Below are 55,974 nucleotides of genomic sequence, written 5' to 3' on the forward strand. Positions count from 1 at the left end.
AGCAATGTCGCTAGTTGGCGGTGGCGAAGATTTCTTGGCTCGTTTAGTTGTGGCAGGTGAACCAATAGGAGTTGTTAACAACGATGCACCAGAAGTTTTGCGTGGTGCAGTAATTACTATTGCCGGACATGATCATTTCACTGCTGCGTATTACTGCGGTGCGATAAATGAAGGATCGCTCTTTGATTCGATGGGAACCGCTGAGGCTTTACTACGCACATTTAAGAAGCCGTTATCTCGAGATGCCATCGCTGAATTAGCGGCAGCCAACGTTGGATTAAGCGCTTCGGTAATTGCAGATCACTTCACATTGCTCGGCGCGCTACCAACTGGCCTAACGCTAGAAAGAGTTTGTTCACTCGTCGGCGTTTCAACGCGCGATGAGAAGATTGCACTTGGTGAAGTAGCGTTAAAGATAGATCCGAAAGCTAGTGCCCTACGGGTTAACAATGATTATCACGGCCTCTCGGTCACAAACCTTGATGATGCCGTCTCACCTGCTGCGCTCTTTCGAGCAACTGCTGAACATTTAGTTGAAGAGTCAGCAAATATGGTCTCGCTGATTGAAAAATTCACCGGCCAAGCAACGGATGTAGTTATTGCTGGGGGTTGGGTTAAAAATCCAATGATCGCAAGCGCGAAGACGAAACAATTTGGAAGTTACAAAGTCTCTGATGCCACCGAGGCTGGTGCAACAGGCGCCGCTGAGTTCGCGGGAATTGCTGCAGGAATACTTAAGTTAAGAAGTTAGCTATTTATATTGTTCAAGAGTCCAGGCGCGAACACCGCCAGCTACTCCTGCTGCATTTGGAACGATAACAACTTCATCGCCCATGCGATCTAGATCTGCTTGGCGAATACAGCGCGCATTTCCGCCGCCGATATAAAGGCGATCCCACATAAATACTGGGCGAAGTTCATCAACCATGGCGCGAATACGGCGTGACCAGAATGCATTTCCGAGGCGACGACGCTCGTGTTCGCCGATCCATGTGTCATAAGTAGTTGCGCGACGAACTGGGGCATGTGAAAACTCAATGTGTGGTGAGAGTGATCCACCGTAGAAGATTGCAAAGCCAAGTCCAGTTCCGAGCGTGATCACAACTTCATAACCAGAGCCCGAGATAATTCCGGCGCCATGAACTTCAGCATCATTTAAAACGCGAGTTGGCATCTCTAACTTTTTAGTTAGTGCGTTTTGCATATCAAATCCGCTCCACTGTTCTTGGAGTTCTGGATCGATCTTTGTGCGTGGACCAGATTTAGTCATGTAATGCGGTGTCGAGATAACAACGCCATGACGGATCATTCCGGGCATACCAACGGTTGCACGGTATGCCGATGGAAGTGAATCGGCGATTCCCTTAATGGTTTCGATAAAGCGATCTGGTGAAAGCGGGTAAGGAGTTTCAATTCGACTTGGCTTTGAGTGCATTGTGCCTGACTCATCGAGTACGCAACTCTTTAGAAAGAGTCCACCGCAGTCGACGGATAGCGTTAAGCGCTCATCGTTGGCCATTGGAAAATTCTCCCACAACCCTTGCTACAACTGAAATTCTTATTTGGCTACGCTTATTTCCCGCGTTGGCCGTAGATATTTTGATAGCGGTCAAACAACTTATCGACGCTCTCTTGATCAATTAACTGCAAGGTCCCGAGAGATTTTGCAATCCAAGTTGTCTTTGCTACATCTTCACACATCACTGCAGATTTAACAGCTGCTGTTGCATCTTTACCGATTGAAAAGACGCCATGGTTCTTCATTATTACTGCTGAAGAACGGTGTCCCGTAAGGGTTTCAACAACACCTTTGCCAATCGCATCGTTGCCGATTAGTGCAAATGGACCGAGAGGGATTTCGCCACCAAATTCGTCAGCCATCGCAGTTAGGGCACATGGAATTGCGCTGTGTACCGCGCTCCACGCAGCAGCGTAATTTGAGTGAGTGTGCACAACTCCGCCCACATCTTTCATATGGCGATAGATATATGCATGGGTGTGGGTATCGCTCGATGGAGATAATTCACCCTCTAAAACATTTCCATCAAGATCACAAATAATCATTTGTGAGGGTTTCAAATCTTCGTAACTAACTCCACTTGGTTTAATCATGAAGCGTTTGCCATCTGACATGCGCTCTGAGACATTGCCGGCGGTCCAGGCAACTAATCCGTAACGTTGTAGATCAATATTTAGTTTGCAGACTTTTACGCGCAACTCTTTCTTGGAACTCATTACTTTCCTTCCGTAGATGTGAGCGCACGATCTCGGATCGCACGAAGTGAATGCATCGCACCGTTGTGGCCGAAGCTTTCATAAAGATCGTTGTAGTGCTTGTAAAGATCGTTATAGACCTTGGCGTTTGCCGGGTTTGGCTGATAACGCTCATCTGCCACTCCGCCCATCGCAGCAGCGGCAGTTTGTACATCTTTATATGCACCCGCGGCAACAGCTGCGTGAATTGCCGAACCAAGCGCTGGACCTTGGGCAGATTTAATAATTGTTATTGGCATATCCAATACATCGGCATAGATCTGCATAACGAAACTATTTTTAATGAGCCCGCCAGCGGCGATAAATTCTTTAACGGGTACGCCTGATTCATTAAAGGTCTGCACGATTTTGCGCGCACCATATGCCGTTGATTCAACGATTGCGCGATAGATCTCTTCCGGCTTGGTTGAAAGAGTTAAACCCATAATCAAGCCAGAAAGTTGATGATCAACCAGAGTTGAGCGGTTGCCGCTCTGCCAATCCAAGGCAACTAGGCCATGTGCGCCAACTGGTTGCGCACTTGCTAGTTGAGATAGATAGGTATGTATATCAACGCCTTTTGCTGCTGCAGCTGCGGTGTATTCAGCCGGCGCATAGTTATTGGCAAACCATCCGAAGATATCGCCGACTCCTGATTGGCCAGCTTCGTAACCAAGTGCGCCATCGATAATTCCGCCATCGACTACGCCGCACATGCCTGGAACTTCTGCGAATTCTTCAGAGACCATTACATGGCAGGTTGAAGTTCCCATGATCGCAACCATCTGTCCTGGGTTAACCGCATTTGCCGCGGCAGAAGTTACATGAGCATCCACGTTACCAACTGCAACTGCAATTCCTTCAGGAAGGCCAGTCCATTTCGCTGCTTCAGCGGTTAACGTTCCAGCACATGCACCTAGCGCACCAAGTTCATGCTCTAATTTTTCTGCAATAAATTTTTCAAACTTTGGATTGAGCGCCGCTAGATATTCTTTTGTTGGGTACTTTCCATCTTGATAAATACCTTTATATCCCGCAGTGCAGATATTGCGCACATACTTGCCGCAGAGTTGCCAGATAATCCAGTCGGCCGCTTCTACCCATTTATCCATCGCTTGATAAATTTCAGGTGCTTCTTCTAAAACTTGTAGCGCTTTAGCAAATTCCCATTCTGAAGAAATTTTGCCGCCGTAGCGAGATATCCAAGGTTCTTTGCGCGCATGGGCAAGTTCATTTATGCGATCGGCATGTGGCTGCGCAGAATGGTGCTTCCACAATTTAACGAAGGCATGTGGGTTCTTAGAAAATTCTGGAAGTTCGCAGAGCGGGGTTCCATCGCTCTTTACTGGAAGAACTGTGCAAGCTGTGAAATCTGTGGTTATCCCGATAACAGATTTAGGATCGATTCCAGATTCCTTAAGAACTGCAGGAACGGTAACTTTTAAAACATCAACATAATCAGATGGAACTTGTAGCGCCCAATCCGGTGGCAACTTTGCACCGGATGTTGGGAGTTTCTCCTCGATTACAGCGTGCGGGTACTCATAAACCGCTGTTGCAATTTCGGCGCCATCAGAGACGCGCACCAATAAAGCGCGACCAGAAAGCGTTCCGTAATCAACGCCGATTACATATTTATTACTTAAATCGCTAGTTAAATCTGGCACTCGCAGAGCCTACCGCAGGGGTTGCGGCTGCTGCTAGAGTTGAAAAAGTTAATTAATAAAATACACAAAAAATATATGAGGAGTTTTCATGACTGTCATTACGATTTTAGGCGCCGGCGGCAAAATGGGTAATCGTGTTACCCAGCCACTTCTTGATACAAAGAAGTACGAGCTTCGCTTCGTAGAAAAGTCTGAAGCTGGGCAAGCGCGAATCCGCGAAGCCGGAAATACAGTTATGGAATTAGATGACGCCCTTAAGGGAACAGATGTAGTTATCTTTACAACCCCTGATGCGTTAGTGCGCCAAATTTCTGATGAAGTTGTTCCAAAATTAGATCCTGGTACAAAGATTCTCTTCCTTGACCCAGCAGCAATCGCGGCAGATCGCGTCAAGCATCGCGCAGATATCAGTTGCTTTGTCTGCCATCCAACTCATCCACCGGTATTTAGTTTGCTTGGTGAGACAGATCCTGCAGCGCGTCGCGATTATTGGGGTGGCGGCCTTGCAACTCAAGCTCTGGTATTTGCAATTGCCTGGGGAACTGAAGAAGAAGCAGATCTCGTCGAAACAATTGCAACTGAAATGTTTGCGCCAATTAGCGCAAGCCACCGTATTACCGTTCAGCAGATGGCACTTCTTGAGCCGGCTCTTAGCGAGACTCTAATTAACGGTTGCGTCGAAGTAATTACTCAAGGTTTGCAGAAGGTTATCGATCTTGGAGTTCCTGAGGCTGCTGCCAAAGATTTCTGCATGGGCCATTTGCAGATCAGCATCGCGCTCTTGTTTGAAGAGTTGAATTGGAAGCTATCTGATGGCGCACTTATGGCGCTCAAGAACGCTCAAGGTTCACTCTTTCGCGATGATTGGGATGCCATCTTTAAGCCCGAAAATGTGCTCGCTAGCGTTAAGCAGATAACTGGCGGAGATAAGTAATTAAATGAAGCTCGGAGTCTCCAGTTTCACCTTTCCCTGGGCGATCGGCGGGATTGAGCCTGAGCATCCAGTTGTGATGAGCGCCTTTGAACTATTGGAGCGCGCCCACGATTTAAAAGCTGATGTGCTGCAGATCGCCGATAACTTGCCGATTGGCGAGCTTGCAGAAGCCGAACTTCTTAAGTTAAAGGCACAAGCCGATAGTTATGCAATCGCTCTAGAAGTTGGAACTCGCGGAAATAAGAGCGAGAACATTGAGAATTTTCTACGCATCGCCCAATTACTGAGTTCACCGATTCTGCGAGTTGTCATTGATAGCAAAGGCCACGAACCCGCAATCCCCGAAATAGTTCAACTACTTAAACCTTTCGAAGCTAAATTTAAAGAAGCGAATATCAAGTTAGCGATCGAAAACCACGATCGCTTAACCTGCGCAGAATTTAACGAGATTATTGATCAAGTTGGCTCTGATTGGGTCGGAATTTGTCTTGACACTGTTAACTCACTTGGCGCAGTTGAAGCTCCCAATACAGTTATTCCTGCACTGGCTCCGCGGGCGATCAACGTGCATATGAAAGATTTTGAAATTGTTCGAACCAACGGGCAGATGGGATTTACCGTTCGAGGAACAGCGCTCGGCGAAGGCCGGTTAGATATTGCTGAGGTCATCGCCGCTGTAGGTGGAACAAAGCGCGAGATCACCGCAGTTATCGAACTTTGGACTCCACGCCAGGATAGTTATGAAGCAACCGTTGCTTTAGAGAACGAATGGGCAGAGATCAGCGTTACTAATTTACGGAAATCGATAGGATCTTAACTATGGAGTTAACGGGCTATAACGTTGTCGTAACCGGCGGAAGCGGCGGCATCGGTTCAGCTTTAATTACTGGCCTTATCCAATCTGGCGCAAACGTTCATAACCTTGATCTGCAAAGCCCAGCCCCTTCAGATGCAAAATTTTATAAGACTGATTTAACTGATGAGAATTCTGTAAAGGCATCTCTCTCTTCTATCAACTCAATTGATGCGCTAATTGTTTGCGCAGGCGTGCAGTTGGTTGGCGCAGATTCCAAGATTGCAGATGTTTCACTCGATACCTGGCAGAAAACTATTGATATAAATATGACTGGTGCTTTTTTATCGGTTAAGCATGCAATGCCTGGGTTGATTCAATCTGGAAGAGGTTCAGTTATTTTGATCGGTTCTCCAACAGGTATGACGATGGAAGGCGCGGGCTACACCGCATATGGCGCATCTAAAGCCGGAATGATGGGGCTTTCGCGCATCATCGCCGTTGATTACAAAGAGCAAGGTGTTCGATCCAACGTGGTTGTTCCCGGCACCATGTCGACACCTTTGATTCAAAAGATTTGGGATGACCCAGAGAAAGGCCCTGATCTAATTCGCCGAACACCGCTTGGACGAATGGGCAAGCCAAGTGATTTGGTTGGTTTAGTTAATTGGTTGGTCTCTGATCAATCTTCATTTGCAACCGGGGCAATGTACGCAGTCGATGGCGGAATGACTGCGCGATGAGTAAGAATTTCTGGCCAGATACCCAACGGGTTGAGCACGCCGGATTTACAGTTGATATCGCACGCGCTGCTATAAGAAACGTTACTTACCAAGGAGCGCAAATAATTGATCTGCTCTACACCGCAATTCGTCCTTGGGATTGGTCAACTCTTGATCCCGATGAACACAGTGAAGTTGTTGAGATATCAGGAGAAAATTGTCTCGTAACAATTACCGATTTATTTGCAGGCTCGATTCAGGGAAAGACAGTCTTAACTCTGCAACCTAATGGGAAATTTCTAATTGATTATCAACTAACCGGTTTGGGGAAATTTGAAATCCAACGCTGGGGAGTTTGTTTCTGTCTACACACTGGCGACTGGATGGGTTCAACAGTTAGCGCCAGCGGCAATACCTATTCATTGCTTAAAGAGATATCACCACAACGGGTTGTCGATGGCGTAACGCAAGGGCTCTTCCCAGCCAGCAACGATATGCACTTCGTTGCCCCGGATAAGAGATCTTTAAAAGTCCTATCAACTGGCAAGGTTTTAGAAGCGGAAGATCAACGCAACTGGACCGATAACACCTACAAAATTTATAGCGGTTCGTTAGCCGAAGCCCGTCCTTTTGTAATTGAAAAAGGTATGAAATGGGAACAACGAGTTGAATTTGAAGTGACTCCGCCGGCAACTTCTATCCCTGATGGATCAAAGATCATTGCAAGAGATATTCCTTCACTACCGCGCATTGGCGTGCAATTTAATGGCGAGCCTTTACTGCCGAGCGATGACCTCGAAAAGGCGCTATTTATTCTCGATATCGACCACATCCGCGTAAATGAAGAGTCGCTAACTGCCCAAAAGATCGCAACGATAAGTAAGAGCGGCCTTGCCCTTGAAGCAGCGCTGCTCTCATCAAATGATGGGGCTGATCTTGTTAGAGAAGTTGAACATTTAAGCGCCCGAGTTCCGGCAGGTTCACGTTTATTGATTCATCGCCAAGGTCGTCAAATTGTTCAAGAATCAGATCTGCCAAAGAACAAGACTTTAAATTCTTACATTCCTGGTAGCGATGCTTACCTAGTTGATCTACATCGCGAGAAGTTTGAATTTGGTGACGCGGTTTCATATTCAATGGTTCCAACAGTTCATTCATCTGATCCAGAAACCATCTTTAAAACTCTCGACACCCAGAAAGAGTCGATTGAGTTTGTTCAAAAATTTATAGCGTCACAAGTAAGTGTTTCTCCAATTACCTTTTCTACTCGCGGAAATCCTGAGACCGGACATCTCCGTGAAAACCGAATTAACTTTGCCCAGCCCGGGATGGCAGAACAGATCAAAGAGTTATCTGCCGCCGCTTGGACTTTAGGTTCTGTATTTGCACTTGCGAGCGCAGGTGCATATTCGGGAACATGGCACGAACTATTTGGTGAACACGGCCTTATTTACAATGAAGGTTCGGCAATTAAGTTCTCACCAACTTTCCACGCACTTTCAGCGCTAGGTGCGCATCACGCACATGAAATTACAATTGCTACTTCGCTAGATGGTTCATGGGTGGCTTTCGAAGACCGTGAATCACGAAAGATGGTTGTGGCTTCACAGCGACCATGGGTTGTTGAAATTACTCCCAAGGTTTTGGCTGGGTATAAATCGATTCAAAGCCTGCACGCCAATGAATGCGAAAAGGCGAGCCAGATCATGGATTGGTGGTCATATGCTGAGATAAATCCACTTCTCGGCGATATTCCGCTATCAATCACCCCTTTTGAGATCCTTCTCCTGCGTGGCTAATCCGGCTTTATAACGCCCTTTTCTGCCTCTCGTAACGGTTCGGTAACGATCCAATTTTCATCAAAAAACCCTTTTATTGAGCGGGGTGGCTATGTACTATCGGTATCGCTTGACCCCACCTATAGGAGGAAATACATATGGCAAAGCTTTTCTCACGCCGCACTGCAGCAGTTGTTGCTGTAGCCGCAGCGTCAATGCTTGTGCTTTCTGCATGTTCAAATAGCGACAGCGGAAGCGGAGACACTGTAAAGGTCTCACTAATTACAAAAGATCAGTCAAACCCATTCTTCGTTGCGATGATCAAGGGTGCAACTGAGAAGGCCGAAGCTCTCGGTGTAGAACTAACTGTTACATCTGGTGTAGATGAGTCAGATTACGCAGGACAGATCACAGCGATTGAAAACGCAATCTCTGCAAAGCACGCTGGTATCTTGATCGTTCCAGTATCAACAGAAGTTAACGCAGCGATCACAAAGGCACGCGAAGCAGGCCTTTACATCATCGCTCTTGACACAGCACCAGATCCTGCTGACATCGTAGATATCACTTTCGCAACAGATAACCGCGAAGCTGGTCTTCTAATCGGTCAGTGGACAGCTGCAAAGCTTGCTGGCAAGAAGGCAACAATTGCACTTCTCGACATCTTCGATGACCGCATTGTGTCTGTTGACTACATGCGCGATAACGGATTCCTTGCAGGTATGGGAATTGATGTTAAGGATCCAAACAAGATGGGTGACGAAGCCAAGACTGGCAAGTACTCAGGCGGCGACTATGAGATCGTTGGAAACGTAGCAACAGGTGCTAACGAAGACGGCGGCCGTACAGGTATGGAACAACTTCTTGCTAAGAACAAGAAGATCAACGTTGTTTACACAATCAACGAGCCAACAGCAATCGGTGCATGTGCTGCAGCAGCTGCTGCTGGTATCAAGCTCGATGTAATGGTTTCTGTTGACGGTGGCGGCGCTGGTATCAACGCTGTTAAGTCAGGTTGCATCAACGCAACTTCACAGCAGTACCCATTGTTGATGGCTGACCTTGGCGTCCAAGCTATCTACGACATCGTGAAGAACGGTACAAAGCCAACTACTTCAGAAGGCCTTGACTTCTTCAACACCGGCGTTAAGTTGATTACTGATGACCCACAAGAGGGTGTCCCATCAGAGACAACTGAATACGGTCTAGCAAACGCTTGGGGTTAATCCCAGTTCTTTAGTGAATAACTAAAGAAGAGTGTTTAAAGAGGGCGGCTGCTTCGGCAGTCGCCCTCTTTAACACAATCTTGAAAGTGAATATATAAAGAAATAGATTTGAATAAGTTTCAGCAAAGTAAGTTAGAGTTCAAATAAAGTTTCGAAAGGACCAAAAGTGAGTCAAGAGACGACAAACTACGATGCGGCGTCCGAATTCCAGGACCGTGCAACGTTTAGTCAGAAAATGCAGGCGGTGCTCCATAAGTATCCGTGGCTTAGCTCCACAATGGTGCTTGTTGTAGCATCAATTACCTTTAGTTTTTTCAATGAAAACTTCTTAACACCGTCTAACTTCTCACTCATCTTGCAGCAAGTAGCGATCGTTGGCGCTGTTGCAACTGGTCAGACTTTAATTATTCTTACCGCGGGCATCGATCTTTCATGTGGTGCGATCGCGATCTTCTCTTCAATGGCGATGGCTAAACTTGTACAAGGAACTCCTGCAGTTGAAGGCGATGGCCTTTCAATCTGGATCGCGTTCCCAGCAGGTCTACTCGTAGGTGCATTTGCCGGAGCAATTAATGGCTTCCTAGTTACCAAGGTTAAGTTGCCACCATTTATCGTTACCTTGGGAACTTTCAATATCTTCCTTGCATTCACACTCACCTTCACAAAGGGAACTGTTCCTGCAAATGAAATGCCGCCGTTCCTACTAACCCTTGGAAACTATGTAAATCTCGGACCTTTCCGAGTTACTACTGGTGTTCTCTTCATGATCGCTATGTATATCGTCTTAGCTTTTGCTCTGCGTTACACATCATGGGGCCGTCACGTATACGCAGTTGGTGATGACATTGATGCAGCTCGCTTGGCTGGTATCTCAGTTAACCGCGTTCTCATGAGCGTGTATGTAGTCGCTGGAGTCACTTTTGCACTTGCCGCCTGGATTGTTATCGGCCGCGTAACTGTTGCTAGCCCGAATACGGGTGGAGATCTAAACCTCGATGCGATCACTGCGGTGGTTATCGGCGGTACTTCTCTATTCGGCGGCCGCGGCACAATCTTCGGATCCCTAATCGGAGCGGTAATCGTGGGTGTTTTCCGTAACGGCCTAACACTTGCTGGCGTGGATCTGTACTTCCAGCTGATGGCAATCGGAATCCTGATTATCTTCGCTGTCTCTGTCGACCAATGGATCAGAAAGGCACGCAAATGAGTAAGTCACCAATTCTTCAAGCAGTTGGAGTTACCAAGGCTTATGGTCGCGTTATCGCACTTGATGGCGCCGATCTAGAACTATTTCCTGGTGAAGTTCTCGCAGTAGTAGGCGATAACGGTGCTGGTAAATCAACTCTGATCAAATGTCTTTCAGGCGCTGAAGTACCTGACCACGGTCAGATAATTCTCGAAGGTCAAGAAATGTCATTTAAGCGACCACAAGATGGGCGCCATGCCGGAATCGAAACTGTGTATCAGACACTTGCTGTTGCACCAGCTCTCGATATCGCATCCAACCTCTTCCTTGGCCGCGAAATGCGCAAGGCAGGTCCGTTGGGATCTGTTCTTCGTATGATCGATAGCTCTGGAATGCGCAAGGCAGCGAAAGAACATATCTCTGCTCTTGGTATCGGAACAATTCAGAATATTTCACAAGCCGTTGAAACTCTTTCAGGTGGTCAGCGTCAGGCTGTTGCAGTTGCTCGCGCCGCTGCATTCGGTCAGAAGTTGATTATCCTCGATGAACCAACAGCTGCACTCGGAGTTCGTGAATCACGTCAGGTTCTAAAACTTATTGAGTCACTACGTGAACGCGGTATGCCAGTTATCTTGATTTCACACAACATGCCACAGGTATTTGAAGTAGCAGATCGCATCCAGGTTCAACGCCTCGGAAAGCGCGCTGCTGTTGTTACTCCAAAGTCCCACACCATGAACGATGTCGTTGCAATCATGACTGGCGCGATGACAGTAGATAAGAAAGACCAAGCGCTTTCTTCAGTACGTTAATTGCAAATAAATAACTAAAAGAGATTAAAACAATGGCCACTCCGGTTCGTATTGAATCGGATGTGGTCATTGTTGGTTCTGGGATAGGTGGCGCCACGACCGCCTTTGGCTTGGCGCAAAAGGGCGTTAAAACGCTGGTTTTAGAGCGCGGCGAACGAATGCCACGTGAGCCTGAAAACTGGTCGCCATCTGAGATCTTTATGAAGACTCGCTACAAGCCAAATGAAAAATGGGTTGATGAAAAGGGAAATGAGTTTGTTCCCGGCGTTCATTACTTCGTTGGTGGAAATAGCAAGGTTTACGGTGCATCTCTGCCACGCTTTAGCCGTTATGACTTTGGCGTAATCAAACATCAGGAAGGTATTTCGCCCGCCTGGCCATTTACCTACGATGATCTAGAACCTTTCTATTACAAAGCCGAAGAGTTGTACCGCGTCCATGGCGATGCGCAGAATATTTATGGCAACAACCGCACGACTCCATTTCCATACCCTGCAATGAAACATGAGCCATACGTTGAAGAACTAGGCAAACGCTTAACCAAGGCAGGTGTGCACCCGCATTCAAACTCAATGGGTATTGATCTAGGGCCTGGCGGAAAATGTATTCGCTGCAAAACTTGCGATGGCTTTGTCTGTAAATTAGATGCTAAGAGCGATGCTGAAGTAAATGCGCTCAATCCGGCGATTGCAACTGGTCATGTAACTCTCATGACTTCTGTCCAAGTTAACCGCATTGTGCTTAACGCTGATGGAAAGTCAGTCAGCCATCTTGAAGCAACAAGGGGCGATGAGGCGCTCGAGATTTACGGCAAAAACTTTGTAATCGCAGCGGGCTCTGTTAACACCGCAGCGTTGCTTCTTCGTTCTGGCGTTGCTAACTCATCTGATCAAGTTGGTCGTAACTTTATGATGCATAACAACAGCCATATCGCAGCCGTGGATATGCGCCACAAGAACGATGTCACTTTCCAGAAGACCCTTTCCTTCACCGATTGGTATCTAGATGGTGGCAAGGGTTACCCACTTGGCGCCGTGCAGTTAATTGGCAAGGTGCAAGGCATCATGATGAAATCTTTTGCTAAACGAGTTCCACTGCCGCTACTTAACTTGGTCTCTGATCACAGCGTGGAATTTGTGGTGATGTCTGAGGACCTACCGCACCCAGATAACCGCGTAACTATTGATAAAAACGGGGCGATTAAGATCGTTCGTAAATCAGTTGGGATGAAGACCCACTTTGAACTTCTGCGCCGGGCCAAGAAAGTACTTCGCAAAACGGGTTATCAGGCAATCTTTAGACAACCTTTTGATATTTCCATGAACTCGCATCAATGTGGAACAACCGTTGCTGGCAACGATCCGCGCACCAGTGTTGTCGATGGTTATTGCCGCAGCCACGATCACCACAATCTTTACTTAATTGATGGCGGATTCTTCCCATCATCTGCAGCAATGAACCCAGCGCTGACAATTGCCGCACAGGCGTTGCGAGTTGTTGAGCAATCAGATCTAGCTAAAGTTTAAGCAAGACCCAATACGCGCAGTAGCTCGTCATTTAAATCCTTGGCATCAACATCTACGCCGGTCCAATATTTAATTCCGATAACTGCTTGATTTACAACCATTCCTAAGCCTTGCAGAGTTGTTGCTCCGCGCTTACCGGCTTCATCCAAGAAGTAAGTCTGTGGTGGATTAACGATTACATCTGCAGCCAACATTCCGGGGCGGATCGAATCGAAATCAATATCCTGCTTGCCTTCAGTATTAACCATGCCCATTGAGGTTGAGTTGATTACAACTTCAGCATCGGCCGGAATTGAATAACTCTTATTCCATTCCACAAATTCTGCAGTGGCTGAAGTCTTATCGTTGAGCAGCTCCGTTAACTCTTCACCGCGAGCGCGGGAACGGTTTACGACATAGAACTTAGTCGCACCAGCGAGTGCGAGTTCAACGGCAATTGCGCGCGCTGCACCGCCTGCGCCAAGCAGAACTATTGTCTTTCCGGTGGCTGGCGTGATTTCTAGAAATGATTTTAAAAATCCTTTGCCATCTGTGTTTTCACCGATCAACTTGCCGTCACGATTAACCGCACAGTTAACAGCGCCGATTAAAGCAGCTGACTCCCCCAAACCATCCAAGTGCTTAATGACTTCGACCTTGTGAGGGATAGAGCAGTTAAAGCCCTTCCAATTCATCGCTCTGGCGCCCTTTACAGCCGCTTCCAATTGGTCTGGGTTAACTTCACAATTTACGTAGCGATAGTGCAGGTTATTGGCCTTGTACGAGGCCTCAACCATGGCAACTGTTGGGTTGGAGTCCGATCCTTGTGAAAAGCTTCCAGTTAATTCATGTCGGAAAGATCCGCCGATATCCATGGTCATGTTCAGACCTTACCTTGCAAGTTATGATCAGCCAATGGCTACTCCATTCTTACAACGCATCGCATCCGCACCTATTTCATGGGGAATCTGTGAAGTACCGGGTTGGGGCGCGATGTTGCCCACTAAGCGTGTGCTCTCAGAGATGACCAGTCTTGGGCTACCTGCAACCGAACTCGGCGCACCAGGTTTCTTCTCTGATGACTCTGCAGAGCTCAAGGATCAGCTAGCAGAATTTAACATGTCGATGATCGGTGGCTTTACACCAGTTGTGTTGCATGACAGGTCACAAGAAAAAGCAACAATTGAAATGGCGCTCACAACAAGTAAGAAGTTCCAAGAGATCGGTGCAACTCACTTTGTTTCATGCCCAGTACAAACTTGGGATTGGGCTAACCCTGAAGAGTTAAGCAAAGATGAAGTAACGCAATTCTTTAAGATGCTCGCTGAGGTAGATCAGATTTGTAAAGATCATGGCCTCGTACAAGTGGTTCACCCACATTTGCAAACAGTTGTTGAGACTAAAAAAGATATTGATATGGTGGTCGATAACTCTGATGTTATGTGGTGCCTAGATACCGGTCACATGACTATCGGCGGACAAGACACCGTTGAGTTCGCAAAGAAATACGCCAGTCGCGTAGGTCACGTTCACCTTAAAGATGTAAATATGAAATCTGTTCCACCAGTTCTATCGCGCCAGCAGAGCATCATGGAAGGTGTGCAGAAAGGTTTATTTACACCTCTCGGACAAGGCGATGTTCCTATCCTTGAGACCATTCTGGCGCTGGAAGCGGCCGGTTATCAGGGTTGGTATGTCATAGAACAAGATGTGGCAATTACCGGAGAAATGCCAGGAATCGGTGAAGGCCCTATCAGCGGAATGAAACAATCTGTAGATTATCTCCACAACGTTGTTGCACCAGCTTTAGCTAAATAACAAAGCAATTAAATCTGAGGAAAAAGGGGAGTAAAAGTGTCTGATCTACGCGTAGGAGTTATCGGTGTAGGAATCATGGGCTCAGGTCATGCTCGCTACTTAACAGAGCATGTAGATGGTGCCGTTGTTACCGCCCTCTTTGATCTAGATGGTCCACGTATGGATGCACTTGCTAAAGAGCTAAGCGCAAAATCAGGTGTAGCAATCAACCAACATGCATCCGTTGAGACTTTGGTGAGCGACTCAAATGTAGACGCTGTAATCATCTGCTCACCTGATGGCTTGCACCCAGAACATCTAACGCTGGCAATCAATGCGGGCAAACACACGCTCTGCGAAAAGCCACTTGCTCCAAAGTCTGCAGATGCCAAGAAGGTCGCCGATCTTGCAAATGCCTCAGGTTTAAATATAACTCTCGGATTTATGCGTCGTTTTGATCCTTCATATATTGAGTTGAAGAAAGAGATTCAATCCGGCAAGTACGGCAAAGTCCTTCACCTTCGCTGCATCTCTCGTAACGTCAGTTCCCCAACGGCAACGACTCCGATGTTGTTAACAAATGTTGCTGTCCACGAAGTAGATATCGCGCGTTGGTTACTTGGTGAAGAATTTGTTTCGATGACGACAGTTGCGATGAAGCGCAGCAAATACGCCAATGATCAACTGCAAGATCCGCTAACTGTTTTAGCCCACACCGAATCTGGCGTATTGATGACAGTCGATATCGCAGCCAACAGCACTTACGGCTATGAAGTTCGCATGGAAGCGCTTATGGAGAATGGCTCACTTGAGATCGATAACTTGGGTGGAGTTTCAATCTCTTACGATTTCAACTTACCGCCACGTACTCATGGCAAGTTGTATGAAAACTGGATGGGTCGCTTTGAGCAGGCATATATCAACGAACTAACCGCTTGGGTTGGATCAATTAAGACCGGCGTGCGTCATCCAGATCTAGCAACAGCCAATGATGGACTTGCATCATCAATTGCCTGCGAAATGGGAGTTGCTTCGCTTAAATAATCAAGCGAGCGTTATGACTGCTGCTGCATAGACCAGAGCGTCCAAATATGTGTGCGCACCGTTAGCGGTTGACGCATGATTTGTACGATCTGGAAAGCAACATCATCTGGGCGCAAGTAACTAGCAAGCTTTGGTTCACCTGCTGTGCGTCCGGCTTCAATTGCAAATTGAGTATCTGTTCCAGCAGGACATACCAACGCTACGCGCACACCCTTTTCGCGAAGTTCGCGATCGAGGCCGCCAGCAAAACCAACCTGTGCATGCTTAGTGCCAGCGTAAATTGATTCATCTCCGCCGCCACGGAAGCCCGCAACTGACGAAACCATGATGATATCGCCGGCTTTTTTAGCCAACATTGTTGGAAGAGTTGCGCGAACAATGTGCACGCTACCTTCGTAGTTCGTACGCATCATGCGATTTACTTCATCATCGCTGTAATCAAGGACTGATCCATACATACCGATACCAGCGTTAGGTACTACGCAATCAATAGTGCCGAAAGCATCAATAGCCTTCTTCGCAACAGCGCGAGCAACATCTGGAATCGATGAATCTCCCGCTAAGTAAGCGGCGTTATCGGCGCCAAGTGAGGCGACCATCTCTTGAAGCTTGGCTTCATTGCGCGCATTTAGAACTACTTTGCAACCTAACTCAACGAGTTGCTTTGCAGCTGCTGCACCAATTCCGGTTGTTGCGCCAGTGATTACTACTACTGAACCTTTGATATCTCTTAGTTGATAAGTCATGCAGGAATACTAAGACAGGTCACAGCTAATTTCTAGAGGGCATCCATAACGGTAATAGTCTCGCCGAAGACATAGTTCGGGCCAATCGCCTGCCATGCCTTGCTGTTTTCGTTGACCATGTGGGCATCCCAAGATGGGCGATCGCTCCAGATCTCCCAGACATTTACAACATCTGGCTTTTGAGTATCGCGGTAGATATCAATAAATTCGCAACCAGCCTCAGTTCGGATAACCGCGATATGGCTCTTGAGTTTTGAAACAAACTCATCAAATTGGCCCGGTTTAACATTTACTTCAACGAATAGAAAGACTTTGCTCATAGCCGAACGTTATCCCTTTTCAGGATGAATAAAAAGAAAAGCCTTCCGGTGTGAAAGGCACCGAAAGGCTCATCTCGTGCGCGCGAAGGGATTCGAACCCCTAACCTTCTGATCCGTAGTCAGATGCTCTATCCGTTGAGCTACGCACGCTTAATTGGTAGTGAAGTTGAATAATACCCGCTTTTGATACATCACCCAAATGGGCTAAAACCCTTATAGACAAGCGTAAAGGGCGCCCGATTACTCGAGCGCCCTTTACGTTATTGCTTACTTATTAGCCAACTTTCTTTACTCGCCCATCAAGTACAGGAAGTTGTGTGACCTTTCCGGCGGCCATATCTGCCTTCAGTGCATCTACAAATACATCAAGTAGCGCTCCGTAGACCTTCGCCTTTGCAGGTGAGAACACTTCCAGATATCCATCTCCACCGTAAATGATGAAGTCAAGAGTTGTAAGTGTGTATTCCTTGCTGTCTTTAGCAATTGCAGTTCCATCAAGCTTTGTTACTTCAACGATTCGGCTACCTACTGGCTTTGAAGAATCGAATGAGAACTTGATACCTGAAACTTGTGGGAAGCGACCATCGGCTGGATAGTTTCCGCCAACGCCATTCTCCAGCGCCTTCCAAAGATTTGTGCCTGTAACAACAGTTGTTGCTACCTGGTTACCGAATGGGTAAACAGTTAACGCATCACCAAGAGTTACATCCAGTGGACCAGAGCCTGTGCGAACAAGTGCTGTGTTAGCTGGGATGTAGGTCTTGGCTGGGAATGTATCGCGGATACCGCCACCATTTGTGATTGCGATATCTGTCTTGTACTTAGCGCGTAGCAAGTCAGCGATGTAATTACCCATTGGGTTCTCACCTGAACGTTCAACCGCTGGAGTACCTCCGCGTGGGAATACTGCGGATACTTGACCGATCTTTACATCAAGCTTTCCTGTTAGTTGATCTTTGTACTTCTTAACTAGCGCAGCACCTGCTGTGTCCTGAGTTGTTACAGTACTTACAACTCCAGTGTTTATCGTTGGCGCCGCAGCCTTTAGTACGTGCTGCAATGAAGATCCAACAACTTTGCCAGCCTTTAAGCAGATCTGTGATCGTGTGTACTCAACGCCTGCGTTACGCGTTTGGCCAAGTAGTACCGGTGTAGCATTACGAGCTGTCGAAGGAATCAAGGTTGAGAAAGTTTGGTGGCTGTGGCCACCGTAAATAGCATCTGCACCCTTAATCTCTGCAGCAAGGTTGTTGTAAAGACCCTTCGCTACGCCATCTGAGTTCTCAGTCCAACCCTGGTGGATCAAAACTGCCACTACTTCTGCACCTGCGGCGCGGGCTTCGGCTACAGCCTTATTGATTCCAGCCACGCCTGGTTCGATTTGAATCGTCTTCTTAGCGCCTGCTGAATCCTTGTAATCCAGGTTACCTGGGAAAACTTGTTCAATTGTTTCAGGTGTATTTGCTCCGACTACGCCAATCTTTACGCCACCGCGTTCAATGATTGTGTATGCCTTTGCTTCTTTGGTACCTGACTTAAGAACCTTTAGTGACTCATCACCATAGTTTGCAGTGACCCACTGGAAAGTTGATGCGCCAATTACTTTCTGAACGTGCTCAAGGTTGCGGTCGTGTTCGTGATTACCAAACGCTGAAACATCGAGCTTGATTAGGTTTAGAGATTCGATGGTCGACATCTCTTCAAACTCAGTTGAAATAGGTGGCGCTGCACCGATGTTGTCACCTGAAGACAGCGCAACAGTTGCTGCAGATGCCTTGCGGTCTGCATCCCAGTTGCTAGCGAGCAGCGCTGTACCAAATGAGTTACCAACTTCGATTGCACCGTGTAAATCACTTAGCTGAAGTAATTGCACATTCTTATTGCTAGATGATGCAACCTTCGCCAATTGAGCAGCGGTGTAGCTAGTTGTTGATGCAGTTGGTTTAGAGAAACCGTAAGCATTTACTGCCTGAACAACTGGAGTACCTGCAGGTTGACCAACAACGACCGGCATCAAGACGATATTGCCGCGCTTCTTTGCTGGAACAAAGACTGGACATGATCCGGCGCCAGCCGAAACAACATATCCAGTAACTGCTGGAGTTACATCGTCAGCGGGCGTCCAACGAACGACTATGCCTGTTGAGCCGAATTTAGAAGTGACAGATGTCGGTGCATTTGGCAGCGAGTATGTTGCCGCTTGTGCTGTGGGTACTAGTAATGAAACCAATAGGGATGTGGCTAGAGCTATAGAGCCCAAGCCGAGAATTTTGCTAAATTTAATATTCATGGGCAAATTTAAGTACCAGTTACGGTTTTTTATGCAGTGGAATGGTTACAAAATAGTGGCTATTAGGTTAACTTTTTGCGATTCGAATTAACTCATCCCTATTAACGACCTTCAGGCGGGGTTTGCCCAACGGCTCTCCCGCCGCTACTTCAGCGGCATTAATTGCCTCCCAATGGGACTGCGAAATGACTTTGGTCGCGGGCAAAATATCTGCGATATCGCCACCGTTTTTTGCACCCTTTAAATCTTCAACTAATAACTTCATGACATCTGCAGCATCTGATTTATTTGTGCCAATTACACCTGATGGTCCGCGCTTTGCCCACCCAACTACGTACATGCCTTCATTTACGCGGCCCTCGTTATTTACAACTTTCCCGCGCTCGTAAGGAATGCCAGGGATGCTCGCTGCTTCATAGCCAATTGCAGTGATAACTAACCCGCAGTTAATACTAAATCTCTCATCACTGCCGGTTTTTTGGAAAATAACTTCTTCCACTTTTCCATTTCCTTTAAATTCAACAGGTGTAGCAAGGAATTGAAACTTCATTGTGCGGTCGTGGTTTGTCGCCTCTTTTTCAGAGATCAACAACATCGCATCAAGATTGCTCTTGGTGTCTTTCTCGATCTCATCCCCTGCTCGAGAAATCGCGGCTTCGATATCCGAATTAGCCATCAAAACGTTGGTGTGCTCTAACTTCGGAAGTTCGCGAAGTTCAGGAGATGTAAAGGCAGCATGTTCTGGTCCGCGGCGAGCGCTAATCACAACTTCGCGGATCGTAGATTCTTTGAGCACTGCAATCGCGTGATCTGCAGTATCTGTCGGATCTAATTCACTTGGTTCAAGCGCCAACATACGCGCCACATCCATGGCAACGTTTCCGGCACCGATAACAACTGCAGTGGTGCAATTTAAATCAATCTTGAAATCTGCAAAGTCTGGGTGTGCGTTATACCAAGGTACAAAGTGAGCCGCAGAGATTGACCCTGGTAAATCTTCGCCCGGGATCCCGAGCTTCTTGCCCACTGCTGAACCTGTTGCGATAACCACCGCGTCATACATCTCATTTAACTGCTCGATTGAAACATCAGTACCGAGCTCAACGTTGCCGAACAAACGGAAGTTTCCAGCGGTTGCGATTTTTTCAAATACCTTTGCAACAGTCTTAATCTTTGGGTGATCTGGGGCAACGCCACTGCGAACTAAGCCCCATGGGGTTGGCAGGCGTTCGATCATGTCGATAGAAAACTGCAGATCATCGGTCTGCAGATTTTGAAGTGCTTGTGCTGCAAAGTAGCCGGCTGGACCTGCACCGACGATTGCTACTTTGTAGTTTTGCATGTGCCTATTCTATTCATGGCTACTGGCATCTCTGTACAATTTTAAGGTTTTTATGTACACTTTATTTATGAAGTCATTTCCCTTAACCGATGCTCGTCGTGAGTTGCCCACACTCGTGGATAAATCAGCGAAAGAGCCAATTCTTATCACTCGCCATGGTGAGGAAGCTGCAGTGCTGCTCTCTCCTTCGCTTTACGAAAAAATGCTTGACGCCATGGAAGAACTTGAAGATATCGCCGCCTACGATGCCGCCAAAGCGCGACGTGAAGATTCAACGCTTTGGCAAGATGCACGTAAGGAACTTGGCTTGGTTTGAGCGAGTTCACCTTAAGAATCGAAAAAACCCCACGCAAGTTTCTGAAAACGTTAAATCTCAGCGATAAACGACGGATCGACATCGCCCTTTCTTTGCTTTCGGAGAACCCAATCCCTCCTAAGGCTAAGAAGCTTTCAGGGAGAAATGGCTACAGAATAAGGGTCGGAGACTTTCGAATAATCTATGAAATCCAGAAAAGCATCCTTGTAGTTCTTGTAATCGATATTGGCCACCGGCGCGAAATTTATAGAAAGTGAAAGATTCCAGAAAGTGAATTTATATCGTTTACACATTAGCGCTAATTAGCAAGGCGCCCCCTATAGAGATAAAGCAAGGCTTCTTAAATTAATGTTGGTTCCTTGAAAACTTACCGAAAGTCCTTTTGGCCCGATGGATACAGATTTAACTTTTAAGCCCGCTGGAACCCTTAAGTCCTTTACAGTTCGACTCTTGATTTGCTCCTGAATGTCTGCGGGAAGCGATGAGGCTGGAATTGGACTGCCCATTATCGAAACACTTTTTATCTGTAAGTAAATCTGATTGTTTGAATACTGCGGAACTATTAATGCTTTACCAAGCCCACCTGCTCCAACTGATATTTGCAAAGCATTATCAACTATTTCCGCATCGTTGAAACCAGATTCAGCTAGTAGCTGTGAAATAGCGACTGTTGTTTTGATTTCCAAAGATCCGATCCGCGTGGATGAAGATTTACTAATTTCTTTCGCAGAAATTTCTATTGAGGATTTTCTGCCACTGCTCTTCAACGTGTAGTCAGCAATATCGATTTTTACCTCTTTGATTAAATCTGAGTTTAAGATACTCGGCAAATCTGTTAGAGGCACAGAGGCGCTTATTCCTGAGGCGCTTGGAAGCTGTTGTTGTACACGGGATTCAATCTTTGATGAGACAGCACTTTCGGCGGCTAAAGCTGCGGTGCCTAATAGAACTAAGACAGTTGTTGCAACGATTACGGCAGATTTTTTACGCTTCATTCGCGGGAGACTACACAAGTTAGATGAAGAATCCCTGAGAGCGGAGACGAGGAGATTTGAACTCCTGAAGGGTTTAACCCCTTACCTCGTTAGCAGTGAGGCGCACTCGACCGGGCTATGCGACGTCTCCAAGTACAGGTGTGAGTTTACAGGTAGATGACTACCGCGTGAAACGCTTCTCCTGCATCAAGGCATCCCAGATAACCGCCTGTGCGGCCAACGCATCTTGCGAGTTCTGAGCCTGATTTAGGGCTGCGATATCAACGCGATCACAGACTTCTTCAAGGTAGGTAATGATTTCAATACTGCGAGTTAGCGCGCGCACTGGATCTTCGCGGAATGGGAATTGATCAAGTAACACTGGATCAGTCCAATTGATGCTGCGAAGTGCCAACATATATTCGATAGTTTCAAATAAGTGGACTGATGCAACAGGTAGATCATCATCCCAGCCGCGCCAGTTATCGTTTAGCTCAGCGCTAACTAACTTGCCGTGGCGATGGATAAGCAGAAGTGATTCAGCTGGTGTCTCTTGCGCCATCAGTGAATGACCAAAGTCCATCACGATTCCGACGTTATCAACTTTCATCTCGCTGATTGCAAGAAGGGTTTTAGCCGCTGTTGCCAGAGTCATTCGTACGCGCGGTTCTTTGCATTTATATTCAATCGCAAACTGCACCTTAGGGTTTTCATTTGCCAGATCGCGGATACCGTTGATGGTGTAGTCCCAGATTTGCAGGTAATTTGCTTGCAGTGGGAAATCAAAACCATCTTGGCCGGGCCAGAATTTTACGTAAGTTGCGCCAAGTATTTCTGCTGCAGCAATTGCTTCGCGAACACGATCTTTAGTTTGTGAACGAAGTTTGGTATCTGGGTTGGTAAATGAACCCTTTACATATTCGCGCATGTAGATATGTGGAGTTGTCGCGCGGCAGATAAGTCCGTTGTCATCGAGCATCTTCTTGATCTCAATTGCGGTGCGCTCTGGAATATCAAATGGCACATTTATATCGAGGTGCTTTAGGCCAGGTACCTTGGCGGCATCTTCAATCATCTGCTGGCTGGTGCGCGTTGGGCCGTAACCGTCTCCGGCATAGCGATCAACAAATTGGCCAAAGGCCCAGATGCCTGCTCCGTAAGTTAGTTTTCCCATTTCCGCGCCTTCTTTCTTCGTTGTTGTTGAAATCTTACGAGTTAAAACAGTTGGTGAATAGGGCTTTAGCGATCTTTCATGCGTGATGCAGCCAAGGCTTTTCGCCATGTTTTAAGGGCTTTTTCGCGCTCTTCATCAGAAAGGTGCGGTGAATACTCATCGTATTTAAGTTCAATCTTTTCGATATCTGTAATGGTGGCAAGGCCGGCACCTAATGCGGCAACCATCGCTGCACCAAAGGCGGAGAGTTCAAGTAGTTGTGAAGATTTAATTTTCTTTCCGCTTAGATCGGCGAGCATCTGCATTAAGTATTGATTGCGCGCTCCACCACCATCGGCATAAAGCGAATCTATTTTGATTCCAGATTTAGCAAAATCTTCGAGGACATCGTTTATTTGAGCAGCGGTTGATCTAAGTGCGGCTGCTGCAAGATCTGCGCGGCTGCTACCTCGGGTTAGCCCTGCGATGATTCCAGTTGCTTCACGATCCCACCAAGGCGCACCAAGACCGTTAAAGGCAGGAACTATTTCAACCTGCTGTGTTGATTCGGGTGCAAGTTTGGCAAGTTCATCGGGGGTTGTATCGAGCAGTTGTGCCAACCAAACCAGAGTCGAGCCAGATGAAAGAATATTTGCCTCTGCAGCTCGAGTTATCTTCTCTCCAAGTGACCAGGCAATTGTTTGTGGATTTGTCTCGGTAAGACCCATGAGCGATGTACCAGTGCCGAAAGTTGCTTTGAAGTTACCGGAGATCCAACCTTTGTGAGCAAAAAGCGCGGCGTGCGAATCTCCCATAATGCCCGAAAGCGGTACATCGTTAGTTAGGCCGAGCTCTTTCATATTTGTGCAGAGGTGTTTCTCATCTGAAGAGCAAACCTTTGGCAAAGTTTTTATATCTATCTTGAAGAGATCGAGAAGTTCTTGGCTCCACTGACCAGTTTTGATATCCAGCAACTGGGTTCGGCTAGCGCTACCTGATTCGATGATGTGGCCGGCGCCTAATTTGAATGCGATCCATGAATCAATAGTTCCGATACAGATTTCCCCGTTGAGGTTTTGGTTCTCTAACAACCATTGAGCTTTAAGCGCTGAGAACATGGAGTCTAGTTCAAGCCCAGTTATCTCCTTCGCGCGGGCAGCGTTTTTCGCTGATTTTTCCGCTAAATCAGAGGCTCTGCGATCCTGCCAAGTGATCACATTGGTGAGCGCCGTGCCAGTTGTGCGATCCCAGAAGAGAACTGATTCGCGTTGAATACTTAAGCCAACTGCTGAAATTTTATGAGCTTTCGTTATTTGAAGTGATGCTGCAATAACCGAGCGCCAAATTTCTTCGGGATCTTGTTCAACCCAACCAGGTTGCGGAAAAGTTGTTTCAATCTTTACCTCTGCTTGGGCAAGAACTTCGCCCTTTAAATTAATGGCTAGAGCCTTGGTGGAACCACTGCCTTGATCGATAGCCAGAATTATTGGCGAGCTATTTTCCATGCTTTAAGAGTTCTCGAGCAGAGGCAACGATTGAATCTGCAGTAAGTCCGTAATGTTCAAGAAGATAAGAAACTGAACCAGTTGGTGCAAAGGTATCTGTGCCAAGTAATTTCATAGCAACTGGATGGTTCTGGACCACAAACTCGGCGATTGCTCCGCCGACGCCACCACGAGTAACCGATTCTTCTGCGGTGATTATTGCTTTTGTTTCTTTCGCTGCAAGAAGGATTTCAGTGGTATCAAGTGGTGAAACAGTTGAAAGGTTTATCACACGAGCAGAAATACCTTCACTCTTTAATAGGTGGGCTGCGGCAACTGCGCGTGAGACCAGTGTGCCCGTTGCAATAATTGTTATGTCGTTGCCATCGATGATGCGCATCGCTTTATTCGGGACAAATGCTGGGCTCTGTCCTTGCGATACTGATGGAACTTTAAATCGGCCAATTCGCATAAAGACTGGGCCGGTTGTATTTGCCGCCCAGGTCACTTTGGCAAGTTCATCGGGGGTTGTATCGAGCAGTTGTGCCAACCAAACCAGAGTCGAGCCAGATGAAAGAATATTTGCCTCTGCAGCTCGAGTTATCTTCTCTCCAAGTGACCAGGCAATTGTTTGTGGATTTGTCTCGGTAAGACCCATGAGCGATGTACCAGTGCCGAAAGTTGCTTTGAAGTTACCGGAGATCCAACCTTTGTGAGCAAAAAGCGCGGCGTGCGAATCTCCCATAATGCCCGAAAGCGGTACATCGTTAGTTAGGCCGAGCTCTTTCATATTTGTGCAGAGGTGTTTCTCATCTGAAGAGCAAACCTTTGGCAAAGTTTTTATATCTATCTTGAAGAGATCGAGAAGTTCTTGGCTCCACTGACCAGTTTTGATATCCAGCAACTGGGTTCGGCTAGCGCTACCTGATTCGATGATGTGGCCGGCGCCTAATTTGAATGCGATCCATGAATCAATAGTTCCGATACAGATTTCCCCGTTGAGGTTTTGGTTCTCTAACAACCATTGAGCTTTAAGCGCTGAGAACATGGAGTCTAGTTCAAGCCCAGTTATCTCCTTCGCGCGGGCAGCGTTTTTCGCTGATTTTTCCGCTAAATCAGAGGCTCTGCGATCCTGCCAAGTGATCACATTGGTGAGCGCCGTGCCAGTTGTGCGATCCCAGAAGAGAACTGATTCGCGTTGAATACTTAAGCCAACTGCTGAAATTTTATGAGCTTTCGTTATTTGAAGTGATGCTGCAATAACCGAGCGCCAAATTTCTTCGGGATCTTGTTCAACCCAACCAGGTTGCGGAAAAGTTGTTTCAATCTTTACCTCTGCTTGGGCAAGAACTTCGCCCTTTAAATTAATGGCTAGAGCCTTGGTGGAACCACTGCCTTGATCGATAGCCAGAATTATTGGCGAGCTATTTTCCATGCTTTAAGAGTTCTCGAGCAGAGGCAACGATTGAATCTGCAGTAAGTCCGTAATGTTCAAGAAGATAAGAAACTGAACCAGTTGGTGCAAAGGTATCTGTGCCAAGTAATTTCATAGCAACTGGATGGTTCTGGACCACAAACTCGGCGATTGCTCCGCCGACGCCACCACGAGTAACCGATTCTTCTGCGGTGATTATTGCTTTTGTTTCTTTCGCTGCAAGAAGGATTTCAGTGGTATCAAGTGGTGAAACAGTTGAAAGGTTTATCACACGAGCAGAAATACCTTCACTCTTTAATAGGTGGGCTGCGGCAACTGCGCGTGAGACCAGTGTGCCCGTTGCAATAATTGTTATGTCGTTGCCATCGATGATGCGCATCGCTTTATTCGGGACAAATGCTGGGCTCTGTCCTTGCGATACTGATGGAACTTTAAATCGGCCAATTCGCATAAAGACTGGGCCGGTTGTATTTGCCGCCCAGGTCACAGCTTCTTTAGTCTGTGCTTCATCAGCAGGTAGAACAATTGGAAGTGAATCAAGTGCGCGCATCCAAGCAATATCTTCAATTGAATGATGTGTTGGTCCGAGTTCGCCGTAAGAAACTCCGGGGCTCATGCCGCAGAGCTTTACATTTGTGCGGGTATAGACCACATCGGCTTTGATCTGCTCGAGTGCACGACCCGTTAAAAACGGGGATGCGGCACATACAAATGGCGTAAATCCAGCGTTTGCTAGGCCAGCGGCAACGCCAACCATGTTCTGTTCTGCGATACCGACATCGATTAAACGATCAGGAAATAGATCGCGGAACTCGCCTAAGTTGCTCGAACCAACTGAGTCATTACAGACAACAACGATTTTAGGATTTTCATTTGCCAGCGCAATCAAAGTCTTGGCAAAGATAATGCGGTTATCGAACTCTTCTAACTTTTCGCTCATTGCTTGCCTACCTGCTCGAGCGCTTGTTCATATTGTTCAGCCGATGGAACTTTATGATGCCACTCAGCCTTACCTTCCATAAAGTCCACGCCCTTACCTTTTGTGGTCTGCGCGATTATGACTCTTGGTTTGGTCTGTGGGTCAGTGAAAGCTTTAAGAAGTGCATCGTAGTTATGTCCGTCGACTACACAGACTTCCCAACCAAAGGCTTCAAATTTCTTATCTAGCGGATCAAGTTCGTTTGTCTTTGAAGTTGGACTTCCCTGCTGGAAACCGTTGCGATCCACGACTGCAATAAGATTTGTAAGTTTGCGATGGCCAGCAAACATCGCTGCTTCCCAGTTGCTTCCCTCTTGAAGTTCGCCATCTCCCATGATTACAAAGGAGCGCGACCCATTCTTTGCAAGCTGTGCACCAATAGCAGTACCAACCGCGATTGGAAAACCGTGGCCAAGTGGACCGGTATTTGATTCAACGCCCGGAACTTTGTTGCGGTTAGGGTGGCCATTTAACTTACTTAACGGTTGTGCAAAAGTCTTTAGCTCTTCAACTGGAAAGAATCCACGTAGCGCCAGAGTTGAGTAAAGCGCAACAGCGGCATGGCCTTTGCTTAAAATCAATCGATCGCGGTCGGCTTTATTTGGTTCTTTAGGATCAACGTTAAGAACTGCACCGAAGAGAGTTGCCAAGATATCGGTAACTGAAAAATCTCCGCCGATATGGCCCATGCCTGCACCTTTAATTGTGTGCAGAATTTGTAGGCGGATTTCGCGCGCTAAATCAGCAATTTCCCGCGTAGCCATCGACATAGTGTCTTAACCCTACGGCTAATGCGGGCAAGGTCAATACCATTATCAAATAGTTACAAAGTAATTCTTCTTATGTACTCTAAGTCTTATGAATGAGAAGGTTGAAGCCCCAGAAGTAAAGAATGCGCGTCCATACGATGTTGCACCTCCTGAGCAGTTCGCAGAATTTATGCGCACCGGCTGGGCTCCTTCAAACCTCGAAGGTCTGCAACCACTTGAAGTTGTGACATATGCCTTCACTCGTCGCCAAGTTTTGTCAGAAGCTTTTCCAAATATTCGCTTGGTAATTCCTTCCGGAAATTACAAGACTCGTTCCAATGACACTGAATATGTCTATCGCCCACATAGCGCTTTTGCTTATTACAGCGGCGTGCAAGGCGCCGATGCAGTTGCAGATTCAGTTTTGGTTTTAGAGCCAAAAGCTGAGGGCGGACATGATGCTTATCTTTACTTGCATCCACGTTCTACTCGCGAGAGTGATGCTTTCTACACAGATCGTAAATACGGTGAACTTTGGGTCGGCCGCCATTTCACACTTGAGGAAGCGGCAACTGTTTATCAGATCGAAACTCGCAATGTAGATAACATCGAAGGCTTGCTGCGTTTTAGCAAGGAAACTTTGTTAATCCGCGGTGAAGATGCCTTGATGGATAAGTTGATCTCAGTTCATGCACGCGAAGCTGAGTTCCAGACATTTACATCTGAACAGCGCCTTATAAAAGATGAGTACGAAGTTGGCCAATTGCAGGCCGCTGTTGATTCAACCGGTCGTGGTTTCTCAGATGTAATCGCGGCAATGCCTGCAGCTGCTGATCACCCACGCGGTGAACGTATTGTCGAAGGCGCATTCTTTGGTCGCGCCCGCCTTGAGGGTAACGACATTGGATATACAACTATCGCTGCAGCTGGTTCACATGCCTGCGTGCTGCACTGGATCCGCAATGATGGAGCAGTCCGCAATGGTGAACTCTTGCTTCTTGATGCTGGCGTAGAAATGGATTCGTATTACACCGCCGATATCACGCGTACCTTGCCGGTAAATGGAAAGTTCACGCCTGCACAGCGCGCTCTGTACATGTTGGTCTATGAGGCACAACTCGCGGGTTTTGCTGCGGTTAAGCCAGGAGTTAAATTCTTAGAGATCAACCGCGCAGCGCAACGAGTACTTGCTCAAGGTTTAGTAGATATGGGCGTGCTTACCGTTAGCGCCGAAGAATCAATGAAGCCAGAAGTTGGTCTGCATCGCCGTTGGACTCTGCACGGCGTTAGCCATCATTTAGGTTTGGATGTTCACGATTGCGAACATGCTCGTCAAGATATGTACCGCGATGGTGTGCTGCAGGAAGGAATGGTTCTAACTGTTGAACCAGGTCTTTACATCCAGCCAGATGACGAACTCTTTGCTCCGGAATATCGCGGGATCGGTATTCGTATCGAGGACGATGTCATTGTTACTGCAGATGGTTGCCGCAACTTAAGTGAAGATATTCCGCGCCATCCTGATGCAATTGAAGCTTGGATGGCTTCAATCCTCGGTTAATTAACCAGCTATCTGTAAACCTAGGTAAGCGGCAGCTAAGCCAAAGCCGAGTGACATAACTAAGTTAATTGTTATCTCGCGATAGCGCTTTAACTCAAACCCTAGGTAAATATCTAGCATAAAGGTTGACCAAGTTGTAAATGCGCCTGCAAAGCCAACGGCCAATAAATCGTAAAGGGTTTCAGATTTTGTAAAAGTTAAGCCAATGATAAATGAGCCAATTACATTTACGAGAAAGATTCCGTATGGCTTGTCGGTGTAGCGGCGAATGTATTGATCAATCGCAAAGCGCGCAGGTGCGCCAACTGCGGCGCCAAGAATCACATATAAGGTATTCATCTACGCACCGGAATCAACTTGCGGCTAACTGGCAGAACAATAAGCACGATTAGTAGGCTTAAAACAATGTTTTCAATTAAGAATAGAAATCCACCAGTGATCGGTTCTACAACTTGTACGGTAACTGAAGAGAATGTTGTCATTCCTGCGCAGAATCCGGGCAACAATAGATGCCTAAGTTCTGTAACACCTCGACGTTCCATTAACACCAAGAGCGCGCTAGCAAGAGCTACACCAAGCAAATTGGCGGCGAGTGTTCCGTTGCGATCATCAGGGATCGCAACTGAAAGCCCGAATCTAACTAAGGTTCCTGCTACGCCGCCAATCGCGACAAGTAGCAGTGACTTCATGGTTTAGTTGCGCTTCTCTCGCTTGAGAAGACCGGCGAACATACGAGCTGGATCGTACTTAATATCTACAACGCGCTCCTTCATCGGAATGATTGCGTTATCGGTGATCTTGATGTGCTCTGGGCAAACTTCAGTACAGCACTTGGTGATGTTACACATTCCAAGACCGTGCTCTTCTTGCGCAGTGCGCTTACGGTTTTTCAAGGTATCAAGTGGGTGCATATCAAGTTCTGCAATGCGGATAAAGAATCTTGGGCCAGCAAATGACTTCTTATTCTCTTCATGATCGCGAACTACGTGACAGACATCTTGGCAAAGGAAACATTCGATGCATTTGCGGAACTCTTGTGAACGCTCAACATCGATTTGCTCCATGCGTGCTTCCCCTGGCTTTAGATCTGCAGGTGGTGCATATGCCGGAATCTCCATCGCTTTTTTATAGTTAAAAGAGACATCGGTGACGAGATCTTTAATCACTGGGAATGCACGTAGCGGAGTAACTGTGATTCTTTCTTCATCACCGTAAGCAGCAACTTGTGTCATACATGCAAGGCGTGGCTTACCGTTGATCTCCATTGAACAAGATCCACATTTGCCGGCTTTACAGTTCCAGCGCACTGCCAGATCGCCCATTTGGGTCGCTTGTACGCGGTGAATTACATCGAGGACTACTTCACCATCGTTGGCTTCAACCTGTACATCTTGAAGTCCACCATCAGTTGAGTCTCCTCGCCAGATACGAAGATTTACTATGCGCGCCATTAGTTGGAACCGCCTTTCGCAATTTCTTCCGGTGTCATGTACTTCTTAAGTTCATCGACTTCAAAGAGGTCGAAGAGTTCTTTTGGCATAAATGGCAATTCTTGTTTGCGAACGCTCACTTGGTTGCCATCAAATGATGCGATGTGGTTATGTTGACGCCACTCTGAATCCATACCTGGGAAGTCATCACGTGTATGACCACCGCGTGATTCTTCGCGGCTGATTGCAGACTTGGCGGTGCTCTCTGCAACTAACAACATATTGTCGAGGTCGAATGCCAAGTGAAATCCTGGGTTGAACTTGCGTCCACCAGCAACCGCCACATTTGCACTGCGCTTTCTAATTTCAGAAATCTTTTCGATCGCATCCTTTAGTTCAGCGCCGGTACGGATAATTCCGACCAAGTTATGTGTAACTTCTTGCAGCTCTGCGTGGAGTGAATATGAATTCTCTCCACCGCTACGAGCAAATGGCGCTTCGATGCGCGCTGCTGCAGCTGCAACAGTTGCATCCGATACAGGTGCGGCAGTTGTCTGCTTAACGTAGGCAGCTGCTCCCATTCCGGCGCGGCGACCAAAGACCAAGAGATCTGAAAGTGAGTTACCACCAAGGCGATTTGAACCGTGCATTCCGCCAGCAACTTCACCTGCAGCAAAGAGCCCTGGAACGCCAACTGCTGCTGCAGTATCTGGCTCAACTTCCACGCCACCCATTACGTAGTGACAGGTTGGGCCGACTTCCATCGCCTCTTTTGTAATGTCCACGCCAGCTAGTTCGTAGAACTGGTGCCACATAGATGGCAGGCGCTTCTTAATTACTTCGGCAGATAAACGCTTTGAAACATCTAGGAATACACCGCCGTGTTCGGTGCCGTGCCCTGCTTTAACTTCAGAGTTAATTGCGCGCGCAACTTCATCGCGTGGCAATAACTCTGGTGGGCGGCGGTTATTGTCTTGATCGACATACCAACGATCGGCTTCTTCTTCATTGTCGGCATACTTATCTTTAAATACATCTGGGATGTACTTAAACATAAAGCGCTCACCCTTGTTGTTGGTAAGGATTCCACCTTCACCGCGAACTGATTCAGTAACAAGAATTCCGCGCACCGATGGTGGCCAAACCATTCCGGTTGGGTGGAATTGCAAGAACTCCATATCAACCAAATTAGCGCCCGCCTTTAAGGCAAGGGCATGGCCATCGCCAGTGCCTTCCCAAGAGTTAGAGGTAATTTTGAAAGTCTTTCCGACACCACCTGTTGCAATGATTACTGCAGGTGCTTCGAAGAGAACTTCAGATCCTGATTCGCGCCAGTAACCGTATGCGCCTGCGATCTTGCTATCTTCTTTTAGAATTTCAGTAATTGTTAGTTCTGCAAAAACCTTGATATGTGATTCATATTCGCCATGTTCGCGCTTATCTGCTTGTTGAAGTGCAACGATCTTCTGTTGCATTGTGCGAATAAGTTCTAGGCCGGTACGGTCACCAACGTGTGCAAGTCGTGGATATTCGTGTCCGCCGAAGTTTCGTTGGCTGATCTTTCCTTCTTTGGTGCGATCAAAGAGCGCGCCCCACATTTCAAGTTCCCAGATGCGATCTGGCGATTCTTTGGCGTGAAGTTCTGCCATGCGGAAATGGTTAAGGAACTTTCCACCGCGCATTGTGTCGCGGAAGTGAACCTGCCAGTTATCGTTTGAATTCGCGTTACCCATTGAGGCAGCAGCGCCACCTTCAGCCATAACGGTGTGGGCCTTGCCGAATAGTGATTTACAGATGATTGCTACGCGTAGACCTGATTCGCGAGCTTCTACTGCTGCACGCAGACCTGCACCGCCTGCACCAATTACCAAGACATCGTATTTGTGACGTTCTAGAGCGTTTGTCATATCAGTCGGCATCCCTTAGAAGAAGTAGAAGTTGGTCCAGGCGCCAGTTGCAACTTGGCGGACATAGATATCGGCAAAGGCAACTGCGGCAAGTGAATACCAGGCATATTGCTGATGTGAATGATTTAGTACTGAGACCCAACTCCAAAGCTTGTAACGAACTGGATGTTTAGAGAAGTGCTTTAAACGGCCGCCAATTGTGTGGCGACAGGTGTGGCAAGACAATGAATACATCCAGAGCATTGTTGCGCTCAAGGTAAGAACGATTGAGCCGACGCTCATGTGGCCCCATTCACCTGCTGGGTTCTTAAATGAAATCACTGCGTCGTAAGTAAGGATTACGTTAAATACCAAACCTGCGTAGAAGAACCAACGGTGGGCGTTCTGCAAGATAAGTGGTGCACGAGTTTCGCCTGTGTATTTGCTGTGTGGTTCCGCAACGGCGCATGCAGGTGGTGACAACCAGAAAGCACGGTAGTAAGCCTTGCGGTAGTAGTAACAAGTCATACGGAAACCAAGTGGGAATATCAAAATAATCAACGCTGGTGAAAGTGCGAAGTTAAAAATTTCTGCGCTAACTGGAGTCCAACCAAAAAGCGTTGCTTCAGGTACGCATGCTTCGGAAAGACATGGAGAATAGAAAGGAGAGATCAGGTGATCTTTGTAGTAGTTCGCACCTTCGAATGCGCGGAATGTTGCATAGACAATGAAGCTAAATAAAACTCCAAAGGTAATTGCCGGTTGCAACCACCATTTATCTGTGCGCAGCGTGCGCTCTTTAATCTTGGCGCGTGTTGGAGAAAAGACTCCGGACATTTCTACCCCTTTTTAGCCCATCAATCCTTGGAAGGATTGTTCTTGCTTAAGGAGAAGTGTCCGCTTCTGAGGCAAAACTCGCCAGATGGTTGCCCGCATCGTGGCTATGAAGTCAGCCACAGCGAGAGAAAAATGGCGGAGGGCGTGGGATTTGAACCCACGAAACTTTCGTTTGCCGGTTTTCAAGACCGGTGCACTCGGCCGCTATGCGAGCCCTCCGTGGGAGAGATTACCCGAAGTTGGAAGGCATTAAAAATCGGCGCTAATTACTGGGGTAGTTCGAGCAATCGTTCAATAACGATGGCTACGCCATCTTGGTTATGAGGCGGTGCCACATCTTTGGCATTTGCAGGTCCTGCATGATGTCCATCGATCATTGCATAAGAGCGTCCGGCCCATTGCAACATAGAAAAGTCATTTGGATTATCGCCAAAGGCGACACAATCTTCAGCAGTAATTCCGATGCGCGCTGCCATCATCGCAAGCGTTTCACCTTTGGAAACACCAAGTGCTGAAATTTCAAGTAGTGAATCGTTATTTGCCGAATGCGTAACATTTACAACGCCTTGCAGCGCAGGTGTTGCCAAAGCCAACATTTCATCTGCTGAAATTTCTTGCTGTGAAAGGCGGGCTAATAATTTAAGCGCCGGACGATTTGTAACAGTGTCAATTGTGTCAACGCCAATATCGTCCATGCCAACATCCCAGCGCGGGATATATGCCTTCTCACGGTGGAAGTGATCATTTGATTCAACAGCAAATGAAACATTTGGAATAGTTACGCGCAAGATATCAACTGCTTTTTGAAGTTCAGTTGGCGCAATCATCCACTGTTCTAAAACTTTATCGTTATGCAAATCGTAGAGAAGTCCACCGTTGCAACAAATTGCAGAACCGAAATCAAATGCTTCTCGCACATCGCCCATCCAACGTGGTGGACGGCCGGTGACAAAGAAAATCTCTACGCCGAGATCGCGCGCTTTGGTAAAGGCAGCAATTGTGCGGTGTGAAATCGCTTCATCGTGCGGAACGATCGTTCCATCTAAATCTGTTGCAATTAACTTTGGGCGACGATCGCTCACACAAGCTCAAATCGCTTGGTGCCAAGGAATGGCTGCAACGCAGCAGGAACATTTACTGTGCCATCTGCATTTTGGTGATTTTCCAGAATCGCAACGATCATCCGAGGAATCGCAACCAAGGTGCCATTTAGCGTTGCGACGGCCTTTGTGCCGTCAGCATCTTTATAGCGAATATTTAAGCGGCGGGCTTGGAATTCGGTGCAGTTAGAAGTACTTGTAACTTCGCGATATGCCTTCTGTGTTGGGATCCAAGCTTCGATATCAAATTTACGCGTTGCACTTGATCCAAGATCACCAGATGCCACGTCGATTACGCGGAAAGGGATCTCCATAGCATTTAAGAAATCTTTCTCCCATTGCAGCAAACGCTTATGTTCTTCCTTAGCTTCTTCTGGCTTACAGAAAGAGAACATTTCAACTTTATCGAATTGGTGTACGCGGATAATTCCGCGAGTATCTTTTCCGTAACTACCGGCTTCGCGGCGGAAACAAGTTGAATATCCGGCGTAACGCATCGGCAATTTATCTGCTGGTAGCACTTCATCCATATGGAATGCAGCCAGTGGAACTTCGCTTGTGCCGACTAAGTACGCGTCATCTTTTTCAAGGTGATAAACATTTTCTGCCGCTTGCCCGAGAAAACCGGTGCCTTCCATAGCAGCAGGCTTAACAAGTACTGGTGGAATAACTGGAGTAAATCCGGCCTTTAGCGCGCTTTGAATCGCATAGTTAACAAGTGCAAATTCCAGCATCGCTCCAACGCCGGTTAAATAATATGAACGAGAACCAGAAACTTTTGCACCACGTTCAGTGTCAATTGCGCCAAGTAATTTGCCAAGTTCAACGTGATCTTTTGCTTCGAAACCATCTTTAGTGAAATCACGTGGCGTGCCTACGTGTTCAATGGTTACAAAATCTGCTTCGCCACCGATTGGGGCTTCTGGATCAAGTAAGTTTGAAAGTTGCATAACAAGCGCGTTGGCTTTCGCTTCGATTTCCGCGCGCTTAGCATCGGCAGCTTTTACCTTATCTGCCAGCGCTTTTGCATTCTCTAATAAAGCAGCCTTTTCATCGCCCTTTGCCGCTCCGACTGACTTTGAAAGCGTATTTTGTTCAGCGCGCAGAGTTTCGAATTCGGTAATTGCGGCACGGCGTACATCATCGATAGCAAGCACTTGATCGACGATAGTGACATCTTCGCCACGGCCTTTTTGTGATGCGCGAACTAGATCTGGATTCTCGCGCAGGAGTTTGATATCGATCATGCTTTAACGCACCTCTCGTGGGTAAGAACCTAAGAATCTAATGTCATCACAAATCTCGCGAAGTTCGGCAACGCTGCCGCCGACTGCTTCATCGTTGATATGTCCTTCGACATCAATAATGAAATGGTAGTGACCAAGTTCGCGGCCAGTAGGGCGACTTTGAATAAAAGTTAAATTGACGTTGCGCTTGGCAAATACCTGCAGGATCTCGAGCAGCGCTCCAGCGTGGTCGATATCGATAAAGATCGCCATTGAGGTGCGGTCATCGCCAGTCGGCTCAGGAATCCATCCGGGTTTCTGGGCGGCGATAAAGCGAGTGACTGCTCCATTGTTATCGCCAATATTTTCCGCGCGGATTTCTAAGCCGAAGTGTTCGGCTGCAACGCTTGATGCGATCGCGGCATCGAGTTCGCCTTTACTTACTAACTCGGCGGCGGCAGATGTTGAATTCGTTGGGACAACTTCTGCATGCGGATAATTTTTTGCGATGTAGCTGCGGCACTGTGACTCAGCATGTGGGTGGGTGCCAATTCTCTTAATCTCTGTGGCCCCTGGCTTAGTCATAAGCGCAAAGGTAACCGGCAAAGTAACTTCGCCAGAGATAGTTAAGGGATCTCCTGTTGCGAGTTCATCGAGAGTCCGCGCAACAACGCCTTCGACAGAATTTTCAATTGGGACAAGGGCATAATCAACTTCGCCGGTGCGAACTGCGTTAAGTGCGGCAGTGACATTTGCGTAAGGAATTTTTACATCTGTATCGCAAGTGATCTTATTTAGCGCAGCCTCAGTGAAGGTACCCACTGGACCTAAATAGGCGAATCTATGGCTATCTGCGGCGCTCACTTGCTAAGGATACCTGCTCCATAGCCAATGATTTCCTGTAATTAATTGGAGGCAAGTACCTCACGCGCAAAGGCGGGGCGGTTGGTAATCAAATTATCTACGCCGAGGTGGCGACACAAGATGATGTCGGATGGTTCATCAACGGTCCAAACATTTAACTTCTTACCGGTGGCTTTTATCTTCTGCGCTAGCGCAGGCTTCTTGCGAAGTAGCCCGATACCAGGACCAATTGAGTGAGCAGATGAGTAGCGTGTAGAAAACCACGGGGTGTAATCGTGAAGTAAATAGGTAGTTGAAATCTTGCTATCTAAAGCTTTTATCCGCTCTACTGCAAACCAAGAGAAAGACATAACAGTTATATCAATGTCCGCTTTTTCAATTCGCTTTGCCTCTTTATGTAATTTCTGAACCACATGGCTTTCGATTTCCGTACGTGAAGGAACTGGATGTTTAGTTTCCAGCAATAGAGATTTCTTCTCGGTAATTCCGAAATCAATAAATTGATCAAGTGTGACAATCTGCGGATAGATTGCCAATAACTGCGCATACGTTGATTCGTGAACTACGGCGGCGTTATTTGCGCGGCGCATTAAATCTGCGTCATGCCAAAGAACCGCGACGCCATCTTTAGTTAGGCGCAGATCGCATTCGAAACCATCGGCGCCCTGCTTGACTGCGTTTTCATAGGCGACCATGGTCATCTCAGGAAAGTCATGAGAGGCTCCACGGTGAGCGTAAATCTTCATAGTTCGAGATTAACATCAATACCCCAGTACCAATGGGCTTGGGTAGGCTTAGCGTCATGAAGGCCTTGTACTTCCAATGCGCTGCACGTTCAGCGCTAGGTTTGGTGCGCAACGGTAACGAGGACTCTGCACTTATTGGCGCGCAAGTAATCGCGGTTGCCGATGGAATGGGCGGCCACGCAGGTGGTGAAGTTGCATCCAGTGTTGCGATAAATACGCTTGCAGAAATCGCTCCAACTTTTACTTCCGAAAACATTGACGTTGATTCGGCGAGCGATCTTTATTTGAATTCGCTACATACTATCGATGCGCAGATTCGCGCTGTTGCAAACGATGAACCAGCCCTTTCCGGGATGGGAACAACTCTTACCTCTCTATTCATAAGTGGTACTGAAGTTTCTTTGCTCCATATCGGAGATTCCCGCGCTTATCGTCTGCGTGGAAACACTCTCGAGCAGCTCAGCGCCGACCACACCGTTCTGCAAGAGTTGTTAGATAAAGGCGTAATTTCTGAATCAGAGGCGCAAGTACATCCACAACGCTCAATGCTGACGCAGGCGCTGATGGGTGAGGGAAATCTTGAGCCATCACTTCATGTTTTCGAAGGAAAAGTTCAGGATCGCTACCTATTGTGCAGCGATGGCTTAAGTGGGGTTCTCACTGAGAAAGAGATAAAAACTCTTATCAAGGGTAAAGATGCCGCTGAAGCAGTTGATGCCTTGATTGATGCGACTTATATAAATGGAGCACCAGATAACGTCACGATCGTAATCGCTGATATTGTCGAAGAAAGTTCCACCCAAGTAGAAAAGTTAGGAGCGGCAAAACCATGATGAATAAAATTTTGGGCGGCCGCTACCAACTCGGCGCGATGATCGGCACCGGCGGAATGGCCGATGTCTATATTGCGCAGGATCAACGTTTATCTCGCGAAGTTGCCGTAAAAATTCTGCGGAGTGATCTCGCGAAAGATCCAACCTTCGTTTCGCGCTTTCGTAAAGAAGCGAAAGCTGCCGCTGGTTTAAACCACCCTGGCGTGGTTGCTGTTTATGACTCAGGTGAAGAACCTGCGCCATACATTGTTATGGAACTTGTCTCTGGCCACACCCTTCGCGAGTTAATTCACGGCGGCGAACGTTTGCCACTTGATCGCGCCCTTGAAATCGGCGCTGGAATTTTAGAAGCAGTTGATTACTCACATCAGCGCGGCATCGTTCACCGCGATATCAAACCTGCCAACGTGATGATTACTGATGGTGGCGATGTAAAAGTGATGGATTTCGGAATCGCACGTGCGATGGATGATCTCGGTGCAACCTTAACGAGCACATGGAACGTTGTCGGCACCGCACAATACTTATCTCCTGAACAAGCACTTGGTGAGGTTGCAGATACTCCGACAGATATTTACTCAACTGGTTGTTTGTTATACGAATTACTAACTGGCCGTCCCCCATTTACCGGTGAGACTCCAGTTTCAATCGCCTACCAACATGTTTCAGGTCATTTAACACCGGCTCGACAACTTCAACCTGATCTTCCGGAAAGCGTTGAAGTTATGTTGGAAGTTGCTCTATCTAAGAAACCAGAAGATCGTTATATTTCTGCGCGCGCGATGCTCGAAGATTTAAATAAAATTCGCGCCGGTGAAAGTATTTCAACGAAAGTTGCACGTGGGCCGCTTGTCTCTCGTCGCACCGCTGTTATCTCTGGAATATCTCTTCTGCTAGTTGGCGTTCTTGCAATTGTTGGCCTTTCGCTCAACGGCGGTTCAACTCCTTCGCTAGGCAATGAAATCCCTAACGTAGTTGGCCTTACTGAAGATCAAGCACGGGCCTTGCTAGGTGATTACACAGTCACGGTGCAGCGCGCGCCTGATCCACGGATTCCTAAAGATCGCGTTGCCAGCCAAATTCCACTTGCAACTAGCCAAGCAACAAAGGGTTCTGCCGTAACGCTAACTATCTCTGATGGTCCAGGTGATGCGATCGTTCCCGATGATTTAGTTGGAATGTCATTGATTGATGCGCGGACTTCACTCGCTGCGGCAGGTTTAGTTATCTCTCGAACTGAAGCTGCGCCATCAGATGAACCGCAAGGAACTGTATTAAGTGTGCTTCCTGAACCTGGTTCAACAATTACCGCCGGCACTGGAGTTGTCTTAACTATCGCAAGCGGTGAAGTTGAAGTTCCTAATTTGATTGGCGTTGAAGCGATCCAGGCAAAAACACTTTTGATTCAAGCTGGCTTCTTAGTTCGCGAATTCAATGATTACGATGCAGCGCAAGCCGTTGGCGTTGTTATTAGACAAGCACCTGATGCGGGCACCACTCAAACTATTGGCAAGCCAGTAACAATTACAATTAATAAAGCGCCGTAATTTAAGCGCGCTTACCAACAACTGGAGATAAGCCCACTGACTTTGCGAGCGCGTCATTATCTCCGCATTGTGTTAACCAATTAGCGAGCATTAAATGTCCGTGTTCAGTCAGTACTGATTCGGGATGGAACTGCACGCCTTCAATAGGCAAGGTCTTATGGCGCATCGACATAACAACGCCAGATTCTGTTGCACCTGTAATCTCTAATTCGCTGCTAACCGTGTCGCGTTCTACTGCGAGTGAGTGGTAACGAGTTGCCGTAAATGGTGATGGAAGGCTTGTTAAAACACCTTTTCCTTCATGCAACACTTGTGAAGTTTTTCCATGCAGTAACTCTGGTGCGCGCGAAACAGTTGCGCCAAAAGCCACGCCAATTGCTTGATGTCCTAAGCAGACGCCAAAGAGTGGAATATTTTTATCTGCGCAGTATTTGATCATCGCGATGCTGATGCCGGCTTCTTCTGGGGTGCCAGGCCCGGGAGAGATAAGTACTCCGTCATATTCGCCGGCTTCCTCAACGCTTACTTCGTCATTTCGTTTAACGATGCATTCGGCGCCAAGTTGGCCGAGGTATTGCACCAAGTTAAATACGAACGAGTCGTAGTTATCGATGACGAGGATCCGGGACATGGGGCAATTCTTGCAGGGTTGGCGGGCGGGCAGTTTCCAGATTTGTTCTTTTCAGTGCAGCAGTTTCCAGGATTGGGTTTTCCATGTAGCCTTCTACCTATGCCAAAGTCGAAATTGCGTAAAAAGGTTCAAGAACAGCACGCTCACGAAGAGCAGATCTTTGATGCTGAGCCACACGGCCCAATCGAGAGCCCAAGCTGGCTTGCTCCAGTTATGGTCGCCAACTTCCTGATCGGCCTCTTCTGGATCGTTGTTTTCTACGTAAGCCAGACCACCTACCCAATTCCGGGTATCGGCGCATGGAACATGATTATCGGCTTTAGCTTTATTGGGGTTGGATTCAGCCTCGCAACTAAATGGCGATAGAGCGAAGCGTCATCTAGCTGAATAACCCTCTTTTTTACACCTATTCTCAGTCTTCTCTCAGCCTATGAGAGCATTCTCAAACCATGCCTAAGAGCTCTGAAAACACCAATTACCGAATTCTCGTCGTTGATGATGAATCCAGTATCAGCGATCTAATCTCAACAAGTCTGCGCTTCGTCGGTTTTGAAGTTCGCACTGCTGCGACCGGCTCTGAAGCTTTAACAGTTGCTGAAGAATTCAAACCGCATGCTGTCGTACTCGATGTGATGCTTCCAGATTCAGATGGTTTTGAAGTCTGTCGCCAACTGCGCAGCGAAGGTTTAAATATTGGCGTGCTCTTCTTAACCGCTAAAGATGGCATGGAAGATAAAGTTGCCGGGTTAACAATCGGTGGCGATGATTACATGACCAAACCATTTAGTTTGGAAGAACTTGTTGCGCGTTTGCGTGCCCTGCTTCGCCGTATTGGTGTTGCTGAGATAAATACCGATGATGAAAAGATTCGCTTTGCTGACCTTGAACTAAATGAAGCAACTCATGAGGTTCGTCGCGGCGGCGTTTTACTTGAGATGTCTCCAACTGAATTTCAACTTCTGCGCTACTTATTAATTAACGCCGATCGCGTTGTCTCTAAATCTCAAATTCTTGATCACGTCTGGCAATACGATTTCCGCGGTGATGCCGGAATTGTCGAAACATATATCTCCTACTTACGAAAGAAGATCGATATCTTCGATCCACCACTAATTCATACGGTTCGCGGCGTTGGTTACCGCTTGCGCTTGCCAGCAGCGAAGTAGCATGAGCAATGCCATCGTTCTCTAGTTGGAGTCTGCTCAACCGCCTGACTTTAGGTGTTGTTCTGCTTTCTACACTAGGTGTGGTGGCGTCAGATATCTCTGCTCAATCGCTACTTCGAACTTACTTAACTCAAGAGGTAGATAACGAACTATTAAGTGTCGCTGGTGGTTCTATCCCGCGACTAGAACGTGCGGGAATCGAATCTGATTACGATGATTTCAGCGACAACGAAGCTCGTTCAATGCAGATGCGGCCACTGCGCAGTATCCCAACTTCAACTTCAGTCACTTTGATTGGACCTGCAGGAATAGTTCTAGGCCAAATTGGTGGAGATTTAAATGCCACCGAGATAACTAGTTATTTAACGGCAATTACCCCTGAAAAAGCTTCTGAAAATGGAGATCGCCCGTTCACTATTGAAACTGACGAACATGATTTCCGCGTTCTTTTGCGAACACTTCCTTCTGGTTTAGGAAATGTAGTAATCGCACATTCATTTGAAGATATCGATCGTATTCTCGCTCGCCTGCAAGGTCTCTTTATTCTTATTGGTTTATTCATGATCTTCTTTATCGCACTCGCCTCTCGCAAGATGATTATCGTTGGACTTAAGCCACTGGCAAACGTTGAAGCCACAGCCGAAAGAATTGCTGAAGGAGATCTAACTGCGCGTCTTCCAGATGTAAAACCAAATACTGAAGTCGGGCGCTTGGTCGGTACGCTAAATACAATGTTGGGGCGCATTGAGGAATCTTTCGCTGCGCGTTTAGAGAGCGAAAGTAAGTTACGCCGCTTTGTGGCCGATGCTTCACATGAACTTCGCACACCGATTACCGCTATCCGCGGCTTTGCCGAACTCCATCGTCAGGGAGCGGTTACTGGTGAAGAGAAGACGAAAGAGCTAATCGGTCGTATCGAGAACGAATCTAAGCGGATGGGTTCACTTGTAGAGGATCTACTGCTCTTGGCTCGCCTTGATCAATCGCGGGAAATGAAATCAGATCCGATTAACCTCACACAAATTGTCTCCGATGCAGTTGCATCTGCACGCGCCGCCGGACAAAATCACACCGTCAACTTTAATGAGCAAGCTGAAGAAATTTACGCACTTGGAGATAAGGATCGAATTCATCAAGTTATCGCAAACTTGCTTGCCAATGCGCGTACTCACACACCTGCCGGAACGGTTATAGATGTCTCACTAAAGCAAGATATTGATGGAGTTCGTATTCGAATTGCGGATAACGGTCCTGGTTTAACGGATGCGGATCAAGCGCGAATCTTTGAGCGCTTCTATCGCGCTGATGCTTCGCGTGTTCGCACCGATGGTGAAGGAACAGGTTTAGGACTTTCCATTGTTGATGCGGTTATGCGCGCCCATGCTGGCCAAGTAAGTGTTCAATCCGAAGTCGGAAAAGGTGCTGCATTTACCCTCTTCTTCCCGTTAGGAAGTTAGTTTCCTAACGACTCCATCGCACGCAGAGTTGAAATGCGCTCTTCAATTGGCGGATGGGTAGAGAACATCTTGGAAACTGCTTTGCCATCCAGCGGTGACTCAATCCAGATATGAGCAACTGCATTTGATTTCTGTTGCACGACCGTTGAATCTGCCGCAAGTACTTCAAGTGCTTTGCGAAGACCGGCAGGGTTGCGAGTAAATGAAACAGCAGTGGCATCAGCGAGTGATTCACGACGGCGTGAAATTGCGCTCTTAAGTAGTGTTGCCGCAATTGGCGCCAGGATTAAAACGAATAGTGAAACTACCAACATGATTGGGTTGGCGTTGCTATCGCGATCGCGACGACCACCACCAAACCACATCATGCGCATTAAGAAATCGCTCAAGATCGCAATTGCACCTGCAGTAGTTGCGGCAACTGCAGAAACTAAAGTATCGCGGTTTGCTACGTGCGCCATCTCGTGCGCAATAACGCCTTGCAGTTCATCACGATCCATAACTTCCAAGATGCGAGTTGTAAATGCAATTAACGCATGATCGGGATCGCGCCCTGTTGCAAAAGCGTTTGGCGCAGTGTCGACCACGATTGCAACCTGTGGCATTGGTAGTCCACTTGCGATAACAACTTCTTCAATGACGTTAAAGAGTTCGGGGTTATCTTCGCGCTGAATTAACTTAGCTCCAGTCATCTTTAGAACTAATTTATCTGAGCCGTAATACGAACCCCATACGCCGATCAGTGAAATACCAACTGCAAGTGGCACCATGAAGGTTGATGTGCCGGCGCCGAAGTAAGTTAGCGCTGCATATGCAACTAGACCGGTGAGTAAACCCATTGAGGCAAGAAGGAAATAAGTCTTTCCTTTATTTGTGCTCTGTTGGGCGCGAAAATCGTTTGTTGCCATTGTTTCTTAGAAAGTTACCTTTGGAACGTTGCGATCTTGAGGATCGGTAACTTCATAAAATTCGCGCTCTGTAACCTTTGCAAAACCTGCGAAAAAGCTGGTCGGGATGGTTTTTACAGCGGTGTTGAGGTTGCGAACGTTGTCGTTATAGAACTGACGTGAGAAAGCAACTTTATTTTCAGTTGTTGAAAGTTCTTCTTGTAGAGATAAGAAGTTTGATGATGCTTTGAGATCTGGGTAAGCCTCAGCGACTGCGAGCAATCCGCGGAGCGCTTGCGTCAACATTCCATCAGCGGCTGCAACATCGGCAACCGTTGAAGCAGTGGTCGCCTTAGCGCGCGCTGTAACAACGGCATCGAAGGTGCCTTGTTCGTGCGCGGCATAACCTTTTACGGTTTCAACTAAATTTGGGATTAAGTCAGAGCGGCGCTTTAACTGCACTTCGATCTGAGCAAATGATTCATCGACGCTGATATTTAAGCGGATGAGTCGGTTGTATTGAGCAACGAAGAAAAGTACGAGAAGACCAACAACTGCGAGCGCGATAATGATTTCCATAATTAATTCAACCCCTTAAGTAAAGGTTGTATTCCCTTTACTAGTTTATTGTGGATTACTTGATCTTGCTTTGGTGGAAATTTAAGAAGGAGCGGCTTGCGGTTGGTCCGCGTTGACCCTGATATCTAGAGCCGTATTTCGCACTGCCGTATGGATGCTCAGCAGGAGATGAGAGTTTGATCAGACAGAGCTGACCGATCTTCATTCCTGGGAATAGCTTTACCGGCAGATTTGCTACGTTGGAAAGTTCAAGGGTGATGTGTCCAGAAAATCCCGGATCGATAAAGCCAGCAGTTGAATGTGTAAGCAAGCCAAGGCGGCCGAGTGAAGATTTTCCTTCAAGGCGACCGGCAATATCATCGGGCAAGGTGATGATTTCGTAGGTGCTGGCGAGAACGAATTCGCCTGGGTGCAAGATAAATGCTTCGCCATCTTCGGCGACGACTTCGCGAGTTAGCTCGGCTTGTTCGATCGATGGATCGATAACTGAGTACTTGTGGTTTTCAAAGACGCGGAAGAATTTATCGAGGCGGACATCAACCGATGAAGGTTGGATCATCGCCTCTTCAAATGGTTCGACGGCGACGCGGCCGGCGTTGATTTCAGAGCGGATATCGCGATCACTTAGAAGCACGGCGTGAGCCTATCTGACCGCGGTAGAAACGCTTAGTTAGGGCTTGCGTAAGTTACTGGTGGGTAGCATTATTTGCCCATGAGCCATTACAACGCCAACCTGCGCGATATCGAATTCTGCCTCTTTGACCTCTTCCAAACCGAGAAGGTGCTGGGGACTTCCATCTTTAGCGAACTCGATCGCGAAACTGCGATGGGGATGTTGGAAGAGATGAAGCGCTTAACCGAGAACGATCTCGCTGAATCTTTCGTTGAAGGCGATCGCGTTGGTGCGATTCTCAATAAAGAAACTGGAAATGTCACACTTCCAGAAAGTTTTAAAAAATCTTATAAAGCTTATATTGATGGTGAATGGTGGCGTCTTGATGCGCCGGTTGATTTAGGCGGAACAAAAGTTCCGGCTGCAGTTCGTTGGGCGATCGCCGAAATGGTTTTAGGTTCAAACCCTGCGATTCACATTTATGCATCTGGTTATGCATTTGCACAAGTTGCATATGTTTTGGGCACCGAAGATCAGAAGCAGATGGCGAAGTTGATGGTTGATCGCCACTGGGGCGCAACGATGCAGTTAACAGAACCAGATGCTGGTTCAGATGTTGGTGCAGGTCGCAGCAAGGCGGTGCAACAACCTGATGGAACTTGGCATATCACCGGCACAAAGCGCTACATCACATCAGGTGATGCAGACTTCTACGAGAACGTTATGCACTTCGTTCTTGCTCGCCGCGAAGGTGGCGGACCAGGAACTAAGGGGTTGTCACTCTTCTTAATTCCTAAATTTATGTTTGATCTCAAGACCGGTGATCTCGGAAAGCGTAACGGCGTTTTTGTAACCTCACTTGAAAACAAGATGGGTCTAAACGTCTCCGCTACATGCGAAGTAAACCTCGGCGAGAAAGAGCCAGCAGTAGGTTATTTGTTAGGTGAAGTCCACGAAGGTATCGCGCAGATGTTTAAGGTAATTGAATTTGCGCGCATGATGGTTGGTACAAAGGCGATCGCGACTTTATCCGCTGGATATCAGCAAGCACTTAGCTATGCGAAAACCCGCGTACAAGGCGGGGATATGAAGGTTATGAACGATAAGGCGAGCCCGCGCGTAACGATTATCCATCACCCAGATGTGCGTCGTTCGCTGATGGTGCAGAAGTCATACTCCGAAGGTATGCGCGCACTAGTTCTATACACCGCAACTATTCAAGATGAGATTGAACTTGCTCGCGCAGCTGGCGATGAGGCAAAAGTTAAGACAATGGAAGCGCTTAATGATCTCTTGCTGCCAGTTGTTAAGGGTTACGGCTCTGAAAAATCTTGGACACTTCTTGGTACTGAATCGCTACAAACATTTGGTGGCGCAGGATTTACGCAAGATTGGCCGCTAGAACAATATGTTCGCGATGCCAAGATCGATACTTTGTATGAAGGCACAACTGCAATTCAGGGTCTTGATTTCTTCTTCCGTAAAGTTGTTAAAGATGGCGGAAAAGCACTTGGCCTTCTTGGAAAAGAGATCCAAACATTTGCTGAAGCAGGCGGTGCACATGCTGAAGAGAAGCAAGCGCTTCTCAAGGCTCTCGGTGATCTAAATGGCATGGTCGGCGTTCTTGTTGGACATGCCATGGCATCACAAGAATCTGCGCCAGAGATTTATAAAGTTGGTTTAAATACATCGCGTGTATTGATGGCAGTTGGCGACATCATCACTTCTTGGTTATTACTACGCCAAGCAGATATCGCTGCTGAGCGTTTGCCGAGCGCATCTGCAAAGGATGCCGATTTCTACACCGGCAAGATCGCATCAGCTAAGTTCTTTGTGACAAATTACCTGCCACATATCACCGCTGATCGTAAGATCGTTGAGGCCACCGATAGTTCAATCATGGAAATCTCTGAAAACGCCTTTTAAATAACTTTTGCTAATTAGGCGTATATCTAACTTAAGATAGGCTCACCCAATGCTAAATAAGCATCGGGGCGAGTTCTACCTAGTAATAGGTGCGATCTTCTTCTCCATGAACGGGGTAGTTGTCACCTTGGTCCTCGACCATATGACCACCTTCCGCCTGGCCCAAGTGCGCGCACTTGGAACCTTCTTCCTCCTCTTTCTTATTACCTTTATTCAGGATCGAAATTCCCTAAAGGCCGAACGCCGTGAAATCCCAACCTTGCTCTTCTATGGCGTTTTTGGCTACGCGATGGTGCAGCTCGGTTACTTCATCGGCATTTCTCGCGGAGTTCCGCTTAGCTTGGTGCTGATTATCGAATTTACCGCACCAATATGGATCGTTCTCTGGATCAAATTTGTTCGTAAATCAGTCGTTGCTAAAGATATGTGGGTGGCAATTGCACTTTCATTACTTGGGTTAATTCTGGTTGCAAAAGTTTGGCAAGGATTCTCATTCGACTTAATCGGATCTTTTGGCGCCCTTGGCGCCGCGTTGGCTTTGGCCGTTTACTTCTTAATGAGCCAATCGCAAGGCACAAAACGTTCTGCGCAAGCGATGGTTGTTTGGGGAATGGGAGTCGCAGGGCTTTTCTGGTCTTTAGTGCTGCCGATCTGGAATTTTCCGACAGCGATTTTTACAACAGAGATTAATTTGCAGGGGCGCTTTAGTGGCTACAGCGCACCAGGTTGGTTATTGATCGCCTACGTAATTGTTTTTGGAACCTTGGTTCCGTACCTATTTGTGGTTGGTGGAATTCGCAGGCTAAGTGCTTCAACATCTAGCGTTATCGGAATGCTTGAACCAGTTTTGGCTGGAGCATTTGCTTGGATCTGGTTATCGCAATCATGGACAGCGATTCAATTATTTGGCGGGCTTATTGTATTAATCGGTATCTATATTGCAGATCGAGCAAAGACAAACGCTAAATAACTTTATTCGTTCCAAGCGCCATCTTGTGGTTCTTGCTGTGCAGTGAAGTCGCGACCTGCACCGGCACTCGGCGCCATATCTGCAAAGCGCGCAAAGTGAAGTTGCGCAGCAACGGTGATCGTCTTGGTCTGACCGTTACGGTGCTTAGCAACGATTAGATCTGCTTCACCTGATCGGTTTTGAGAGTCATACATATCATCGCGGTGGAGCAAGATAACTACGTCGGCATCTTGTTCGATCGAACCAGATTCGCGAAGGTCTGAAAGCATTGGCTTCTTATCTGAACGCTGTTCCGGTGAACGGTTGAGCTGTGAGATCGCGATAACCGGAACGTTTAACTCTTTAGCCATAAGTTTTAGGTGGCGAGAAAATTCAGATACTTCTTGCTGACGGTTTTCTACGCGCTTGCCGCTAGTCATCAACTGCAAGTAGTCGATAACAATTAACTTGAGGTCGTGGCGCTGCTTTAAACGGCGGGCTTTAGCGCGGATCTCCATCATCGAAAGGTTTGGAGAGTCATCGATAAATAGAGGTGCGGCAGAGATTTCTCCCATACGGCGCGCAAGCTTCGACCATTCTTCATCGCTTAACTGACCGGCGCGAATATTATTTAAACCAACTCGCGCTTCAGCAGACAACATACGCATTGTGATTTCAGAGCGCGACATTTCGAGCGAGAAAATAACTGATGTTTTGCCGTCGTGGATTGATGCATGTCGTGCAATATCAAGGCCGAGAGTTGATTTACCAACTGCAGGACGAGCCGCCAAGATAATCATGTTGCCGGGATGGAAGCCGTGCGTTAAGAGATCTAGATCGCGGAAACCAGATTTAACTCCTTCAATGCCTGTTCCTTTTTGAATCGCTTCGATCTCATCGAGGGCTTCAGGTAGCAGCGTTGCAAGTTGTACATAATCTTCTGAGGTGCGGCGTTCGGTAACTGCATAAACTTCGGCTTGCGCTTGATCAACAGCGTCATCGACTTCACCTTCGACGTTGTAGCCGAGTTGCACAATCTTGGTGCCGGCTTCAACAAGGCGGCGCATGATCGCGTGTTCGCGAACAATCTTTGCGTAGTAACTTGCATTGGCGGCAGTTGGAACAGATGAAATTAAAGTGTGTAGGTAAGGTGCACCACCTGCGCGTGCAATGTCGCCGCGCTTTGTGAGCTCTGCAGAAACTGTGACCGCGTCCGCTGGTTCGCCGCGACCATAGAGATCGAGAATTGCATCGTAAATTAACTCGTGTGCCGGGCGATAGAAATCGCGTTCGCGTAAAATTTCGAGCACATCTGCTATTGCATCTTTTGATAAGAGCATTCCGCCGAGAACAGATTGTTCTGCGATTAAATCTTGTGGCGGTGTGCGCTCGAACTCGGCGCCAACGTTGTTATATGAGGCGTTGGCTCGCGATGAATTGTTAGGTAGTTCGGCGATGCTCACGGGTGTAACTTCCCACCTTGCACTGACAAAAGCGAAGGCACCTGGGGATAAGGCTGTGCATAAAGGAGTGGATAAGCGCCTTTTCCTGTGTAAATCCCTGTGTGCAGGGTGTGGGTAACTATTCTCTTTTTCAATCTTTTCAAGGAAAGCGCAGGTCAGGAAGGGGCAGCGTTCACTTGAGGCTGTGCATGAAAGTAAATTCTCACTTCTCAACCAGTGAGACTTTCTGGCAATAACCATTTATTCATCTAAATACTGGAGACTTCTCGCATGATCGTTGACTACGCCTTGTATCAAAATGGAGTTCGCTACAAAGAACCTTCTAATCTCCCTGAGTTAATTAGTAAAGCGCGCAATGGCGAAGGTTTTATCTGGTTGGGGCTAGCTGAGCCAACCCCAAATGAATTTGAGAAAATAGTAGGAGATTTTAGATTCCATCCTTTAGCAGTCGAAGATGCAATCACCGCTCATCAACGCCCAAAATTTGAAGAGTATCCGGGAGTGCAAGCGTTTGTTTTAAAAACCGCATTTTATGACGAGAGTAGTAGTCAAGTCTCAACTGGTGAAATCTTCTGTTTCATCGGAGATTACTTCATCGTCGTTGTTCGCCACGGAAATGGTGCACCACTTGTTAATACGCGCCATGCCCTCGAAAGTAATCCTGAGCAGTTGGCCAAAGGCCCTTACGCAGTTATGCATGCAATTCTCGATCATGTTATCGATTGTTATATTGATATTTCTATTGAATTAGAAAATGACGTGGTTGGAGTGGAGCAGAAAGTATTTAGCGGAACTTCCAAAACGGTATCGCGAGATATTTACCTGCTAAAGCGAGAAATTATCGAATTCCGTCATGCGATTGATCCGCTTCTTTCGCCGCTACAACACATTGCAAGTGTGGGCGCACGTAATATTCCTGAATCGCTAACGCCGTTTTTCCGCGACACTCTTGATCACCTTGCGCGCGCATCTGATGCCGCTGCTGGATTGGATTCATTGCTTGCATCTGCGCTACAGGCAGATTTAGCGCAAGTTCAAGTGCAACAAAATGCAGATATGCGAAAGATTACTTCTTACGTAGCTTTAGCATCGGTCCCAACAATGGTCGCTGGTATTTATGGCATGAACTTTGATGTAATGCCTGAATTACGCTGGAAATTTGGCTATCCGTTGGTCCTTGGGTCTCTCGTACTTTTAACTGGGCTCTTGTATCGCAAGTTTAAAAAATCCGGTTGGCTCTAGTTTTTCTAAAGAAAAAACCCCGACCGAATTAACGGCCGGGGTTTTACTTAATCAATTACAACCAAGAAATTACTTGGCAGCGACAACCTTTACGGTCACTGTTGCAACAACTGAATGTGCAAGTGAGACCTTAACTGTGTGCTCGCCAGCCTTCTTGATATGTCCAGCAGTCTTGATGCTGTGACGGTCGATATCGACGCCTGCTGCTGCCTTGATAGCTGCTGCGATGTCTTTATCTGTGACAGAACCGAATAGGCGGCCAGCTGTTCCAGCTTTAACTGAAACTGTAACTGCTGCCTTTTCAAGTGATGCCTTGATCTCTTTAGCGTGATCGATATCGCGGACTTCACGTGCAGCGCGAGCGCGACGGATTCCTTCGATCTGCTTTTCGCCACCAAGTGACCATGCGATTGCAACGCCACGTGGCAACAAGAAGTTGCGTGCGTAGCCATCTTTGACAGTTACTACATCGCCGGCTGAACCGAGCTTTGTAACTTCGCGAGTAAGGATAAGTTTCATATTCTCATTCCCCCTTAGCGAGCTGTCGATGTGTAAGGCAAGAGCGCAACTTCACGGCTGTTCTTGACAGCTGTTGCGACCGAGCGTTGGTGTTGTGTGCATGCGCCAGTGACGCGACGAGCGCGGATTTTGCCGCGATCGGAAATGTACTTGCGAAGTGTGGCGATATCTTTGTAATCGATATATGTCACCTTGTCGCGGCAGAAGCTGCAAGGCTTCTTCTTGAACTTCTTATTTAGGGCTGCAGCTTTTGCGCCCTTATTTTTCGGTTCCTTGAGGTTCCGGTTATTTCTTGCTCCCATTGTGGTGCTCCTTTTAAGTGGGCCCTAGGTGTTTAAGCTAGGAATGGATGGACTGGTTTATAAGGCTTAACTAGCCTTTTTTACTTTAGAAGGGTGGTTCTTCAGAGGTTGTGGTTGCCCATCCTCCGCCTGTATTGCTTGTTGAAGCAGCAGCCCATGGGTCGTCATTAAATGACTCTCCGCCGGTTGCAGCTGGTGCAGAGAATCCGCCACTTGTTCCGCCTGCGCGTTGTGCACGAACCACCTTTGCAGTTGCGTTACGTAGTGATGGACCAACTTCATCAACTTCTACCTCAAAAACAGTGCGCTTTTCACCTTCTTTAGTTTCATATGAACGCTGCTTTAGTCGACCAGAGAGAATGACGCGCATTCCCTTTGTTAACGACTCTGCAACGTTCTCAGCAGCTTGACGCCAGATCTGACATTGAAGGAAGAGGCTCTCGCCATCTTTCCATTCGTTAGTTGTCTTATCTAGATAACGAGGTGTTGAGGCAACGCGAAATTTTGCGACGGCCGCACCTGATGGTGTGAAACGAAGCTCGGGATCGTCAACTAGGTTGCCGATCATTGTGATTGTTGTATCTCCTGCTGCCATTTTTTACCTCTTCTCTCAGTTCTCTGAGACTTATCTACTGGTGGAGTCCTTGCTTTAAATTATCGTCAACGAGTGACAATTAAGGAGCGACGCTCCCTAACTGTGGATTACTCGGGACGCATAACCTTTGTACGGAGTACAGATTCATTCAAATTAAGTTGGCGATCCAACTCTTTGATTGCTGCTGGTTCGCAATTCATATCGATGACTGCGTAGATACCTTCGCCTTTTTTCAGAATTTCAAAAGACATACGGCGCTTGCCCCAAAGGTCAAGCTTGTTTACTGTGCCACCGCTATCTTTGATGATCTTGAGATATGTCTCAAGGCTTGGTGTGACTGTGCGTTCTTCAAGTTCTGGATCAAGAATGACCATTAATTCATAGTGACGCATGCGTTAACCCGACCTCCTCTGGACTAAGACGGCCACGGTATTTCCGTGACAGGAGGGTTAGTGCTTCTTTGTTTAGCCCCCGATGGGAGCCTCACGCTGAAGGCTTAAGGGTACGCGTTGCCGCTTTCAAAGAGAAATTCACGCAGGGATCTGTGGGCGGCAGGCCCCTGGGTGCCACCGGCCAGGCCGCGACGCACGAAGATCGCGATTAAGTAAATGGTGGCGGCAATTCGCAGCAAAGTAATTAACGCGTAGCCATAAAGCGGCAGACCAAATTTTGCGCCGGTGACTGTCGCCAAGTGCTGCCAAATGGCAACGTGATAGATAACTTCAGCGCCTTGCCAGATCCAGAAGGCATGTAAATCTCGTTTATCAATTAGCGCAATCACCGCAAGTGGGGTTAGCCATAAAACATATTGTGGTGAATAAACCTTGCTCGCCACCATCACAGATGCGAGAACAATGAAGCTAAGGGAAGCAAGTGATGGAATGGTGCGAAGTTCGAGAATGTAAATCGTGATTGCCGCAAATGCTGCCAGTAAAACCAAAATTGAAAGGTAGTTAAGGTTTGCCAGGTTTAGACCTAGTGCAGTGAAGGCATACCAAAGCGATCCCCAATCCGAGCCGCGTGAAAGATTTAATTGATAGAAACGTAGCCAACCTTCAGGGGTTGTTAAGTAAACCGGCAAATTGATTGCCGCAAATATTGCAACTGTGATTACTAAGTAACGTACTGCTACAGAAATTTGATTGCGTCGTAAGAAGATAAATGCTATCGGAAGCAATAAGAAAATCGGCATGAACTTTGTCGAAATTGAAAGACCAAGTGCAAGTGCACTTAAATCTAATTTCTTTCTATCAAACCAATAGATCGCACCTAACATCGAGATAATTGCCCAGAGATCCCAGTTAATGTAAAGCGAAGCAATTGCAGCTGGCGCAAGTGGAGTTAAGTAAGCAAACTCAGGGCGCATCTTCGCGACAATTAGCGAGATGAAGATAAAGAGCAGGGCTAGAAAAAAGATATTTGCAAAGAAATAATTTTGCAGTGCGTTATCGTCTGTTGGAACTATTTTTGCAACTGCCCACATAATCGCACCGGTTACGACTGGATATTCAACAGAAGCATCGCCGTTGCCATAGGCCCATTCGCCTTTATTTAAGCCTCTTTCACCGTATAAGGCTGGAAGATCGGAGTAACAGGCGTGAACATATTGGCCCGGTGTTTGCCAGTCAGTTGATATGCAGGGGCTAAATTTTGCGAAACTTAATAGTGAAGCAAGTATTGCTAGCGCAATTAATGCGCGTGCACTTGTGCGCACGGATTAGTCTTCTTTTCTTACCTGAACGCCGCCACTGGTCATCACTATTGGATCAAGTCCACCAATATTTGCTGGCGCCGGAAAGCTCATCTCAGGTTGGCCTCTTAGCGCGCCCTTCATAAATGCAGTCCAGATTCGCGCTGGGAAAGTTCCACCTGTAACAGATGTCAGTCCACCGATTCCGTTTAGCGATTCAGATGCGCTGTCGCGGAAGAGCGCAACTGATGCCGCAAGCTGCGGTGTATAGGCGCTAAACCATGCTGATGCATTTGACTGGCTAGTTCCGGTCTTTCCAGCCGCTGGACGACCGAGTGCAAGAGCAGCTGAACCTGTTCCACCATTTACAACGCTCTTTAGAGCATAAGTTAAATCAGCCATTACATCTTTAGAGAAGACTTCCTGGGTCTGCATTGTTCCTTCATAGAGCAGGCCCTTATTTGGTCCTGTAACTGATGTGATCAGATACGGCTTTGCATAAACACCTTGGGCAGCAAATGTGGCATAGGCATTTGCAACATCGATTACGTGTGGGCTTGCAACACCGAGTGAAACAGACGGTGCTGGCACCATCGCGACTGATTCTGGAATTCCGGCGCGACGTGCGGCGTCGACAACTTTATCTAGACCAGCTTTTTGTCCAAGTGGAACATAGATGGTGTTGATTGAGTGTTTAGTTGCCTGCAGAAGATCTATCTGGCCCCAGCCTTCATTTCCATAATTTGAAACTTCATATGGCTTTCCTAAATCATCAAATATTTGTGGTGAATCACCGTTCCACATTGAAGTAAGTGGAATACCGGCTTCAAGGGCAGCGATAAGTGCGAAGGGCTTAAAAGTAGAGCCGGCTAGCGCAATTGACTGGGTGGCATCGTTTAATTGGCGTTCCAAATAATCGCGGCCGCCAAACATTGCAACTATCTCGCCCGTTCCGGGACGGATCGCAGCTAAACCAATTCTTAAATTATCTGGCGCTTTCTTGGGATAGAACTTAGTTACCGCATCAACGGCTGATTGCTGTGCGCGCTGATCGATAGTTGTTTTGATTACTAGACCACCAACAAGTAATTGGTCTTCGGTAAAACCTAACTTGCCCATCTCTTTTTGAACTGCGGCGACGATATGTCCCTTAGGTCCACTCAATTGTCCAGTTTTGGTACGCGGGATAACGGTTGGGAATTTCGCTTTAGCGGCATCTTCGGCTGTAATCCATTCGCGTTCTAACATGCCGTCAATTACATATTTAAATCGGTTCTCTAAACGTACGCCATTCTCTTTAGACAGTGACGGGTCGTAATAACCAGGAGAGCGCAAAATACTTGCGATCACCGCCATCTGAGATAAGTTGAGTTGGTTTGCGTTGCGATTGAAATACTGCTGCGATGCGGTCTGCACGCCATAGGAACCGCGGCCGAAGTAAATAGTATTTAAATAATTTTCGAGAATCTGATCTTTCGATAGAGAATTCTCCAACTTCAAAGAGATAACTAGCTCTTTGATCTTTCTTTGGATCGTTCGGCTGGGAGAGAGAAAGGCGGTTTTAGCGTACTGCTGGGTGATCGTTGATCCGCCTTCACCATTTAAATTACCGGAGCGTAAGTTGTTAAGTAGTGCGCGCGTAATACCAGTGATGCTAAATGCTTTATTTGAATAAAAGTTTCGATCTTCGGCAGCTAGAACTGCATTGCGTAGATCCAGAGGAATTTTGGCAAGCGGCAAGATCTGGCGATTTTGAGATCCGATGCGCCCAATCTCTTGACCGTTTGAATATTGAATAATTGTTGATTGGCTATTTACATATGCATTCGGATCTGGAATTGAAACGGTAAACCAAGCAAATGCGAATAGCGTTGATCCAGCGATAAAACCAAAGCCGGCTAAGAAAATACCGGCGCGGATAAGTTTTCTGCGGATCATTTCTTAAGGTTACCCTTTAACCCAATCTTCATCTTCCAAGGTGCGTACGCGACGGGGTGGCTTTCGCTCACTTCCATCGCCTAATAGGTATGAAGAGCAGAGATGGTTCCAAGAGCATTCACGGCAGACTTCAACGGTATAAACGGCAAACTCCCCGAACTCTTTCTCCATTTCCAACAACTCAACCTCAGTCTTAATGCGACCTGAGAATTGTCCGAGTTGATCACCAAACGTATAACGAAGTTCAACTAGCGATTCTTTTTTACAGACTGGACATTTTCGTTGCGCTTTCTCACCGTGATATTTAGCGGCGCGCATCAAATAAGGGTCAGCATCACAGGCATCAACTACTCCGCGAAAGAGCGCCAATAAAGTGGCGCGCTTATCAAGTGAATAATCAATGAACGCACGCTTGGATTTCATAATGAGAGAAGGATAAACCTCTTTTGCAGGCTTTGCGCGACTACCCTTTAACTATGAAC

At 47.2% G+C, this 55,974-nt stretch carries 58 protein-coding genes and 3 tRNA genes (2 of these 61 cut by a window edge); 23 read left to right on the forward strand and 38 right to left on the reverse strand.

Translation table 11 applies throughout. From position 1 onward, the window contains the following. Positions 1-751 carry the 3' portion of an FGGY-family carbohydrate kinase gene (locus A1sIIB106_RS06710; RefSeq protein ID WP_095677765.1) on the forward strand. 563 nt of this gene lie to the left of the window's left edge, so the window shows 751 of its 1,314 coding nt (coding positions 564-1,314); its start codon lies beyond the left edge, outside the window; its stop codon occupies positions 749-751. Here A1sIIB106_RS06710 and A1sIIB106_RS06715 read toward each other — a convergent pair whose 3' ends face one another. From A1sIIB106_RS06715 to araB, 3 genes are read right to left on the reverse strand one after another with little or no spacing between them, the layout of a single operon-like run. After that, complete coding sequence (locus A1sIIB106_RS06715; RefSeq protein WP_095671704.1) at positions 752-1,519, reverse strand: ROK family protein; 768 nt, start codon at positions 1,517-1,519, stop codon at positions 752-754. 53 nt (positions 1,520-1,572) lie between these two features. Then, positions 1,573-2,235, reverse strand: coding sequence for an L-ribulose-5-phosphate 4-epimerase (locus tag A1sIIB106_RS06720; protein WP_095671705.1), 663 nt, complete (start codon positions 2,233-2,235; stop codon positions 1,573-1,575). Further along, a complete protein-coding gene (araB, locus tag A1sIIB106_RS06725) occupies positions 2,235-3,920 on the reverse strand; it encodes a ribulokinase (RefSeq protein ID WP_095677766.1) in 1,686 nt (561 codons plus the stop codon). Before araB ends, A1sIIB106_RS06720 begins: the two co-directional genes overlap by 1 nt. Positions 3,921-4,008: 88 nt before the next feature. Between araB and A1sIIB106_RS06730 the strand changes: the two genes are divergently transcribed. The 8 genes from A1sIIB106_RS06730 (at position 4,009) to A1sIIB106_RS06765 (ending at position 12,897) form a co-directional block, all read left to right on the forward strand. Then, on the forward strand, positions 4,009-4,854 hold the full coding sequence (locus A1sIIB106_RS06730) for a phosphogluconate dehydrogenase C-terminal domain-containing protein (RefSeq protein WP_095671707.1): 846 nt from the start codon (positions 4,009-4,011) through the stop codon (positions 4,852-4,854). A gap of 4 nt (positions 4,855-4,858) precedes the next feature. Next, positions 4,859-5,671 carry a sugar phosphate isomerase/epimerase family protein gene (locus A1sIIB106_RS06735; RefSeq protein ID WP_095677767.1) on the forward strand — a complete coding sequence of 271 codons (813 nt, stop codon included), beginning with the start codon at positions 4,859-4,861 and terminating at the stop codon, positions 5,669-5,671. 2 nt (positions 5,672-5,673) lie between these two features. Next, a complete protein-coding gene (locus A1sIIB106_RS06740) occupies positions 5,674-6,390 on the forward strand; it encodes an SDR family NAD(P)-dependent oxidoreductase (RefSeq protein ID WP_095677768.1) in 717 nt (238 codons plus the stop codon). Next, a complete protein-coding gene (locus tag A1sIIB106_RS06745) occupies positions 6,387-8,168 on the forward strand; it encodes a D-apionate lactonase family protein (protein ID WP_095677769.1) in 1,782 nt (593 codons plus the stop codon). Before A1sIIB106_RS06740 ends, A1sIIB106_RS06745 begins: the two co-directional genes overlap by 4 nt. A gap of 137 nt (positions 8,169-8,305) precedes the next feature. After that, positions 8,306-9,373, forward strand: coding sequence for a substrate-binding domain-containing protein (locus tag A1sIIB106_RS06750; RefSeq protein ID WP_095677770.1), 1,068 nt, complete (start codon positions 8,306-8,308; stop codon positions 9,371-9,373). A 235-nt stretch (positions 9,374-9,608) separates the two neighbouring features. Then, a complete protein-coding gene (locus A1sIIB106_RS06755) occupies positions 9,609-10,580 on the forward strand; it encodes an ABC transporter permease (RefSeq protein WP_095677771.1) in 972 nt (323 codons plus the stop codon). Continuing rightward, positions 10,577-11,371, forward strand: a complete 795-nt coding sequence (locus A1sIIB106_RS06760) for an ATP-binding cassette domain-containing protein (protein ID WP_095677772.1) — start codon at positions 10,577-10,579, stop codon at positions 11,369-11,371. The genes A1sIIB106_RS06755 and A1sIIB106_RS06760 overlap by 4 nt, the downstream gene beginning before the upstream one ends. A 32-nt stretch (positions 11,372-11,403) precedes the next feature. Further along, a complete protein-coding gene (locus tag A1sIIB106_RS06765) occupies positions 11,404-12,897 on the forward strand; it encodes a GMC oxidoreductase (RefSeq protein ID WP_095677773.1) in 1,494 nt (497 codons plus the stop codon). On the opposite strand, the gene aroE is transcribed toward A1sIIB106_RS06765, so the two are convergent. Further along, positions 12,894-13,757 carry a shikimate dehydrogenase gene (gene aroE / locus A1sIIB106_RS06770; protein ID WP_223299488.1) on the reverse strand — a complete coding sequence of 288 codons (864 nt, stop codon included), beginning with the start codon at positions 13,755-13,757 and terminating at the stop codon, positions 12,894-12,896. The genes A1sIIB106_RS06765 and aroE overlap by 4 nt on opposite strands. Before the next feature lie 34 nt (positions 13,758-13,791). On the opposite strand from aroE, the gene A1sIIB106_RS06775 reads away from it, so the two are divergent. Both A1sIIB106_RS06775 and A1sIIB106_RS06780 read left to right on the forward strand, forming a co-directional pair. Continuing rightward, positions 13,792-14,694, forward strand: coding sequence for a TIM barrel protein (locus A1sIIB106_RS06775; protein ID WP_190277173.1), 903 nt, complete (start codon positions 13,792-13,794; stop codon positions 14,692-14,694). A 36-nt stretch (positions 14,695-14,730) separates the two neighbouring features. Beyond that, the gene (locus A1sIIB106_RS06780; protein WP_095677774.1) at positions 14,731-15,717 is read left to right on the forward strand and encodes a Gfo/Idh/MocA family oxidoreductase; all 987 of its coding nucleotides are present in this window, start codon (positions 14,731-14,733) and stop codon (positions 15,715-15,717) included. A gap of 11 nt (positions 15,718-15,728) precedes the next feature. Here the strand turns inward: A1sIIB106_RS06780 and A1sIIB106_RS06785 are convergent, their stop codons facing one another. The 5 genes from A1sIIB106_RS06785 to A1sIIB106_RS06805 all read right to left on the reverse strand — a co-directional run bounded on the left by A1sIIB106_RS06785 (position 15,729) and on the right by A1sIIB106_RS06805 (position 20,415). Continuing rightward, entirely contained in the window at positions 15,729-16,463 is a 735-nt protein-coding gene (locus A1sIIB106_RS06785) for an SDR family NAD(P)-dependent oxidoreductase (RefSeq protein ID WP_095677775.1), read from the reverse strand. 32 nt (positions 16,464-16,495) lie between these two features. Further along, positions 16,496-16,783: a putative quinol monooxygenase gene (locus A1sIIB106_RS06790; protein ID WP_095671719.1), complete on the reverse strand. Its 288-nt coding sequence runs from the start codon at positions 16,781-16,783 to the stop codon at positions 16,496-16,498. 77 nt (positions 16,784-16,860) lie between these two features. After that, positions 16,861-16,933 (reverse strand) — tRNA-Arg (locus A1sIIB106_RS06795). A gap of 124 nt (positions 16,934-17,057) precedes the next feature. Then, on the reverse strand, positions 17,058-19,073 hold the full coding sequence (locus A1sIIB106_RS06800; RefSeq protein ID WP_095677776.1) for a 5'-nucleotidase C-terminal domain-containing protein: 2,016 nt from the start codon (positions 19,071-19,073) through the stop codon (positions 17,058-17,060). A gap of 67 nt (positions 19,074-19,140) precedes the next feature. Beyond that, complete coding sequence (locus A1sIIB106_RS06805) at positions 19,141-20,415, reverse strand: FAD-dependent oxidoreductase (protein ID WP_095677777.1); 1,275 nt, start codon at positions 20,413-20,415, stop codon at positions 19,141-19,143. A gap of 67 nt (positions 20,416-20,482) precedes the next feature. Here A1sIIB106_RS06805 and A1sIIB106_RS06810 point away from each other — a divergent pair, with 67 nt between their 5' ends. Beyond that, entirely contained in the window at positions 20,483-20,731 is a 249-nt protein-coding gene (locus A1sIIB106_RS06810) for a type II toxin-antitoxin system Phd/YefM family antitoxin (protein WP_190276881.1), read from the forward strand. Continuing rightward, on the forward strand, positions 20,728-20,988 hold the full coding sequence (locus A1sIIB106_RS07240) for a type II toxin-antitoxin system RelE family toxin (protein WP_095677779.1): 261 nt from the start codon (positions 20,728-20,730) through the stop codon (positions 20,986-20,988). The genes A1sIIB106_RS06810 and A1sIIB106_RS07240 overlap by 4 nt, the downstream gene beginning before the upstream one ends. 60 nt (positions 20,989-21,048) lie before the next feature. Here A1sIIB106_RS07240 and A1sIIB106_RS06820 read toward each other — a convergent pair whose 3' ends face one another. The 7 genes from A1sIIB106_RS06820 to A1sIIB106_RS06850 all read right to left on the reverse strand — a co-directional run bounded on the left by A1sIIB106_RS06820 (position 21,049) and on the right by A1sIIB106_RS06850 (position 27,520). After that, positions 21,049-21,726: an LmeA family phospholipid-binding protein gene (locus A1sIIB106_RS06820; protein WP_095677780.1), complete on the reverse strand. Its 678-nt coding sequence runs from the start codon at positions 21,724-21,726 to the stop codon at positions 21,049-21,051. Positions 21,727-21,767: 41 nt separating this feature from the next. Next, a tRNA-Ser gene (locus A1sIIB106_RS06825) sits at positions 21,768-21,856 on the reverse strand. 30 nt (positions 21,857-21,886) lie between these two features. Then, entirely contained in the window at positions 21,887-22,987 is a 1,101-nt protein-coding gene (locus tag A1sIIB106_RS06830; protein ID WP_095677781.1) for a sugar phosphate isomerase/epimerase family protein, read from the reverse strand. Next, positions 22,945-24,363, reverse strand: a complete 1,419-nt coding sequence (locus A1sIIB106_RS06835) for an FGGY family carbohydrate kinase (protein ID WP_095677782.1) — start codon at positions 24,361-24,363, stop codon at positions 22,945-22,947. Before A1sIIB106_RS06835 ends, A1sIIB106_RS06830 begins: the two co-directional genes overlap by 43 nt. After that, on the reverse strand, positions 24,353-25,777 hold the full coding sequence (locus tag A1sIIB106_RS06840) for an FGGY family carbohydrate kinase (RefSeq protein WP_095677783.1): 1,425 nt from the start codon (positions 25,775-25,777) through the stop codon (positions 24,353-24,355). Before A1sIIB106_RS06840 ends, A1sIIB106_RS06835 begins: the two co-directional genes overlap by 11 nt. Further along, a complete protein-coding gene (locus tag A1sIIB106_RS06845) occupies positions 25,767-26,717 on the reverse strand; it encodes a transketolase family protein (RefSeq protein ID WP_095677784.1) in 951 nt (316 codons plus the stop codon). The genes A1sIIB106_RS06840 and A1sIIB106_RS06845 overlap by 11 nt, the downstream gene beginning before the upstream one ends. Further along, the gene (locus A1sIIB106_RS06850) at positions 26,714-27,520 is read right to left on the reverse strand and encodes a transketolase (protein WP_095677894.1); all 807 of its coding nucleotides are present in this window, start codon (positions 27,518-27,520) and stop codon (positions 26,714-26,716) included. The genes A1sIIB106_RS06845 and A1sIIB106_RS06850 overlap by 4 nt, the downstream gene beginning before the upstream one ends. 94 nt (positions 27,521-27,614) lie before the next feature. On the opposite strand from A1sIIB106_RS06850, the gene A1sIIB106_RS06855 reads away from it, so the two are divergent. Then, positions 27,615-29,066 carry an aminopeptidase P family protein gene (locus A1sIIB106_RS06855; RefSeq protein ID WP_095677785.1) on the forward strand — a complete coding sequence of 484 codons (1,452 nt, stop codon included), beginning with the start codon at positions 27,615-27,617 and terminating at the stop codon, positions 29,064-29,066. On the opposite strand, the gene A1sIIB106_RS06860 is transcribed toward A1sIIB106_RS06855, so the two are convergent. From A1sIIB106_RS06860 to A1sIIB106_RS06905, 10 genes are all read right to left on the reverse strand, one after another. After that, positions 29,067-29,405, reverse strand: coding sequence for a fluoride efflux transporter FluC (locus A1sIIB106_RS06860; RefSeq protein WP_095677786.1), 339 nt, complete (start codon positions 29,403-29,405; stop codon positions 29,067-29,069). Beyond that, the gene (locus A1sIIB106_RS06865; protein WP_095677787.1) at positions 29,402-29,755 is read right to left on the reverse strand and encodes a fluoride efflux transporter FluC; all 354 of its coding nucleotides are present in this window, start codon (positions 29,753-29,755) and stop codon (positions 29,402-29,404) included. Before A1sIIB106_RS06865 ends, A1sIIB106_RS06860 begins: the two co-directional genes overlap by 4 nt. Positions 29,756-29,758: 3 nt before the next feature. Beyond that, positions 29,759-30,517: a succinate dehydrogenase/fumarate reductase iron-sulfur subunit gene (locus tag A1sIIB106_RS06870; RefSeq protein WP_095677788.1), complete on the reverse strand. Its 759-nt coding sequence runs from the start codon at positions 30,515-30,517 to the stop codon at positions 29,759-29,761. Further along, positions 30,517-32,403: a fumarate reductase/succinate dehydrogenase flavoprotein subunit gene (locus A1sIIB106_RS06875; protein WP_095677789.1), complete on the reverse strand. Its 1,887-nt coding sequence runs from the start codon at positions 32,401-32,403 to the stop codon at positions 30,517-30,519. Before A1sIIB106_RS06875 ends, A1sIIB106_RS06870 begins: the two co-directional genes overlap by 1 nt. 15 nt (positions 32,404-32,418) lie before the next feature. Beyond that, complete coding sequence (locus A1sIIB106_RS06880; RefSeq protein WP_095671732.1) at positions 32,419-33,219, reverse strand: hypothetical protein; 801 nt, start codon at positions 33,217-33,219, stop codon at positions 32,419-32,421. Between the two features lie 133 nt (positions 33,220-33,352). Continuing rightward, positions 33,353-33,438 (reverse strand) — tRNA-Ser (locus A1sIIB106_RS06885). A gap of 47 nt (positions 33,439-33,485) precedes the next feature. Continuing rightward, positions 33,486-34,301 (reverse strand): HAD family hydrolase, encoded by an 816-nt coding sequence (locus A1sIIB106_RS06890; RefSeq protein ID WP_095671733.1) that lies wholly within the window; start codon positions 34,299-34,301, stop codon positions 33,486-33,488. Beyond that, a complete protein-coding gene (gene serS, locus A1sIIB106_RS06895) occupies positions 34,298-35,566 on the reverse strand; it encodes a serine--tRNA ligase (protein WP_095671734.1) in 1,269 nt (422 codons plus the stop codon). The genes A1sIIB106_RS06890 and serS overlap by 4 nt, the downstream gene beginning before the upstream one ends. Before the next feature lie 3 nt (positions 35,567-35,569). Beyond that, the gene (pheA, locus tag A1sIIB106_RS06900) at positions 35,570-36,409 is read right to left on the reverse strand and encodes a prephenate dehydratase (RefSeq protein WP_095677790.1); all 840 of its coding nucleotides are present in this window, start codon (positions 36,407-36,409) and stop codon (positions 35,570-35,572) included. Positions 36,410-36,450: 41 nt separating this feature from the next. Then, positions 36,451-37,155 carry a glycerophosphodiester phosphodiesterase gene (locus A1sIIB106_RS06905; protein WP_095677791.1) on the reverse strand — a complete coding sequence of 235 codons (705 nt, stop codon included), beginning with the start codon at positions 37,153-37,155 and terminating at the stop codon, positions 36,451-36,453. Positions 37,156-37,211: 56 nt separating this feature from the next. Between A1sIIB106_RS06905 and A1sIIB106_RS06910 the strand changes: the two genes are divergently transcribed. Together A1sIIB106_RS06910 and A1sIIB106_RS06915 are read left to right on the forward strand one after the other, a co-directional pair. Continuing rightward, entirely contained in the window at positions 37,212-37,988 is a 777-nt protein-coding gene (locus A1sIIB106_RS06910; protein ID WP_095671737.1) for a PP2C family protein-serine/threonine phosphatase, read from the forward strand. Continuing rightward, positions 37,985-39,535, forward strand: a complete 1,551-nt coding sequence (locus tag A1sIIB106_RS06915) for a protein kinase domain-containing protein (RefSeq protein ID WP_095677792.1) — start codon at positions 37,985-37,987, stop codon at positions 39,533-39,535. The genes A1sIIB106_RS06910 and A1sIIB106_RS06915 overlap by 4 nt, the downstream gene beginning before the upstream one ends. Before the next feature lies 1 nt (position 39,536). Here A1sIIB106_RS06915 and A1sIIB106_RS06920 read toward each other — a convergent pair whose 3' ends face one another. After that, positions 39,537-40,166, reverse strand: coding sequence for an aminodeoxychorismate/anthranilate synthase component II (locus A1sIIB106_RS06920; protein WP_095677793.1), 630 nt, complete (start codon positions 40,164-40,166; stop codon positions 39,537-39,539). A gap of 99 nt (positions 40,167-40,265) precedes the next feature. Here A1sIIB106_RS06920 and A1sIIB106_RS06925 point away from each other — a divergent pair, with 99 nt between their 5' ends. The 3 genes from A1sIIB106_RS06925 (at position 40,266) to A1sIIB106_RS06935 (ending at position 42,789) form a co-directional block, all read left to right on the forward strand. Beyond that, on the forward strand, positions 40,266-40,532 hold the full coding sequence (locus A1sIIB106_RS06925; protein WP_095677895.1) for a cell division protein CrgA: 267 nt from the start codon (positions 40,266-40,268) through the stop codon (positions 40,530-40,532). Positions 40,533-40,615: 83 nt separating this feature from the next. Then, the gene (locus A1sIIB106_RS06930; protein WP_095677794.1) at positions 40,616-41,332 is read left to right on the forward strand and encodes a response regulator transcription factor; all 717 of its coding nucleotides are present in this window, start codon (positions 40,616-40,618) and stop codon (positions 41,330-41,332) included. Between the two features lie 8 nt (positions 41,333-41,340). Next, entirely contained in the window at positions 41,341-42,789 is a 1,449-nt protein-coding gene (locus A1sIIB106_RS06935) for a sensor histidine kinase (RefSeq protein WP_095677795.1), read from the forward strand. On the opposite strand, the gene A1sIIB106_RS06940 is transcribed toward A1sIIB106_RS06935, so the two are convergent. From A1sIIB106_RS06940 to dcd, 3 genes are read right to left on the reverse strand one after another with little or no spacing between them, the layout of a single operon-like run. Further along, complete coding sequence (locus A1sIIB106_RS06940) at positions 42,786-43,697, reverse strand: M48 family metalloprotease (protein WP_095677796.1); 912 nt, start codon at positions 43,695-43,697, stop codon at positions 42,786-42,788. The two genes, A1sIIB106_RS06935 and A1sIIB106_RS06940, sit on opposite strands and share 4 nt — an antisense overlap. Before the next feature lie 6 nt (positions 43,698-43,703). Next, positions 43,704-44,255 carry a LemA family protein gene (locus A1sIIB106_RS06945; RefSeq protein WP_095677797.1) on the reverse strand — a complete coding sequence of 184 codons (552 nt, stop codon included), beginning with the start codon at positions 44,253-44,255 and terminating at the stop codon, positions 43,704-43,706. A 55-nt stretch (positions 44,256-44,310) separates the two neighbouring features. Further along, entirely contained in the window at positions 44,311-44,889 is a 579-nt protein-coding gene (gene dcd / locus A1sIIB106_RS06950; RefSeq protein ID WP_095671745.1) for a dCTP deaminase, read from the reverse strand. Between the two features lie 78 nt (positions 44,890-44,967). Between dcd and A1sIIB106_RS06955 the strand changes: the two genes are divergently transcribed. Then, positions 44,968-46,794 (forward strand): acyl-CoA dehydrogenase, encoded by a 1,827-nt coding sequence (locus A1sIIB106_RS06955; RefSeq protein WP_095677798.1) that lies wholly within the window; start codon positions 44,968-44,970, stop codon positions 46,792-46,794. A gap of 49 nt (positions 46,795-46,843) precedes the next feature. Further along, positions 46,844-47,764 (forward strand): DMT family transporter, encoded by a 921-nt coding sequence (locus A1sIIB106_RS06960; protein WP_095677799.1) that lies wholly within the window; start codon positions 46,844-46,846, stop codon positions 47,762-47,764. A 2-nt stretch (positions 47,765-47,766) separates the two neighbouring features. Here A1sIIB106_RS06960 and dnaB read toward each other — a convergent pair whose 3' ends face one another. Beyond that, positions 47,767-49,206, reverse strand: a complete 1,440-nt coding sequence (gene dnaB / locus A1sIIB106_RS06965) for a replicative DNA helicase (protein WP_095677800.1) — start codon at positions 49,204-49,206, stop codon at positions 47,767-47,769. Positions 49,207-49,476: 270 nt separating this feature from the next. Here dnaB and A1sIIB106_RS06970 point away from each other — a divergent pair, with 270 nt between their 5' ends. Then, positions 49,477-50,448 (forward strand): magnesium and cobalt transport protein CorA, encoded by a 972-nt coding sequence (locus A1sIIB106_RS06970; RefSeq protein WP_095677801.1) that lies wholly within the window; start codon positions 49,477-49,479, stop codon positions 50,446-50,448. 69 nt (positions 50,449-50,517) lie between these two features. Here the strand turns inward: A1sIIB106_RS06970 and rplI are convergent, their stop codons facing one another. From rplI to A1sIIB106_RS07005, 7 genes are all read right to left on the reverse strand, one after another. Beyond that, positions 50,518-50,967, reverse strand: coding sequence for a 50S ribosomal protein L9 (gene rplI, locus A1sIIB106_RS06975; RefSeq protein ID WP_095677802.1), 450 nt, complete (start codon positions 50,965-50,967; stop codon positions 50,518-50,520). A gap of 14 nt (positions 50,968-50,981) precedes the next feature. Continuing rightward, on the reverse strand, positions 50,982-51,269 hold the full coding sequence (gene rpsR / locus A1sIIB106_RS06980) for a 30S ribosomal protein S18 (RefSeq protein WP_095526666.1): 288 nt from the start codon (positions 51,267-51,269) through the stop codon (positions 50,982-50,984). Between the two features lie 85 nt (positions 51,270-51,354). Beyond that, the gene (locus A1sIIB106_RS06985; RefSeq protein ID WP_095677803.1) at positions 51,355-51,864 is read right to left on the reverse strand and encodes a single-stranded DNA-binding protein; all 510 of its coding nucleotides are present in this window, start codon (positions 51,862-51,864) and stop codon (positions 51,355-51,357) included. A gap of 107 nt (positions 51,865-51,971) precedes the next feature. Continuing rightward, positions 51,972-52,256 (reverse strand): 30S ribosomal protein S6, encoded by a 285-nt coding sequence (gene rpsF / locus A1sIIB106_RS06990; RefSeq protein ID WP_095671751.1) that lies wholly within the window; start codon positions 52,254-52,256, stop codon positions 51,972-51,974. Positions 52,257-52,360: 104 nt separating this feature from the next. Next, positions 52,361-53,578 carry a glycosyltransferase family 87 protein gene (locus A1sIIB106_RS06995; protein WP_095677804.1) on the reverse strand — a complete coding sequence of 406 codons (1,218 nt, stop codon included), beginning with the start codon at positions 53,576-53,578 and terminating at the stop codon, positions 52,361-52,363. 3 nt (positions 53,579-53,581) lie between these two features. Continuing rightward, complete coding sequence (locus tag A1sIIB106_RS07000) at positions 53,582-55,492, reverse strand: transglycosylase domain-containing protein (protein WP_095677805.1); 1,911 nt, start codon at positions 55,490-55,492, stop codon at positions 53,582-53,584. A gap of 9 nt (positions 55,493-55,501) precedes the next feature. Beyond that, positions 55,502-55,915, reverse strand: a complete 414-nt coding sequence (locus A1sIIB106_RS07005) for a DUF5318 family protein (RefSeq protein ID WP_190276882.1) — start codon at positions 55,913-55,915, stop codon at positions 55,502-55,504. A 53-nt stretch (positions 55,916-55,968) separates the two neighbouring features. Here A1sIIB106_RS07005 and A1sIIB106_RS07010 point away from each other — a divergent pair, with 53 nt between their 5' ends. Beyond that, positions 55,969-55,974: the start of an MFS transporter gene (locus tag A1sIIB106_RS07010; RefSeq protein ID WP_095677806.1), read on the forward strand. 1,272 nt of this gene lie beyond the right edge of the window; the window shows 6 of its 1,278 coding nt (coding positions 1-6); its start codon is at positions 55,969-55,971; its stop codon lies beyond the right edge, outside the window.

It is taken from the genome of Candidatus Planktophila lacus (assembly GCF_002288325.1).
GTDB lineage: Bacteria > Actinomycetota > Actinomycetes > Nanopelagicales > Nanopelagicaceae > Planktophila > Planktophila lacus.

Excerpts from the sequence above, each read along its gene's own strand:
- A1sIIB106_RS06715 (WP_095671704.1), bottom strand. The coding sequence starts at position 1,519 with ATGGCCAACGATGAGCGCTTAACGCTATCCGTCGACTGCGGTGGACTC.
- A1sIIB106_RS06720 (WP_095671705.1), bottom strand. The coding sequence starts at position 2,235 with ATGAGTTCCAAGAAAGAGTTGCGCGTAAAAGTCTGCAAACTAAATATT.
- A1sIIB106_RS06730 (WP_095671707.1), top strand. The coding sequence starts at position 4,009 with ATGACTGTCATTACGATTTTAGGCGCCGGCGGCAAAATGGGTAATCGT.
- A1sIIB106_RS06735 (WP_095677767.1), top strand. The coding sequence starts at position 4,859 with ATGAAGCTCGGAGTCTCCAGTTTCACCTTTCCCTGGGCGATCGGCGGG.
- A1sIIB106_RS06740 (WP_095677768.1), top strand. The coding sequence starts at position 5,674 with ATGGAGTTAACGGGCTATAACGTTGTCGTAACCGGCGGAAGCGGCGGC.
- A1sIIB106_RS06745 (WP_095677769.1), top strand. The coding sequence starts at position 6,387 with ATGAGTAAGAATTTCTGGCCAGATACCCAACGGGTTGAGCACGCCGGA.
- A1sIIB106_RS06750 (WP_095677770.1), top strand. The coding sequence starts at position 8,306 with ATGGCAAAGCTTTTCTCACGCCGCACTGCAGCAGTTGTTGCTGTAGCC.
- A1sIIB106_RS06755 (WP_095677771.1), top strand. The coding sequence starts at position 9,609 with ATGCAGGCGGTGCTCCATAAGTATCCGTGGCTTAGCTCCACAATGGTG.
- A1sIIB106_RS06760 (WP_095677772.1), top strand. The coding sequence starts at position 10,577 with ATGAGTAAGTCACCAATTCTTCAAGCAGTTGGAGTTACCAAGGCTTAT.
- A1sIIB106_RS06765 (WP_095677773.1), top strand. The coding sequence starts at position 11,404 with ATGGCCACTCCGGTTCGTATTGAATCGGATGTGGTCATTGTTGGTTCT.
- aroE (WP_223299488.1), bottom strand. The coding sequence starts at position 13,757 with ATGACCATGGATATCGGCGGATCTTTCCGACATGAATTAACTGGAAGC.
- A1sIIB106_RS06775 (WP_190277173.1), top strand. The coding sequence starts at position 13,792 with ATGGCTACTCCATTCTTACAACGCATCGCATCCGCACCTATTTCATGG.
- A1sIIB106_RS06785 (WP_095677775.1), bottom strand. The coding sequence starts at position 16,463 with ATGACTTATCAACTAAGAGATATCAAAGGTTCAGTAGTAGTAATCACT.
- A1sIIB106_RS06790 (WP_095671719.1), bottom strand. The coding sequence starts at position 16,783 with ATGAGCAAAGTCTTTCTATTCGTTGAAGTAAATGTTAAACCGGGCCAA.
- A1sIIB106_RS06800 (WP_095677776.1), bottom strand. The coding sequence starts at position 19,073 with ATGAATATTAAATTTAGCAAAATTCTCGGCTTGGGCTCTATAGCTCTA.
- A1sIIB106_RS06805 (WP_095677777.1), bottom strand. The coding sequence starts at position 20,415 with ATGCAAAACTACAAAGTAGCAATCGTCGGTGCAGGTCCAGCCGGCTAC.
- A1sIIB106_RS06810 (WP_190276881.1), top strand. The coding sequence starts at position 20,483 with ATGAAGTCATTTCCCTTAACCGATGCTCGTCGTGAGTTGCCCACACTC.
- A1sIIB106_RS06820 (WP_095677780.1), bottom strand. The coding sequence starts at position 21,726 with ATGAAGCGTAAAAAATCTGCCGTAATCGTTGCAACAACTGTCTTAGTT.
- A1sIIB106_RS06830 (WP_095677781.1), bottom strand. The coding sequence starts at position 22,987 with ATGGCGAAAAGCCTTGGCTGCATCACGCATGAAAGATCGCTAAAGCCC.
- A1sIIB106_RS06835 (WP_095677782.1), bottom strand. The coding sequence starts at position 24,363 with ATGGAAAATAGCTCGCCAATAATTCTGGCTATCGATCAAGGCAGTGGT.
- A1sIIB106_RS06840 (WP_095677783.1), bottom strand. The coding sequence starts at position 25,777 with ATGGAAAATAGCTCGCCAATAATTCTGGCTATCGATCAAGGCAGTGGT.
- A1sIIB106_RS06845 (WP_095677784.1), bottom strand. The coding sequence starts at position 26,717 with ATGAGCGAAAAGTTAGAAGAGTTCGATAACCGCATTATCTTTGCCAAG.
- A1sIIB106_RS06850 (WP_095677894.1), bottom strand. The coding sequence starts at position 27,520 with ATGGCTACGCGGGAAATTGCTGATTTAGCGCGCGAAATCCGCCTACAA.
- A1sIIB106_RS06855 (WP_095677785.1), top strand. The coding sequence starts at position 27,615 with ATGAATGAGAAGGTTGAAGCCCCAGAAGTAAAGAATGCGCGTCCATAC.
- A1sIIB106_RS06860 (WP_095677786.1), bottom strand. The coding sequence starts at position 29,405 with ATGAATACCTTATATGTGATTCTTGGCGCCGCAGTTGGCGCACCTGCG.
- A1sIIB106_RS06865 (WP_095677787.1), bottom strand. The coding sequence starts at position 29,755 with ATGAAGTCACTGCTACTTGTCGCGATTGGCGGCGTAGCAGGAACCTTA.
- A1sIIB106_RS06870 (WP_095677788.1), bottom strand. The coding sequence starts at position 30,517 with ATGGCGCGCATAGTAAATCTTCGTATCTGGCGAGGAGACTCAACTGAT.
- A1sIIB106_RS06875 (WP_095677789.1), bottom strand. The coding sequence starts at position 32,403 with ATGACAAACGCTCTAGAACGTCACAAATACGATGTCTTGGTAATTGGT.
- A1sIIB106_RS06880 (WP_095671732.1), bottom strand. The coding sequence starts at position 33,219 with ATGTCCGGAGTCTTTTCTCCAACACGCGCCAAGATTAAAGAGCGCACG.
- serS (WP_095671734.1), bottom strand. The coding sequence starts at position 35,566 with ATGATCGATATCAAACTCCTGCGCGAGAATCCAGATCTAGTTCGCGCA.
- A1sIIB106_RS06905 (WP_095677791.1), bottom strand. The coding sequence starts at position 37,155 with ATGAAGATTTACGCTCACCGTGGAGCCTCTCATGACTTTCCTGAGATG.
- A1sIIB106_RS06910 (WP_095671737.1), top strand. The coding sequence starts at position 37,212 with ATGAAGGCCTTGTACTTCCAATGCGCTGCACGTTCAGCGCTAGGTTTG.
- A1sIIB106_RS06915 (WP_095677792.1), top strand. The coding sequence starts at position 37,985 with ATGATGAATAAAATTTTGGGCGGCCGCTACCAACTCGGCGCGATGATC.
- A1sIIB106_RS06920 (WP_095677793.1), bottom strand. The coding sequence starts at position 40,166 with ATGTCCCGGATCCTCGTCATCGATAACTACGACTCGTTCGTATTTAAC.
- A1sIIB106_RS06925 (WP_095677895.1), top strand. The coding sequence starts at position 40,266 with ATGCCAAAGTCGAAATTGCGTAAAAAGGTTCAAGAACAGCACGCTCAC.
- A1sIIB106_RS06930 (WP_095677794.1), top strand. The coding sequence starts at position 40,616 with ATGCCTAAGAGCTCTGAAAACACCAATTACCGAATTCTCGTCGTTGAT.
- A1sIIB106_RS06935 (WP_095677795.1), top strand. The coding sequence starts at position 41,341 with ATGCCATCGTTCTCTAGTTGGAGTCTGCTCAACCGCCTGACTTTAGGT.
- A1sIIB106_RS06940 (WP_095677796.1), bottom strand. The coding sequence starts at position 43,697 with ATGGCAACAAACGATTTTCGCGCCCAACAGAGCACAAATAAAGGAAAG.
- A1sIIB106_RS06945 (WP_095677797.1), bottom strand. The coding sequence starts at position 44,255 with ATGGAAATCATTATCGCGCTCGCAGTTGTTGGTCTTCTCGTACTTTTC.
- A1sIIB106_RS06955 (WP_095677798.1), top strand. The coding sequence starts at position 44,968 with ATGAGCCATTACAACGCCAACCTGCGCGATATCGAATTCTGCCTCTTT.
- A1sIIB106_RS06960 (WP_095677799.1), top strand. The coding sequence starts at position 46,844 with ATGCTAAATAAGCATCGGGGCGAGTTCTACCTAGTAATAGGTGCGATC.
- A1sIIB106_RS06970 (WP_095677801.1), top strand. The coding sequence starts at position 49,477 with ATGATCGTTGACTACGCCTTGTATCAAAATGGAGTTCGCTACAAAGAA.
- rplI (WP_095677802.1), bottom strand. The coding sequence starts at position 50,967 with ATGAAACTTATCCTTACTCGCGAAGTTACAAAGCTCGGTTCAGCCGGC.
- rpsR (WP_095526666.1), bottom strand. The coding sequence starts at position 51,269 with ATGGGAGCAAGAAATAACCGGAACCTCAAGGAACCGAAAAATAAGGGC.
- A1sIIB106_RS06985 (WP_095677803.1), bottom strand. The coding sequence starts at position 51,864 with ATGGCAGCAGGAGATACAACAATCACAATGATCGGCAACCTAGTTGAC.
- rpsF (WP_095671751.1), bottom strand. The coding sequence starts at position 52,256 with ATGCGTCACTATGAATTAATGGTCATTCTTGATCCAGAACTTGAAGAA.
- A1sIIB106_RS07000 (WP_095677805.1), bottom strand. The coding sequence starts at position 55,492 with ATGATCCGCAGAAAACTTATCCGCGCCGGTATTTTCTTAGCCGGCTTT.
- A1sIIB106_RS07005 (WP_190276882.1), bottom strand. The coding sequence starts at position 55,915 with ATGAAATCCAAGCGTGCGTTCATTGATTATTCACTTGATAAGCGCGCC.